This is a genomic window from Archangium sp. (assembly GCF_057119385.1).
In genome coordinates, this window is record NZ_DBNGVP010000063.1 from 1 (window position 1) to 55,815 (window position 55,815).

56 protein-coding genes and 2 pseudogenes (1 of these 58 only partly in view) are annotated in these 55,815 nt (G+C 68.1%); 38 read left to right on the forward strand and 20 right to left on the reverse strand.

From position 1 onward, the window contains the following. On the forward strand, positions 1-569 hold a 569-nt coding region (locus AC16DP_RS14490), incomplete at its 5' end, for an AHH domain-containing protein (RefSeq protein ID WP_483956726.1). A 16-nt stretch (positions 570-585) separates the two neighbouring features. After that, entirely contained in the window at positions 586-1,149 is a 564-nt protein-coding gene (locus tag AC16DP_RS14495) for an imm11 family protein (RefSeq protein WP_329728737.1), read from the forward strand. 15 nt (positions 1,150-1,164) lie between these two features. On the opposite strand, the gene AC16DP_RS14500 is transcribed toward AC16DP_RS14495, so the two are convergent. Beyond that, positions 1,165-2,130 (reverse strand): alpha/beta fold hydrolase, encoded by a 966-nt coding sequence (locus AC16DP_RS14500; RefSeq protein WP_329728736.1) that lies wholly within the window; start codon positions 2,128-2,130, stop codon positions 1,165-1,167. A 325-nt stretch (positions 2,131-2,455) separates the two neighbouring features. On the opposite strand from AC16DP_RS14500, the gene sppA reads away from it, so the two are divergent. The 4 genes from sppA (at position 2,456) to AC16DP_RS14520 (ending at position 8,865) form a co-directional block, all read left to right on the forward strand. Then, positions 2,456-4,255 carry a signal peptide peptidase SppA gene (gene sppA, locus AC16DP_RS14505; RefSeq protein ID WP_329728735.1) on the forward strand — a complete coding sequence of 600 codons (1,800 nt, stop codon included), beginning with the start codon at positions 2,456-2,458 and terminating at the stop codon, positions 4,253-4,255. Positions 4,256-4,324: 69 nt separating this feature from the next. Next, positions 4,325-5,695 (forward strand): hypothetical protein, encoded by a 1,371-nt coding sequence (locus AC16DP_RS14510; RefSeq protein ID WP_329728734.1) that lies wholly within the window; start codon positions 4,325-4,327, stop codon positions 5,693-5,695. Between the two features lie 35 nt (positions 5,696-5,730). Beyond that, entirely contained in the window at positions 5,731-8,091 is a 2,361-nt protein-coding gene (locus AC16DP_RS14515) for a tetratricopeptide repeat protein (RefSeq protein WP_483956727.1), read from the forward strand. 18 nt (positions 8,092-8,109) lie between these two features. Next, positions 8,110-8,865: a DUF5953 family protein gene (locus AC16DP_RS14520; RefSeq protein WP_329728732.1), complete on the forward strand. Its 756-nt coding sequence runs from the start codon at positions 8,110-8,112 to the stop codon at positions 8,863-8,865. Positions 8,866-8,908: 43 nt separating this feature from the next. On the opposite strand, the gene AC16DP_RS14525 is transcribed toward AC16DP_RS14520, so the two are convergent. Both AC16DP_RS14525 and AC16DP_RS14530 read right to left on the reverse strand, forming a co-directional pair. Next, positions 8,909-9,199, reverse strand: a complete 291-nt coding sequence (locus tag AC16DP_RS14525) for a hypothetical protein (protein ID WP_329728731.1) — start codon at positions 9,197-9,199, stop codon at positions 8,909-8,911. A 231-nt stretch (positions 9,200-9,430) separates the two neighbouring features. Then, the gene (locus AC16DP_RS14530; RefSeq protein WP_329728730.1) at positions 9,431-10,363 is read right to left on the reverse strand and encodes a DUF2381 family protein; all 933 of its coding nucleotides are present in this window, start codon (positions 10,361-10,363) and stop codon (positions 9,431-9,433) included. Between the two features lie 182 nt (positions 10,364-10,545). Between AC16DP_RS14530 and AC16DP_RS14535 the strand changes: the two genes are divergently transcribed. The 3 genes from AC16DP_RS14535 (at position 10,546) to AC16DP_RS14545 (ending at position 13,006) form a co-directional block, all read left to right on the forward strand. Next, a complete protein-coding gene (locus AC16DP_RS14535; RefSeq protein WP_329728729.1) occupies positions 10,546-11,040 on the forward strand; it encodes a hypothetical protein in 495 nt (164 codons plus the stop codon). Next, on the forward strand, positions 11,037-11,618 hold the full coding sequence (locus AC16DP_RS14540) for a hypothetical protein (RefSeq protein ID WP_329728728.1): 582 nt from the start codon (positions 11,037-11,039) through the stop codon (positions 11,616-11,618). Before AC16DP_RS14535 ends, AC16DP_RS14540 begins: the two co-directional genes overlap by 4 nt. Before the next feature lie 320 nt (positions 11,619-11,938). Continuing rightward, positions 11,939-13,006: a cyclic di-GMP-binding domain-containing protein, MshE-related gene (locus AC16DP_RS14545; RefSeq protein WP_329728727.1), complete on the forward strand. Its 1,068-nt coding sequence runs from the start codon at positions 11,939-11,941 to the stop codon at positions 13,004-13,006. Between the two features lie 13 nt (positions 13,007-13,019). Here the strand turns inward: AC16DP_RS14545 and AC16DP_RS14550 are convergent, their stop codons facing one another. The 9 genes from AC16DP_RS14550 to rpmH all read right to left on the reverse strand — a co-directional run bounded on the left by AC16DP_RS14550 (position 13,020) and on the right by rpmH (position 20,341). Continuing rightward, positions 13,020-13,604, reverse strand: coding sequence for a Uma2 family endonuclease (locus AC16DP_RS14550; protein ID WP_329728756.1), 585 nt, complete (start codon positions 13,602-13,604; stop codon positions 13,020-13,022). Between the two features lie 100 nt (positions 13,605-13,704). Further along, positions 13,705-15,168, reverse strand: a complete 1,464-nt coding sequence (locus tag AC16DP_RS14555; protein ID WP_329728726.1) for a tRNA modification GTPase — start codon at positions 15,166-15,168, stop codon at positions 13,705-13,707. Between the two features lie 45 nt (positions 15,169-15,213). Beyond that, the gene (locus AC16DP_RS14560) at positions 15,214-16,386 is read right to left on the reverse strand and encodes a collagen-like protein (protein WP_329728725.1); all 1,173 of its coding nucleotides are present in this window, start codon (positions 16,384-16,386) and stop codon (positions 15,214-15,216) included. 239 nt (positions 16,387-16,625) lie between these two features. Then, on the reverse strand, positions 16,626-16,856 hold the full coding sequence (locus AC16DP_RS14565; protein WP_329728724.1) for a hypothetical protein: 231 nt from the start codon (positions 16,854-16,856) through the stop codon (positions 16,626-16,628). A gap of 32 nt (positions 16,857-16,888) precedes the next feature. Beyond that, the gene (locus AC16DP_RS14570) at positions 16,889-17,692 is read right to left on the reverse strand and encodes a KH domain-containing protein (RefSeq protein ID WP_414640711.1); all 804 of its coding nucleotides are present in this window, start codon (positions 17,690-17,692) and stop codon (positions 16,889-16,891) included. Further along, positions 17,689-19,542, reverse strand: a complete 1,854-nt coding sequence (yidC, locus tag AC16DP_RS14575) for a membrane protein insertase YidC (protein ID WP_329728723.1) — start codon at positions 19,540-19,542, stop codon at positions 17,689-17,691. The genes AC16DP_RS14570 and yidC overlap by 4 nt, the downstream gene beginning before the upstream one ends. Positions 19,543-19,558: 16 nt before the next feature. Continuing rightward, a complete protein-coding gene (yidD, locus tag AC16DP_RS14580; RefSeq protein ID WP_329728722.1) occupies positions 19,559-19,777 on the reverse strand; it encodes a membrane protein insertion efficiency factor YidD in 219 nt (72 codons plus the stop codon). Further along, positions 19,774-20,175, reverse strand: a complete 402-nt coding sequence (rnpA, locus tag AC16DP_RS14585; RefSeq protein WP_329728721.1) for a ribonuclease P protein component — start codon at positions 20,173-20,175, stop codon at positions 19,774-19,776. Before rnpA ends, yidD begins: the two co-directional genes overlap by 4 nt. 13 nt (positions 20,176-20,188) lie before the next feature. Continuing rightward, positions 20,189-20,341: a 50S ribosomal protein L34 gene (gene rpmH / locus AC16DP_RS14590; protein WP_329728720.1), complete on the reverse strand. Its 153-nt coding sequence runs from the start codon at positions 20,339-20,341 to the stop codon at positions 20,189-20,191. A 372-nt stretch (positions 20,342-20,713) separates the two neighbouring features. Here rpmH and dnaA point away from each other — a divergent pair, with 372 nt between their 5' ends. The 5 genes from dnaA to AC16DP_RS14615 all read left to right on the forward strand — a co-directional run bounded on the left by dnaA (position 20,714) and on the right by AC16DP_RS14615 (position 25,336). After that, the gene (gene dnaA, locus AC16DP_RS14595) at positions 20,714-22,066 is read left to right on the forward strand and encodes a chromosomal replication initiator protein DnaA (protein WP_329728719.1); all 1,353 of its coding nucleotides are present in this window, start codon (positions 20,714-20,716) and stop codon (positions 22,064-22,066) included. Positions 22,067-22,179: 113 nt separating this feature from the next. After that, positions 22,180-22,785: a hypothetical protein gene (locus tag AC16DP_RS14600; protein WP_329728718.1), complete on the forward strand. Its 606-nt coding sequence runs from the start codon at positions 22,180-22,182 to the stop codon at positions 22,783-22,785. A 190-nt stretch (positions 22,786-22,975) separates the two neighbouring features. Further along, positions 22,976-23,602, forward strand: coding sequence for an NAD(P)-dependent oxidoreductase (locus AC16DP_RS14605; protein WP_329728717.1), 627 nt, complete (start codon positions 22,976-22,978; stop codon positions 23,600-23,602). A 226-nt stretch (positions 23,603-23,828) separates the two neighbouring features. Further along, positions 23,829-24,704 carry an alpha/beta fold hydrolase gene (locus AC16DP_RS14610; RefSeq protein ID WP_329728716.1) on the forward strand — a complete coding sequence of 292 codons (876 nt, stop codon included), beginning with the start codon at positions 23,829-23,831 and terminating at the stop codon, positions 24,702-24,704. Continuing rightward, positions 24,701-25,336, forward strand: coding sequence for a hypothetical protein (locus AC16DP_RS14615; protein ID WP_329728715.1), 636 nt, complete (start codon positions 24,701-24,703; stop codon positions 25,334-25,336). Before AC16DP_RS14610 ends, AC16DP_RS14615 begins: the two co-directional genes overlap by 4 nt. Here AC16DP_RS14615 and AC16DP_RS14620 read toward each other — a convergent pair. After that, positions 25,305-25,820: a secretin and TonB N-terminal domain-containing protein gene (locus AC16DP_RS14620; RefSeq protein ID WP_329728714.1), complete on the reverse strand. Its 516-nt coding sequence runs from the start codon at positions 25,818-25,820 to the stop codon at positions 25,305-25,307. The genes AC16DP_RS14615 and AC16DP_RS14620 overlap by 32 nt on opposite strands. 192 nt (positions 25,821-26,012) lie before the next feature. Here AC16DP_RS14620 and AC16DP_RS14625 point away from each other — a divergent pair, with 192 nt between their 5' ends. Further along, the gene (locus tag AC16DP_RS14625; protein ID WP_329728713.1) at positions 26,013-26,825 is read left to right on the forward strand and encodes a hypothetical protein; all 813 of its coding nucleotides are present in this window, start codon (positions 26,013-26,015) and stop codon (positions 26,823-26,825) included. Between the two features lie 144 nt (positions 26,826-26,969). Here AC16DP_RS14625 and AC16DP_RS14630 read toward each other — a convergent pair whose 3' ends face one another. Continuing rightward, positions 26,970-27,749 (reverse strand): hypothetical protein, encoded by a 780-nt coding sequence (locus tag AC16DP_RS14630; RefSeq protein WP_329728712.1) that lies wholly within the window; start codon positions 27,747-27,749, stop codon positions 26,970-26,972. A gap of 122 nt (positions 27,750-27,871) precedes the next feature. On the opposite strand from AC16DP_RS14630, the gene AC16DP_RS14635 reads away from it, so the two are divergent. From AC16DP_RS14635 to AC16DP_RS14720, 18 genes and pseudogenes are all read left to right on the forward strand, one after another. Next, a complete protein-coding gene (locus AC16DP_RS14635; RefSeq protein WP_329728711.1) occupies positions 27,872-28,087 on the forward strand; it encodes a hypothetical protein in 216 nt (71 codons plus the stop codon). Between the two features lie 172 nt (positions 28,088-28,259). Beyond that, positions 28,260-29,435 (forward strand): annotated as a pseudogene (locus tag AC16DP_RS14640) (TIGR02270 family protein); the annotation flags it as partial. Positions 29,436-29,585: 150 nt separating this feature from the next. Next, positions 29,586-30,623, forward strand: coding sequence for a DUF2169 family type VI secretion system accessory protein (locus AC16DP_RS14645; RefSeq protein ID WP_483956729.1), 1,038 nt, complete (start codon positions 29,586-29,588; stop codon positions 30,621-30,623). Further along, a complete protein-coding gene (locus AC16DP_RS14650) occupies positions 30,620-31,732 on the forward strand; it encodes a beta-ketoacyl synthase N-terminal-like domain-containing protein (protein ID WP_329728709.1) in 1,113 nt (370 codons plus the stop codon). Before AC16DP_RS14645 ends, AC16DP_RS14650 begins: the two co-directional genes overlap by 4 nt. Next, complete coding sequence (locus tag AC16DP_RS14655) at positions 31,693-32,715, forward strand: PAAR-like domain-containing protein (RefSeq protein ID WP_329728708.1); 1,023 nt, start codon at positions 31,693-31,695, stop codon at positions 32,713-32,715. The genes AC16DP_RS14650 and AC16DP_RS14655 overlap by 40 nt, the downstream gene beginning before the upstream one ends. Positions 32,716-32,856: 141 nt before the next feature. After that, entirely contained in the window at positions 32,857-33,666 is an 810-nt protein-coding gene (locus AC16DP_RS14660; RefSeq protein WP_329728707.1) for a type VI immunity family protein, read from the forward strand. Beyond that, the gene (locus tag AC16DP_RS14665) at positions 33,663-34,397 is read left to right on the forward strand and encodes a hypothetical protein (RefSeq protein WP_329728706.1); all 735 of its coding nucleotides are present in this window, start codon (positions 33,663-33,665) and stop codon (positions 34,395-34,397) included. The genes AC16DP_RS14660 and AC16DP_RS14665 overlap by 4 nt, the downstream gene beginning before the upstream one ends. An 88-nt stretch (positions 34,398-34,485) precedes the next feature. Continuing rightward, positions 34,486-35,871 (forward strand): cytochrome P450, encoded by a 1,386-nt coding sequence (locus AC16DP_RS14670; RefSeq protein WP_329728705.1) that lies wholly within the window; start codon positions 34,486-34,488, stop codon positions 35,869-35,871. Between the two features lie 3 nt (positions 35,872-35,874). Continuing rightward, positions 35,875-36,597: a class I SAM-dependent methyltransferase gene (locus tag AC16DP_RS14675; protein WP_329728704.1), complete on the forward strand. Its 723-nt coding sequence runs from the start codon at positions 35,875-35,877 to the stop codon at positions 36,595-36,597. Between the two features lie 77 nt (positions 36,598-36,674). Then, positions 36,675-38,075, forward strand: a complete 1,401-nt coding sequence (locus tag AC16DP_RS14680; protein WP_329728703.1) for a sensor histidine kinase — start codon at positions 36,675-36,677, stop codon at positions 38,073-38,075. Positions 38,076-38,298: 223 nt separating this feature from the next. After that, positions 38,299-39,633 (forward strand): TIGR02270 family protein, encoded by a 1,335-nt coding sequence (locus AC16DP_RS14685; protein WP_414640710.1) that lies wholly within the window; start codon positions 38,299-38,301, stop codon positions 39,631-39,633. A 58-nt stretch (positions 39,634-39,691) separates the two neighbouring features. After that, complete coding sequence (locus tag AC16DP_RS14690) at positions 39,692-40,156, forward strand: DUF4150 domain-containing protein (RefSeq protein ID WP_329728700.1); 465 nt, start codon at positions 39,692-39,694, stop codon at positions 40,154-40,156. 14 nt (positions 40,157-40,170) lie between these two features. Further along, complete coding sequence (locus AC16DP_RS14695; protein ID WP_329728699.1) at positions 40,171-41,097, forward strand: AHH domain-containing protein; 927 nt, start codon at positions 40,171-40,173, stop codon at positions 41,095-41,097. 11 nt (positions 41,098-41,108) lie between these two features. Continuing rightward, complete coding sequence (locus AC16DP_RS14700; RefSeq protein WP_329728698.1) at positions 41,109-41,678, forward strand: imm11 family protein; 570 nt, start codon at positions 41,109-41,111, stop codon at positions 41,676-41,678. 51 nt (positions 41,679-41,729) lie between these two features. Then, a complete protein-coding gene (locus AC16DP_RS14705; protein WP_329728697.1) occupies positions 41,730-42,518 on the forward strand; it encodes an Imm49 family immunity protein in 789 nt (262 codons plus the stop codon). Positions 42,519-42,737: 219 nt separating this feature from the next. Continuing rightward, positions 42,738-43,658 carry a hypothetical protein gene (locus AC16DP_RS14710; protein WP_329728696.1) on the forward strand — a complete coding sequence of 307 codons (921 nt, stop codon included), beginning with the start codon at positions 42,738-42,740 and terminating at the stop codon, positions 43,656-43,658. A 187-nt stretch (positions 43,659-43,845) separates the two neighbouring features. Continuing rightward, positions 43,846-45,255: a M16 family metallopeptidase gene (locus tag AC16DP_RS14715; RefSeq protein ID WP_329728695.1), complete on the forward strand. Its 1,410-nt coding sequence runs from the start codon at positions 43,846-43,848 to the stop codon at positions 45,253-45,255. Beyond that, on the forward strand, positions 45,255-46,751 hold the full coding sequence (locus AC16DP_RS14720; RefSeq protein ID WP_329728694.1) for a M16 family metallopeptidase: 1,497 nt from the start codon (positions 45,255-45,257) through the stop codon (positions 46,749-46,751). Before AC16DP_RS14715 ends, AC16DP_RS14720 begins: the two co-directional genes overlap by 1 nt. 124 nt (positions 46,752-46,875) lie before the next feature. Here the strand turns inward: AC16DP_RS14720 and AC16DP_RS14725 are convergent, their stop codons facing one another. The 5 genes from AC16DP_RS14725 to AC16DP_RS14745 form a co-directional block, all read right to left on the reverse strand. After that, a complete protein-coding gene (locus AC16DP_RS14725; RefSeq protein ID WP_329728693.1) occupies positions 46,876-47,166 on the reverse strand; it encodes a hypothetical protein in 291 nt (96 codons plus the stop codon). A 346-nt stretch (positions 47,167-47,512) separates the two neighbouring features. Then, positions 47,513-48,094: a 3-keto-disaccharide hydrolase gene (locus AC16DP_RS14730; RefSeq protein WP_329728692.1), complete on the reverse strand. Its 582-nt coding sequence runs from the start codon at positions 48,092-48,094 to the stop codon at positions 47,513-47,515. Between the two features lie 220 nt (positions 48,095-48,314). Then, positions 48,315-49,064 (reverse strand): hypothetical protein, encoded by a 750-nt coding sequence (locus AC16DP_RS14735; RefSeq protein WP_329728691.1) that lies wholly within the window; start codon positions 49,062-49,064, stop codon positions 48,315-48,317. After that, positions 49,061-49,189: a hypothetical protein gene (locus AC16DP_RS14740; protein WP_329728690.1), complete on the reverse strand. Its 129-nt coding sequence runs from the start codon at positions 49,187-49,189 to the stop codon at positions 49,061-49,063. The genes AC16DP_RS14735 and AC16DP_RS14740 overlap by 4 nt, the downstream gene beginning before the upstream one ends. A 55-nt stretch (positions 49,190-49,244) precedes the next feature. After that, a complete protein-coding gene (locus AC16DP_RS14745; RefSeq protein WP_329728689.1) occupies positions 49,245-49,793 on the reverse strand; it encodes a hypothetical protein in 549 nt (182 codons plus the stop codon). 194 nt (positions 49,794-49,987) lie between these two features. On the opposite strand from AC16DP_RS14745, the gene AC16DP_RS14750 reads away from it, so the two are divergent. The 3 genes from AC16DP_RS14750 to AC16DP_RS14760 all read left to right on the forward strand — a co-directional run bounded on the left by AC16DP_RS14750 (position 49,988) and on the right by AC16DP_RS14760 (position 53,070). After that, positions 49,988-50,809: an acyl-CoA thioesterase gene (locus AC16DP_RS14750; RefSeq protein WP_329728688.1), complete on the forward strand. Its 822-nt coding sequence runs from the start codon at positions 49,988-49,990 to the stop codon at positions 50,807-50,809. 156 nt (positions 50,810-50,965) lie between these two features. After that, positions 50,966-51,439 carry a hypothetical protein gene (locus tag AC16DP_RS14755; RefSeq protein ID WP_329728687.1) on the forward strand — a complete coding sequence of 158 codons (474 nt, stop codon included), beginning with the start codon at positions 50,966-50,968 and terminating at the stop codon, positions 51,437-51,439. Between the two features lie 170 nt (positions 51,440-51,609). After that, entirely contained in the window at positions 51,610-53,070 is a 1,461-nt protein-coding gene (locus tag AC16DP_RS14760; protein ID WP_329728686.1) for a tetratricopeptide repeat protein, read from the forward strand. 23 nt (positions 53,071-53,093) lie between these two features. On the opposite strand, the gene AC16DP_RS14765 is transcribed toward AC16DP_RS14760, so the two are convergent. After that, on the reverse strand, positions 53,094-54,395 hold the full coding sequence (locus AC16DP_RS14765) for an MFS transporter (RefSeq protein WP_329728685.1): 1,302 nt from the start codon (positions 54,393-54,395) through the stop codon (positions 53,094-53,096). A gap of 413 nt (positions 54,396-54,808) precedes the next feature. On the opposite strand from AC16DP_RS14765, the pseudogene AC16DP_RS14770 reads away from it, so the two are divergent. Then, positions 54,809-55,058 (forward strand): annotated as a pseudogene (locus AC16DP_RS14770) (IS3 family transposase); the annotation flags it as partial. A gap of 399 nt (positions 55,059-55,457) precedes the next feature. Then, positions 55,458-55,815: the 5' portion of a hypothetical protein gene (locus AC16DP_RS14775; protein ID WP_329728684.1), read on the forward strand. It continues 128 nt past the right edge of the window; 358 of the gene's 486 nt are visible here — the first part of the coding sequence; its start codon is at positions 55,458-55,460; the stop codon falls past the right edge of the window.

Genomic DNA, 55,815 nt, shown 5'->3' on the forward strand with positions numbered 1-55,815 from the left:
GGGTGCTCATGCTGGTGGCCAGCCTGGGCGTGGCCAAGGGACTGCCCCCGGTGCCCGAGGGCGGACTCACGGCGTTGCTGCGCGCCCCGCGCTACGCCCTCCCCGAGGGCCTGTCCCTGGAGGGCGCGTCAGCGGTGCAGATGGTGGCCGACGGCACCGTGCTCGTCACGGGCGTGGCGGCGGGCACGGTGGCGACCTCAGCAGGCAGCGCCTGCACCGATGGCTCCGAGAAGACGGACGGCTACTCTTGGCACCACCTCGCCACCGACAAGAACAGCATTTCAACGCTGCGCGGTGGCCCATGGACTCCCCTATTCGAGGACTTCTTCGAGATGGCGGGGATGAGCCTGGACGCGAAGGAGAACCGCATCTACCTCAAGGGCCATAAGGGCCCTCATCCCAAGGAGTACCATGACGAGGTATATAACAGGCTCCAACGAGCCATGAGGAACTGCGGGACGCTTGCTCAATGCAGGAGCAGGCTGGTGACAGCACTCAAGCAAATCGCGGACGAACTCTGCACTCCCGGTTCACATCTCCACCGGCTGATAACGAAGTCAGGGGATTGAGTTCGAAGCGAAAAACATGTCCAGGTACTATCAACTGAGAGATGACCTCTATCACCCCGGGCGCTGGCACCTGAGGACGCCTGTCGATGAGCACGGGCAGAAGCTCAATCCCTGGCAATTCACCGAAGGCCGCTGGCTCGAGCCCCAGGGAATCATCCGGTTTCCCGTGAGACCCGACGGAGTCGCGCTGGAGTTCACCCTGGACTCTTTCGCCACCCCCGTGGTCCACGGCCGCGTCGTCCAGCTCTTCGAGCGCATGGGCATCCAGGAAGTCCAGTTCATCCCCGTGGATGTGGAGGGCCAGGCCGAGCCCTGGTTCATCCTCAATGCCTTGCGCATCCTCCGCTGCATCGACGACGCCCGCTGTGCGGAGGTGCGGTACTTCACGCCCGAGGATGGCCAGCCCGAGAAGGTCGGCGAGTACAAGAACGTGCGGGGAATGCGCATCGACCCGGCGAGGACAGAAGGCGCCCGCGTCTTCCGTCCGTGGGGCTGGTACCTGTCCCTCCTCGTCTCCGAGGACCTCAAGCAGTCCCTGGAGCGCGAGGGCATCACCGGCACGTGCTTCACCGAGGTGTGAGCCAGGCCCCGCCCCCTACCAGCACCGCGCGGCGAAGGCGGCCAGCTCGCGGTTGAAGCGGCGGGAGTCCTCCCAGAAGGGCGAGTGGCCCACGCCGGGGTAGAGGGACAGCTGGGCCCCGGGCACCAGGGAGAGGATGTGGCGGCTGGAGGCGGGCAGCACCACGCGGTCCTCCACCCCGTGCGTCACGAGCACCGGCACGGTGAGCCGGTGCAGCACGTCGTCATGGTCCTCGGAGCGCGAGCCGAGCGCCTCGCGCACGTACGCCGGCACCATCTCCGTGTAGGCCAACACGCGCTTGCGCGTCTCCTGGGACACCGGCTGGTGGTGCAGCAGCGACACGAAGCGCTCCAGGGTGGCGCGGCCGTGGCCCGCCTCCTCGGTGAACAGGCCCGGGATGAGCGCGAGCAGCTCGGGCGACAGCAGCCCGAAGGCCTCCTCCGAGCCGCTCTTCACCAGGGCGGACACGAAGTGCACACCGGCCACGTGCTCCTGCCCGAAGTTCCGCAGGTAGTCGGCCACCACCATGCCGCCGTAGGACCAGCCCACCATCAGCGGCCGCTCCAGCTCCAGCGCCGACATGACGGCTTGGATGTCCCGGGCCCACACGCGCCCGTCCCCATAGCCCCCCCGGGGCTTGTCGGACAGGCCGTGCCCCCGCAGATCCATGGCCACCAGCCGGAAGCCCAGGCCCAGGGCGCTCTGGAACTGCCGCCGCCACGCCAGGTGGCACTGGGAGAAGCCGTGGACGAAGAAGAGGGGCGGCCCGTACACGTCCCCCGCGTCGTACACGCGCAGGGACACCCCCCCGGCGCCCTCGACGGTGTGGATGCGCACGGGGATGGGCTCGAAGAAGGGCGACTCGTTCTCGGGGTCCCGCCACGCCGAGGGCGGCTCCAGCACCGTCACGGCCGGGCCCTGGCGGGTCCGCGCCATCGGAGGAGGCGTCTGCACGGAGAGGGAGAGGAGTTCGTCCATCATGGCGCGGAGTCCTTCGGGATGCACGGGAGTCGACTCCGCTAGGAATAGGCATCCCCCGCACGAGCGGGAGCCCCCCTTCTCCAGAAGTCCTCCGGAAGCCCGGCTCGCACCGGAAATCCGTCCATCCCCGGACAATCCGTTTTCCCTGGAGGGAGGAGGGAAGGGGGGCTTGCAGGGAGCGGGCCGGGAGTGCGCGGCAGGAGACGTCTGGCCGCCCTGCGCGCCGGGGGGCACGGAGGGCATACAGGGGCGGGCGTCGTCACGGGAGGCGGTTAGTAGTAAGCCCTCGCCGTACACGGACACGCAGGTGGAGGGAGCCTCGCGCATGAAACGCATCTTGATTGGACTGCTCGCGGTGGTGGGGGCGCTGACCCTCCTTTTCACGGGGTTGGTGTTGGGGCTGCTCTTCATGGGGGCGTCGAACAAGCCGGGGGTACCGGGGCAGGTGGTGTTGGAGCTGGAGCTGGACGAGCGGCTGGTGGAGCACGTGCCGGAGGACTCGTGGGCGAGCGCGTTCGGCCCGGAGCGGCTGACGGTGAGGGACGTGGTGGACGCGCTGGAGCGGGCGGGGGGAGACGAGCGGGTGAAGGGGCTGGTGGTGAAGGTGAACGGGACGCCGGGGAGCACGGCGGTGGTGCAGGAGCTGCGCGACGCGGTGAAGGCCTTCCGGGCGACGGGGAAGAAGGCGGTGGCGTACGCGGACACGTTCGGCGAGGGGGACAACTCGACGGGGGGGTACTACCTGGCCTCGGCCTTCGACGAGGTGTACCTGCAGCCCTCGGGGGAGCTGTCGGTGACGGGCATCGCCATCGAGACGCCCTTCGCGCGGGATGCGCTGGCGAGGCTCGGGGTGAAGCCGCGGATGAGCAAGCGCCAGGAGTACAAGGCGGCGGTGAACACGTACACGGAGCAGACGTACACGGCGCCGCACCGGGAGGAGACGGAGCGCTTCCTGACGAGCCTCTTCGGGCAGATGGTGAAGGGAATCGCCGAGGGCCGGGGCCTGAGCGAGGAGCAGGCGAGGGCGGCGATGGACGAGGCGCCGCTGCTGGCGCCGCGGGCGCTGGAGGCGAAGCTGGTGGACGGGCTGCTGTACCGCGACGAGGTGTACGCGAAGGTGAAGGAGGCGGCGGGCGAGGGGTCGGAGCTGTTGTACCTGGAGAAGTACCTGGAGCGGGCGGGGAGGCCGAACCGGACGGGGGGGCAGACGGTGGCGCTCATCTACGGGGCGGGGGAGATTGCCCGGGGCCGCAGCCGGGCGAGCCCCATGTCGGGGGAGGTGACGATGGGGAGCGACACGGTGGCGGCGGCGTTCCGCAAGGCGGTGGAGGACACGAGCGTGAAGGCCATCGTGTTCCGGGTGGACAGCCCGGGAGGCAGCTACGTGGCGAGCGACACGGTGCGGCGCGAGGTGCAGCGGGCGCGGGAGAAGGGCAAGCCGGTCATCGTGACGATGGGCTCGTACGCGGCGAGCGGGGGGTACTTCGTGGCGATGGACGCGGACAAGATCGTGGCGCAGCCGGGGACGCTGACGGGGAGCATCGGGGTGTTCAACGGGAAGATGGTGACGGCGGACTTCTGGGAGAAGCTGGGGGTGAACTGGGAGCCGTTGGGGGCGGGGAAGAACGCGACGATGTACAGCTCGGACATGGAGTTCACGCCGGAGCAGCACGCGAAGAACGAGGCCTTCCTGGACCAGGTGTACGCGGACTTCACGAGCAAGGCGGCGGCGGGGAGGAAGATGCCGGTGGAGCAGCTGCGGGAGGTGGCGAAGGGGCGGGTGTGGACGGGGGAGGACGCGAAGGAGCGGGGGCTGGTGGACGAGCTGGGCGGCTTCCCGGTGGCGCTGAAGCTGGCGAAGGAGGCGGCGAAGCTGGAGGGCCCGGTGCGGGTGGAGGTGTTCCCGCGCAAGAAGGGGGCGGCGGAGGTGCTGTCGGAGCTGCTGGGGGAGAAGCAGGGGGACAACAGCGACGACGAGGCGGCCGCGGGCGCGCGGATGACGGCGCCGTGGGAGCCGGTGCTCGAGGAGACGCGGGTGCTGTACCGGCTGGGCGTGCAGCTGGGCGTGGTGGGCGAGCCGCGCCGGCACGTGCTCTCCGCGCCGGTGCCCGAGCCCACCTGGTAATGCTCAGTAGTCAGGGACTGCCTGCCCATGTGCTCGCCGGAGCCAGGGGCAGGTGATAGAAGCCGGGCCATGTCACGCCGTGACCTCTGGCAGAAACTCTACGAGCGCTTCGACCCGGAGTTGCCCGCCCCCATGGAATGGCGGGCGCCCCGTCCCCACAGCCCGGCGCAGAAGATTCTGGAGACGTTGGATCGGCCCTTCGGCACGCCGCGCATCCTGCTGATGGGAACGGTGGGCACGGGCAAGACGACGGAGTTGATGCGCGTCGCCGATGAGCGCGAGAACCGCGAGCTGGTCGTCTTCCTGGACCTCGAGCGGCACTTCACCAACGTGGTGAAGGACCCGAATGCGCTGCACCTGATTCAAGCCTGGGAAGTGTGCTTCCTGGCGGGGCTGGCGCTGGTGTTCCAGTACAAGGAGCGGTTGGGGCTCGAGATCGACCCCGAGATGGTGAAGCAACTCGGCCGGGCCTGGCAGGGGCTCGCTGTGGCCACGAATACCCCGAATCCCCAGCTCGACCTGGGCTCCTTCGCCAAGGAGGCCCTGGAGTTGGGGGCAACCCTGGCCACCACGGGAGCACTGGGCGTGGAGGCGGCGGGGACGGCCTGGGGGCTCAAGACGGCGAAGACCGTGATGGGCTCCATGCGGTCGTGGATCTGGAATCTGCCGCTGGGGCGCAGTGAGAAGACAGTGCCCGACCAGGAGCGGCAGGTGCAGGAGCTGCTGGGCGCCGTCAACCTGCTGCTGGGTGAAGTGCAGCAGAAGCACCGCAAGGTGCTGCTCATCATCGATGGCCTGGATCGAATCCGGGATGTCAAACGCGCGAAGGAGCTCTTCGTCGAGTCACAGCTGCTCTCCCAGCTCAGCTGTCCCCTGGTGGTGTGTGGTCCCTTCGCGCTCCGGCACCACGTGGCCACGGCTGGAGTCCGTGGCTTCAAGGCCAGCGCCCTGGTGAATGAGCCCGTCCTGGACCATGACGACCCGAGCCGCCCCGGAAAGGGAGTGGAGTTCTTCTGCAATGTGTATGCTCAACGGGTGAAGGATCTCGGAAACGAGGCCCTGGAACTGGTGGATCGGAAGCTGCTGGTCGAGCTCGCCTACCGCTCGGGCGGGAGAGCCAGGGATTTCGTCCGGTTCATCCGCTCGCTCGTCGAGCTGGCCTGGGACCAGGATGCATCCACGGCGACACCGGAGTTGGTGAAGCAGGTATTGGATGAATGGCGTCTGAGACAGGAGACTGGACTGAACAAGGATCACATCCGGCTCCTGCAGGAGGTGATGAGTGATCCGAAACACGAGCTGCCGTCAGGCGAGCTGGCGCATGAGCTGCTCGACTACCATCATCTGCTGCCCTACCCCAATGACTCGGAATGGTACTACCCCCATCCGCTGCTGACGATGCATCGGGTCCAGCCACCCCAGGCTGGCTCCGCCGGCTGAAGATTTCGCTGGGGCTGTCTCGTGCCGGGCTGCTGGTGCTGGTGGACCACGCCCGCCCCGAGCGGCTGGGGGAGTTGGTGCGGACATTGCTGCCCATCGCCCCGGAGCTGGAGGTCCACACCGAGGCCTACCGGCTGGCGGAGGCAAAGCCCGGCTCGATGCTGGTGCTGATTGGGCGCACGGAGGACGCGGACTGGCTGAACATCAACCGGCCGCTGTTCGCCTCGCGTGAGCTGCGAGTGGTGCTGTGGTGCACGCGCGAAGTGTCCGAGGCGTTGTTGAAGCGCGCCGTGGACTTCCTGGACTGGATTTCGCTTCGGTTGGAGTGCCCCGCGGGACCGGCCCCCTACGCGGTGGCGGGGCTCCGCTGTGCGCTGGCCGCCCGGGTACCTGGCATCGTGTGGACGGGAGGAGACCTGGAGGCGAGCTTCGCCGCTGCGAGACCGCGCCGGACACTTCGGCGGATCAGCGCGGCGAGACCGTACGAGGAGCTCGTCGCGGAGGCGAAGGCAGCCGGCGGGAGGGAGTGGCTCGCGTGGACGGAAGTGGATGGAGACTTCCGGCTGCGACGGGTTCGCTGGGCGATGGCCGAGGCGGGACGCCGGACGAGAACCATCCTGGTGGAACCCGCCGTGCGGTCCCCCGGGTGGTGGGAGATGCATGCGCGGGTGGCGGAGCCAGCGGAGGCCTGCGAGCGGCTGAGGAGCGCTGGGTCGAAGCAACCGGGCCGGTTGGCGGCGCTGGTGGACCTGGAGCCCGAAACCATCCAATTGCTGGGTGGACTGCTGGAACGAGGCGTCGAAGAGCACTTCCTGGACGGGGAGCTGCTGAAGAGTGCGGATCCTGGAGCGGCTGTCGGGCGGCTGGCCGCTGAGCAGGGTCTGGTGATGGAGAAGGAGCAGGTCCGTGGAAGGGCGCCCCCACCCGTGATGCGAGCATTTGGAGCGGAGCGTGACCGGATACGGCGGCTGCATGAGGCGAAACTGAACACCATCGAGCAGCGGTTGCACGGCGAAGAGCAGGTAGACGCCGAGGAAACGTCTTTCTGGGCCGCGAGTACCCGCTCCACGCGATTCATACCAACCGGAAGCCGAGGTGAGTTGGCGGAAGTCCTACTTCGGAGGACACCTGGGACAAGTGGGCGCTGGGATCAGGCCGCCAACATCGCCCTCCTGGCGGGAGACGCGGATGTAGCCCATCTCTGGGCTCGAAGAGCGTTCGAGACCGACAATGAGCAGTGGAAAGTGCTCACCCAGGCTCTCATCCAACAAGGACGATTCACCGAAGCCGAATCACTTCTCCGCCGCCAGCTTCAAGCTGAACGGACTTCAGCTCTGGCTCGCGGGTGGATCCTTCACGAACTGGGAGTAGTTCTCGACAGTCAGGGCAAGTATGCCGAGGCGGAGGCTCTGCTTCGCCAGTCTCTCTCCATCTATGAGCAGGCGCTCGGCACACACCACCCCAGCTACGGCGCTTCGCTCCACGTCCTGGCCGGGGTGCTCGAAAGTCAGGGTAAGTATGCCGAGGCGGAGGCACTACTTCGCCAGTCTCTCTCCATCCATGAGCAGGCGCTCGACATACACCACCCCAACTACGGCGCTTCGCTCCACGAATTGGCCAGGGTACTCCAAAGTCAGGGCAAATATGCCGAAGCGGAGGCTCTGTTTCGCCAGTCTCTCTCCATCTATGAGCAGGCGCTCGGCACACATCACCCCAGCTACGGCGCTTCGCTCCACGAATTGGCCGGGGTGCTCGAAAGTCAGGGCAAATATGCCGAGGCGGAGGCGCTGCTTCGCCAGTCTCTCTCCATCGATGAGCAGGCGCTCGGCACACACCACCCCAGCTACGGCGTTTCGCTCCACGAATTGGCCAGGGTGCTCGAAAGTCAGGGCAAGTATGCCGAGGCGGAGGCTCTGCTTCGCCAGTCTCTCTCCATCTATGAGCAGGCGCTCGGCACACACCACCCCCACTACGGCGTTTCGCTCCACGTCCTGGCCAGCGTGCTCCAACAACAAGGCCGATACGCCGAAGCAGAAGCGTTACTCCGCCAGTCCCATTCCATCATCGAACAGGCACTCGGCCCTCGACATCCACGGCTCTGCGCTGTTCTCGCGAACCTCGGCTCCAACCTGGCCGCACAGAATCGCCCACAGGAGGGAGAGGCGTTTCTGCTGCGCGCCGCCAGCATCGCCCGTGCCGCCCTTGGGCCGAAACATCCCGAGACAGCGCAATTCCTTACCCAGCTCGCACGAGTCCAGGCCGCGTTGAAAAAGCCCGAAGCCGCCATCACGGCCCAGCAGGCCATGGACGCCCTGCTCGGCGCTCTGGGGCCGGAGCACCCCATCACGAAAGAGGCGCTTCCCGGACTCCGCCAGATCCTGGCGGGCAACAATTAAGTTCACAGGGTGCAAACCATGACCACTCGGGCTCGCCTCCATCTGCACGTCTACGCGCCAGCGCTCACCACGGACGACGGGCGCCCGCTCGCGGCCGTGGAAGGGATGGAGCGGGCACTCCCCGGGTTGCGATTGGCGTGGCGGGTCTCGGATGCGGGGCGGCCCATCGCGCTTCCCGAGCGTGAGGCGTGGCTGGCTGAGTCGATAGCGGACGGCGAGTTCGGGTTGCTGTGCAATGGGGACGAGAGCTACCCGGTGACGATGAATGGGCGGCGGGAGAGCGCGATGGCGAGTCCGGGGGGCGAGCCGCTGCTGATCGTCCACGCGAAGCTCCCGCAGGACGACGCCGTTGTCGCCGCGGCAGGAGACATGTTGGAGAATGTCGCGGAAGGCGTGCGCGCCCGGTGGGGCGTCGTGGCGCCGGGACCCGTGAGGCTGGTCATCGCGGCGCAGACGGGCCCGAAGTCAGGTGGGCCGGAACATCCTCCTCACGGACTGCCCATGCTCAAGCTCCCGTGGCACATCCGCTCGCCCAGGCTTCCTCAGTACCTCGGGTGGATCAACTACTGGTCCGCAGCCGCCGCGGAGGCGCTCGGCTTCCCGGACCCCACCCGCGATGCCGAGCTGCTGGCGCGGGCCCGGCGGACGGAGTCTGGAGGGTGGGTGGTGAGCCTCACCGAGGCGCCACTCGACCTGGACAAACCCGCCCACCTCGAGACGCTCAAACAGGCCTACGAGCGATTCCCAGAGATCGGCGGGCGTGCGGAGACGTGACAGCGCTGCATCTACCCTGGTGAAGAATCCGGGCTGAATCAGCTCACCGGAACGCGTCCACGACGAAGACCATCGCGGTGGGGGACTCCAGGATGGCGATCCCCGGCTTGGACTCGGGCCTCTTGCGCAGCTGCCCCTTGCCGAGCCGGGCCACCGCGCAGATGGGTACCTTGTCGCCTTCCAGGGGGTGGGCCTCGTAGTACCGGATGACGACCTGGGGGCCTTCCGTCCAGACGCGTCCGTACAGACGGGATGGAGAGCTGAGCGTCCCCAGATCCTCTTCCAGGATGCTCTCGATGGGCCCCTCGTAGAGCGTGATGGGCCTCGTACTCATCTGGTTCGCATCGAGCGAGACCCAGGCTGAATCCCCGACGCTTATTCTCAGATACCGCATCACCTCGAGGGCCTTCGCCGGGCACTCGTCCGCCACCGGAGATCCATCCGCTCGCAGCGCTACTTTACCCGGAAACGGGGAGGGAGCCGTGGCGCAACCCGCCGACATCAGAAGCACGAGGGAGGAGAGAAGGAAGGCCTCCGTCCTACGCATCATGGGCATTGCTCGCTCCTACTCCTGCACCAGTTGGGGATCCAGCGAAACGGCCAGTTGCTGGAGGCCATCATCGCGGAAGATTTCCAGGACGAGGCCCACCATGCCCTTCTCCGAAACAAACGCGCTCTTGTCCACCACGACGGCGAGACTTCCCGACGCCCCGGAGACGATCTCCGCCCGGTTCATGCGAAGCGCGAATGGCTGGGCCGTGCGGGATGTCGAATCGGAGGACAAACGGGCCTCCTTGAGGCTCCACGGCCTGTCCCGATGCGTGTTGTCGAGCCGGATCACGACCGCTGCCTTGCCGTTTCCCTTCCCCGAGAAGATCTCGACCTTCATGCCCACGTCCCCATCGTTCAGCTCATAGGAACTCTTCCGCCGGAAGGGCACCTGCTTCACCTCGCCATTGGACAGCAGCGTGGCGTAGGCGTGGTCGATGGAGTTCTCCTCCTGCTGGTAGCGCTCGACCTGGTCGCGCAGCTCGCGCTCGCTCTGGAGCGCGCGGTACAGGGAGGCAAGCACCGCGTCGTAGTCCTCACGGCTGGCGAACACGTTGACCTGCTGGTCCACCTCGCGGTTGCCATAGGACTGCTCGTGGGACGTCACGATGAATGGCAGCTCCGTCCCATCCACGAGCGTCACCCGGAGCAGGAACGGGTTGCCGGGGGTGAGGTCGCGCAAGGGATAGAGCAACACCCACCTGCCCGCGCACACCACGGGCTCGAAGTGGCCTTCCCACCCCAGCATCGCCGTGCGCTCGGGGTCACAGGGCTTCTCCAGGCGCAGGAGCGTGGCCACCCTTCCCCCCACGTACACCCGGGGCGCCTCGCTCCTCGGGTGCTCCGAGAGGATGAGGGCCCGCTCGATGGGCTCCCGCCCCCGGGCCACGGCCACGGCCGCGGCGAGGACCAGAAGCAGGGTATACTGCGGAAGTAGTTTTTCGCGCATGCGGCGGGTGAACCTAACAGGTCATGCGGCATGCCGCCAGTCCTCCCTTCACGGTCCCGGGCAACCGTCGGGAAGCGGGCACTTGGCGCATGGTGCCCGGGCAGCCCAACGGATGGAGGGTGGACGCAGGCCCATCATCCCTCCTGGAGTCCCCCCCTTCCCATTTCGGGGCCCTCTCGAACGTGAACACTCCAAGACGAACTGAACGCCTCAAGACCCTCGCCGTTCTGCTCGCCCTCCTCTCGGGCTGCCTACCCGCCAAGCGAACCAGAACCATTGTCACGGGTGCAATCGAACCCAGACACTTCCAATTCGTCACGGTCGTCAAACAGACCGGCACCAAACCAGGTGGCTGGCGCGCCGCATGCGTTCACGTCAACATCCAGCGAGTCACGGGAGAGTCCTTCCTTTGCAAATTCGGAGTGGACGTGCCTATCGAGAACGAGGACGCCCATTTCTCCGTTCCCCTCGCACAGCGCATCGCAGCAGAACGCGCCAATGAGGCCGCCCGCCTCGTCTTCAGTTCCGCCACACCGGCATCCGGACTTGGTTTGTTGTGCGAGGACTTCAAGGCGGAATTCGGTGCCTTGTTGGGCGTCTCCATCCGTGGCTCGCGTGTGAAGACGGCCTGCCATGAGAAGACCATCCCCGTTCAGTTTGGAGAGTGGATCCCATGAGCCGCACGGACTTGACCCCGGAGCAACTGCTCTCCATTGCAAGAGAGTACTGGCGCCCGGACAGGTACCAACATCTCACACAAGAGCCGAGCCCGGAGGATCACAAACGCGAAGCACGCTGGGCAGAAGTGCTCCAGAAGGCCGACCGCTGGCATGCATTCTTGAATGCCCTGGCTCAAGAGCTTCCCGACTTCACCATTGGAGATGGCACCGCGACTCCGGACGCCTGCTTCCGCTGTGTCGCCTATCCCGTCAAGGGCCGGCCGCTGCCACCTTTCGACTGGGTCGTCGTGGGCTGCATCAGCATCCTGGCGCCCATCTACATGCTCTACGGAATCGAATTCGAGCGGGCCGGCAAGGTGCGGCTCCGTTCCACGGTCCGTTTCGAGCCCCTCCCTCCCCCGATGAGGCACCCGGCCGACATCTTCGCCAGGAAGATAGAGGAGACGTTCGGTGTCAGTGCGCTCCCGCGTGAGGTCGCCGAAATCCCCGTCCCGCTCGTCGTGGAATGGAAGGAGCCTCCCGAGACGATGCTCTTCCATGCGCTCTTCTCGAACCAGCCCGAGAACGTGCCTTGACCCCCCGCCCCGCTCCTCGGGACGCCCCAGGAGGCCAACGGCATGGCTGCCCGTCACGCCACGCCTGCGGAACTCCAGGGAACCACTACGAGCGGGCCCCGGCCCCGAGCCGTTCCGGGCGCTCCCCCGGCAGAGGGGGGGCGTCCTCCGCCGCCGTCTGGAAGCGGACACGGGGCCCGTCGCACGCCCCGGATAACCAGACAGCCCCTGAAGACAGACAGGAATTGGCGCCTGGGGGCAACCTTCTGACGCGAACGGACAAGACAGCCCCGGTGGAAATGTTCTAGAGAGCCGCCCACGCACGCACGGGGGAGCGGCCAATGCAGACGAAGAAACGGCTGGGCGAAATCCTGGTGGGGCTGGGAGTGCTGGACGGGTTGCAGTTGCAATCGGCGCTCGCCTACCAGCGCAAGTGGGGAGTGCCGCTGGGGCAGGTGGTGGTGGATCTGCGCTTCTGCACGGCGGAGCAGGTGTTGGAGGCGCTGGCGAACCAGACGGGCGTGCCGGCGATGAACCTGGACGCGCAGCGGGTGGACGCGCGGCTGGCGGCGCTGGTGCCGAGGCGGCTGGCGGAGATGCACCGGGTGGTGCCGCTGTGGCTGGAGGGCCCGCGGGACATGGTGCTGGTGGTGGCGATCGCCGCGCCGGCGAGCCTGCAATCACTGGACGCGGTGCGCGGCGTGGCGTGCAAGGCGCGGGTGGTGCCGTGGCTGGCGACGGACGCGGCGATTGGCCGGGCCATCGAGCGGCTCTACCAGACGGGAGCGGAGACGGCGTCGCGGCGCGCGGAGGTGGAGGCCATCACGCTGCCCGAGGCGGACGCGGACATGGCGGTCTACCCGGACCGCATGGCGGAGGGAGGGCCCTTCGACGAGGGGCGCGGCATCCTCCTGCCGGACCTGAATCCCGAGCGCGAGACGTTGGACATTCCGCTGCTGGAGCCGCTGGAGATGGAGGAGCTGGCGGGGCTGTTGGCGCTGCCGGAGGAGGTGGAGGAGGCGGGCGCGGTGCTCATCTACGGGTGGGGAGCGGCGGCGGCGGCGGGGCTGGTGCGGGTGTTGGGGGAGGCGGGCTTCCGGGCGAGCGTGGCGAGCACGGAGCAGGTGCTGGCGGCGGACGAGCGGGCGGTGGTGCTGGCGCCGTTGCCGTCGCTGGAGGCGATGAGGCGCAGGCCGGTGGCGCAGCTGCTGGTGGCGGGGAAGGTGCCGGAGCTGGACGTGGAGAGGGCGCGGGCGCTGGGAGCGCGAGGCTTCCTGGCGGCGCCACTGGACACGGACCTGATGCTGCGGGCGGTGAGGCGGCTGCTGCGCGCGGCGGGCGAGAGGCCCCGGGTGCCGGCGGCGCAGCGGGCGGTGGCGGAGGCGCCCCGGCTCCGGGCGGCGAGCTGAGGCGCCTCGGGGGTCAGCGGACCCGCTCGAGGAAGCTCTCGGTGGGCATCCAGAGGGAGGAGAGCTCGATGGGGAGCGAGTGGAAGGGCTCGGTGCGGACGATGGAGTCACCCTCGTAGGAGGCGACGAGGAGCCAGCCGCGCTTGACGCGCTGGAAGACCTCGAGCGTGTGGGCGGCGGGGTCGACGAGCCACACGTGGGACACACCGGCGCGAGCGTAGGCGGGCAGCTTGCGGGTGCGGTCGAGCGCGGCGGTGGAGGGGGTGAGGACCTCGCAGATCCAATCCGGGGCGAGCGTGAGGAAGGGCTCATCGGGCGTGGGCGCCTCGGAGAGCCTGTCGCGGCGCCAGCCGGCGAGATCGGGGACGAGCACATCGCGGCCGAGGCGGAGCTCGGGAGCGCGGAGGAAGCACCAGCGGCCGGAGCCCCCGCGGCGGGGATCGAGCCGTTCACCGAGTTCCACTCCCAACATGAAGGCGGCACGGGCCTGACCTGGCGCCGGCCGGGGCGAAGCCACCAGTTCCTCGTCGAGGATCTCCCCAACCCATCCCATGGGCAGCGCCTCGAGAGCCGAGTACGCCGCCTGGCTGTTGCACATCGGAATCACCCTGTCCTCCTCCGGCCCTGGTGAGTGGGGGCCGGGCAGGGGAAGCATTCTAGGGAGGGGTCTGACACACGCCGGGAGGCGGGGCGGGTGTCTACTTACCGATACAGAAGCGCTGGAAGATGGCGTCGAGGAGGGCCTCGGAAGCGGAGGTACCGGACACTTCGCCGAGGGACTCGAGGGCGAGGCCGACTTCCCCGGAGACGACCTCGAGGGTGGAGAAGCGGCAGGCACTTTCAGCGCGGGAGAGGGCGTCGGCGGTGCGCCGGAGGGCATCGGCGTGACGTTCGGAGACGAGGGCGACAGCGGAGGGAGCACCGCCGCCCCACAAGCGCGAGAGCATCTGGGAGCGGAGCAACTCGACGCCCTCGCCCGTCAACCCACTGACGGCCAAAGCGGAAGCAGCCACAGTGGAAACAGAATCACGGACAGAACCCCTCTCCCCTCGGGAGAGGGACGGGGTGAGGGTGCCCGCATCCCAGGTTGAGCCCGAGTCAATCCCCTCTCCCTCTGGGAGAGGGTCAGGGTGAGGGTCAGCGGTAAACCGAGTCCCCCGGACATCACACTTGCCAGCCACGAGAAGAACAGGAGTGGAGCCCGCGTCACGGAGCCACCGCTGAGCATCCAGCTCACGGGCCTCGGGGGGAAGCACGAGCACGGCGAGGTCAACGGAACCGAGCACCTCGCGAGTGCGAGCAATGCCCAGCGCTTCCACGCGGCCAGGAGCCTCACGAAGCCCGGCGGTATCGAGCAACACCACCCCGAGCCCATCCCACTCGACGCGGGCCTCCAAGACATCACGGGTGGTCCCCGGCTCCTCATCAACGAGGGCGCGCTGTTCACCCAGGAGCCGGTTGAACAGCGTGGACTTACCGGCGTTCACGGGCCCGTAGAGCGCCACACGGGCCCCGCGGCGAACGAGCCGTCCACGGCCCACGTCGGCGAGCAACGAATCCGCGGCGGCCCGCAGCCCGGAGACACGGGCCTCCATGCCCGCATCGGCGCCCTCGGCCTCCTCGGGAAAGTTCAGCACGCCCTCGAGGTCCGCATGGAGCGAACGCAGGGGCTCCTCCAGCCCGCGGACGCGAGCGGCCAGAGCACCCGCGAGCCCCGCGGCGGCGGCCCGCACCGCGGCCTCGGAGTCCGCCGCGACAAGGTCCGCCACGGCCTCGGCGCGGGTGAGATCCATCCGGCCATGCAGGAAGGCGCGGCGGGTGAACTCCCCGGGCCCGGCGTGGCGGATGGCGGGATGCTCCAGCGCACGCGCGAGCAACATGCGCAGCAAGCGGGGGCTGCCATGGGCCTGGAGCTCGACGACATCCTCGCCGGTGAAGGAGTGAGGAGCGCGGAAGAACAGGAACAACCCCTCGTCGAGCACGGCGCCGGAGGCATCGACGAAGGAGGCGAGGTAGGCGTGCCGGGGAGCCGGGGAGGAGGGGACACCGGGGGCGAGCATGCGGCCCACCTCGAGGGAGGCGGGGCCGGAGAGGCGGAGGATGCCGACGGCGCCGGAGGCGGGGGCGGTGGCGAGCGCGGCGAGGGTGGCGGGGGAGCTCATGGAGGGGACATCGAATCGGAGCCGCCCCCCGCCGGACACCGGGGACTACAGGCCGGAGGGGGAGGCGGGGGAGTTGAAGTTCTCGTCGTAGCAACCGTTGCAGGACACGATGCCATTGCCATCGGCCTTGCCACCACGGAGTTGGGAGGAGGCGATGCGGATGGAGTACCCCTCGGCGGAGCGGAGGGTCTGGGTAACACCGGAGAGGGTGGAGCGCTGCACGTCCACGAGTTGGGGAGCGGAGTCGGAGCGCAGGACCTCCAGGGCGCGAGCCTGCTGCCCGGGGGTGCCGGAGCCCGAGAGGGTGCTGTCGCGCACGGAAGCGGGGGAAGAGGCCAGGCGCATCCCCACGGACACGGTGCCCTCGGACCCGGAGACCTCGGCGCGCACGAGCACCACACGGGAGCCCTCGGCCTCCACGCCCAGGGCCTCCGAGCCTCCCTGCCCCAGGGCCGAGGAGTCCCACAGCTCCACGGTGCCCCCGTGCACGGAGACACCCGTGGCCCGAGCCCCACCCTGGGCGAGGAACGAGGAGCCGGACACCTTCACGGAGCAGCCCTCGCACGAGAAGCCCACGGTGTCGCCGCGAGAGGACACGGCACGGGCCTGCACGTGCTCGAAACCACCGGCTCCAGCGCCCGCGGTGGACACCACGCCCACGGTGCGCGAAGCGCCATCGCGAGCCACGGCCACCACATCGCGGGCGAGGAACAGGGACGAAGCGTTGGAGAGCGCCACGGCCTCCCCCGAGCCCCCCAGGTGCTCCACGGTGAGCGAGCGCAACTCGGTATGGTCGGCGGTCACCACGGTGGGGCCAGCTGCCCGGGAGCGCACGGTGGTGAGCTGCTCGCCCGCTCCGCGCAGGTGGATGTACGGGCGCAGCTGAAGCCCCTGGGTGCCGAGGTCATACACACCGGGCTCGACGAAGAGGAGCCAGGGCTCCTCGGCGGAGACCTTCACGATGGACTGGAGGGCGTTGCGCAGGTTCTCGCCGCCGATGAGCGGGGTGTCCCCCGGGGGCACGACGCGGATGCGGGCGAAGTTGCCGGGAGGCCCCATGGGCCCGGTGTCGCCCTTGGGACCCGGCTCGCCGCGAGGCCCGGGGACGGACTCCCCGGCGGGGCCCGGGTCTCCCTTGGGACCGGTGTCTCCCTTGCCTCCACAACCGGAGGCGGAGACGAGCAGGATGGACAGGGGGAGGACGACGAGGCGCCGCATGGGAGAGGCCTCCTGAGCCCCAGGGGGGCACGGCCCGCCGGAACCATCCAGCGGGAAGCCTCCAGGAACTACGTGCGCCCTCCCGCCGCGTCCAGCCGGGCCGGAGCGGGGCGCTGCCAGGCGACGCTCGGAACGTCCACCAGCGGCGCCCCGCGGGGAGCCGAGCCCACCGGGCGACACCTACCCGGGACCGGGGGACATCGCACCGGGGGACGAGTCCTCCGGAACCTCCTCCGCGCTCAGCCGCGCGGCCCCTGCGCGGGAGTGGAGCCGCGGGCGGCGCGCTCGACGCTCTCGCGGTTCTCCTCGATGTACTTCTCGACCGCGGCGTCCTCCAGATCCAGGTCCCGGAGCACGCCGGGGTAGACGAACTTGAAGGCCGGGGACTCCTCGTCCCCGCGCAGCCGGAAGCTCATCTTCATCACGGCGGCGCCGTATAGCTTGTCCTTGAGCGACTTGGCCTTGCCCATGGAATGCCCTTTCGTCGGTGGGCCCCGAAGGCCTAGCCCTCGAGGTCGTCCTCGTCATCGTCGTCCGGCAGCATGCTCCGCTTGGGGAGCGGGGCAGGCTTCTCCGGAGTGAACACCACGCGCCGGTTGCGGCCCTCGCCCTCGCAAGAGACCTTCACCCCCGGCACACCCTCTACTGCCTTCAGGACGCGCGCGCGGTCATCTTGCTTCACTGTAACGAGCGCGTAGAAGCGGCCCAGCGAGGCCGACTTCTCGGCCAGCTTGCGAGCCACCTCGCGCAGGGAGGGATCCTCGGCCACCTCCACGGAGCGCTCATCCGACTCGGACCCACGGGCCGGGGCGGCGGAAGCCCTGGCCTGCGGGGGGGCCGGCGGGGCTCCCCGGGCGGGCTTGGGCTGCGGCTGCGGCCGGGGCGCGGGCGCGGGGGCGGCGGCCTGGGGAGCGGGCTGCGGCGCGGGGGCGGCGGCCTGAGCGGCCTGGGCAGCCTGGGCGGCGGCCTGCTCGCGCTTCAGCCGCTCGCTGCGGGGCTCCGGGTGGACACCGGCGCCCACCAGGAGGAAGCGCCGCTCGGCACCCGGGCGGTGGAGCATCTTGTTGAGGAGGAACTGGAGCGAGTCCACCACCTGGCTGCGCTTGCCCATCTCCACGCCGGGAGGCGGCTCGCCCTGGAAGTGCAGGGCGACGGAGAGGCTGCCATCGCTGGCGTCCTTGAAGTCGAGCCGGGCGGGGAAGCCCATCATGCCGAGGATGTCGGTGAGCAGCCGCTCCACGCGCAGGCGCATGTCCGCGCCGCCCGCGGGAGCTGCAGTGGACCCGGGTGCCTGCACGTCGCTCACTTGCGCTTGCCTCCCGCCGTGGCCGTGGCCGTGCCCGCCGGCAGCCCGCCATCACCGCCGCCCTTCTTCTCCAGCCACTTCCTCAGGCCGTACTGCTGGGCGATGGAGAGGATGTTGTTGGTGAAGATGTAGAGCGCGAGGCCGGCCGGGTAGTTGAACAGCGTGGCGGTGAAGAGGATGGGGACGAACCAGGTCATGATCTTCGCCTGGGTCGGGTCACCCATCTGCGGCTGGAGCTTCTGGGTGATGATCATGCTGACGCCCAGCGCGAGCGGCAGCAGGTAGGTGGGATCCTTGAAGGTCAGGTCCCGCCACACCGGACCGAAGAAGGGCTCCTGGTAGATGTCGTAGCTGTTGCGCAGGGCGGTGAAGAGGGCGATCCACACCGGCATCTGGATGAGCATGGGGAGGCAGCCGCCGAGCGGGTTCACCTTGGCCTCCTGATAGAGCTTCATCATCTCCATGTTCTGGCGCTCGCGGTCGTCCGCGTACTTCTTGCGCAGCTCCTCGACGCGGGGCTGGAGCTTCTTCATGGCCTCCATGCTCACCATGGAGCGGTGGGTGAGGGGCAGGAGGATGACCTTCACCAGCACGGTGAGCAGGATGATGGCCACGCCCCAGTTGCCCACCAGGCCGTGGAAGAACTTCATGACGCCCACCAGCAGCTTGGCGATGACGGCCCACATGCCGTAGTCGATCGTCTCCGTGAGCTGGGGGTTGTAGGCGGTGGCGGCCAGGCCGGTGGCCTCGCGCAGCGCCTGGCCGGGCACCACGGCGAGCAGGTCATTCTCCTTGGGCCCGAAGTAGCCGCCGAAGCGCAGCGTCACCGTCTGGCCGGGGGCCGCGGTGAGCGGGAAGCTGGCGGTGATGCCACGGGCCTCGGGGGTGGCCACGAACTCGCAGCGTCCGGGGAGGGGCCCATCCAGCGGGTAGAGCGCGGAGAGGAAGTACTGCTGATCGATGCCGAAGTAGTGCACGGGGCCGCGCGTCTCCTCGGCGTCCGGCAGGCTCTGCTCGGGGGCCAGCTTGTGCTTCTCCTCGCCCACGTGGCACGAGGCGTAGCTGAGGTTGCCCACGCCGCCGAAGAAGGACGGGGCGTGCTCGTTCTTCGAGTCGATGGCGCGGTTGTAGTGCACCTGCAGCTCACCGGTGGCCGGCTGCGCCGAGGTGTTCTTCACCTGCAGCGTGTAGAGCAGCTCGAAGCCCTCGCGCGCCCACTGCAGGCTCTTGGTGACCTCCCACGGGCCCTGGCGGGCGGTGAAGAGGGTGCCCTGGCCGGGGGAGCCCGTGTCGGCCGCGGTGTAGCGCGCGTCGGCCGCCAGGGGCGCGGGGCCGGCGATGGACACGGACAGCGGCAGGGGCTGGCCCGGCACCGGCTGCGCCAGGTTCATCTGCGGCGGAGGCGGCACGTTGCCCCCGAAGAGCAGCTTGTAGCCCTCGACGACGGACACCTGCCCCTGCTCGCGCATCTTCGGGCCCTGGAGCTCGGCCGAGACGAGGCCGGCGCCCTGGGTGGAGAAGGTGTAGTGGGCCGACTCGCGCTGGAAGTCGAGCGTGCGCACCGGCGGGGGCGGCGTGGCGTCGGCGGCGGCCACGGTGCCCTCCGAGCCGGTGCCCGCCGGCGGCAGGCCCGGCGTCCCGCCCGCACTCGCGGTGGGTGCGGCCGTGCCCGCGTCGTTGCCGGCCACCACCTGCCCCGCGTCCGCGGCCCCGGCCTCGGGCGGCGGGCCCTGCGGGGCGGCGAAGTAGGTGTAGGCGAAGGTGAGCGCCATCGCGAGGGCGAGCGCAATCATCAGTCGCCGCTGGGAGTCAGCCGAGTTGGACGAGAGCGGATCCAGATCGTCGTTCATAGGGAGGGGAGGGCGGTCAGGGCACCGGGTCGAAGCCGCCCGGGTGGAAGGGCTGGCAGCGCAGGAGGCGCCAGAGGATGAGCCGCACGCCGCGCAGGGCTCCGTGCTTGTGGAGGGCCTGGAGGGCGTACGAGGAACAGGAGGGGTGGAACCGGCAGGCCGGGGGCAGGAGGGGCGAGAGGAAGCGCCGGTAGAAGCGGATGGGAAGCGCGAGCAGCCAGGCGAGAGGGCTCATCGGGTGGACTCCCGGGGGCCGGACGGAAACAGCCTCTGCAGCTTGCGGGTGATGCCATCGAAGGCGCGAGACAGGTCCGAGAACGACGCATCCTTGGCGGACTGGCGCACGACCAGGACTACGTCCACACCGGAGGGCCATTGCCCGCGACGCTTGCGGAAGAGCTCCCTCAGGAGCCTTCGCAGGCGGGCACGCTCCACGGCATTGCCCACCTTGCTGGAGACGGTGAGGCCCACGCGGCTGTAGGGCCGGGCGTTGGGCCGGGCGAGTCCCAGGAGACAGTCAGCGGGAAGCTTCTGACCCTTCTCCTGGACCTCGAGGAACTCGCGCCGGGTAAGCAGGCGCAGGGCCTTGGGAAAGCGCTCGTCGCGAGGTGGCGCCTGGCCCTCGGCCTTCACGCGAGCGTCCCAACTACTTCTTGTACGCGGACACCACCAGGCGCTTACGGCCCTTGGCGCGGCGGCTCTTGAGCACGTCCTGACCGCCCTTGGTGGAGTTGCGCTTGCGGAAACCGTGGGTGCGGTTGCGCCGGATCTTCGAGGGTTGATAGGTGCGCTTGGACACGGCTGGACTCCTGGGACGACGAGACGCCCGAACGTGAAGTGGGCGCCCTTATCCACGAGACTGAGGAAGGCGGCGCTCGTAACCCGATCTCCCACCCAAGTCAATGTCGGATCACTCCGGGCTGTCCGGACCTGACCGGCCCGCGCCCTTTTGCGCCCCACACCCGGGGTGAAACGCAGTGGGGGTGGGAGGACTCGCACCACAACCGGTGGGAGGGGGCGGGGGATTCCGCGCGGGGGCTGAGATCGGACGAGTGGGGGTAGAGGCGCGGAATGTCAGGAGCCGGGGCGGCAAACTTGATCGCCCAGGGGGGGCCTGTTAGCACGGTCGGCCCCCTCCCTGGCGGTCTCGCCGGGGTTCCGGAGGCCTTTCGTGAACGCGCTCGCCCGCCCTCTGCCCCACCAGCCAAGTGCCGAGAATGTCTGGGAGATGCTCCTGGACTGCCTCAAGCGGGACGGGAAGGACTACGCGCTGAACTGGCTCAACCGGATGCAGCCGCTGGAGGTGCGCGAGGACGTGCTCGTGCTGGCGGTGCCGGACCGCTTCTACCAGGACTGGGTGGATGACCATTACCGGGGGCTGCTCGAGTCCACGATGGCGCGGGTGACGGACACGCCCAACCGGCTGGGCTACGAGGTGGTGCCGGGCCTGGCGCCTCCGCCGGAGCTGCAACCCGCACCGGCGGTCAAGACGGACGGGAGCCGGCCGCCCCGGCTCAACGCCCGGTTCACCTTCCAGAACTTCGTGGTGGCCGATAGCAACCAGCTGGCGGCCGCGGCGGCCCAGGCGGTGGCCGACACCCCCGGCCGGGCCTACAACCCGCTCTACATCTATGGCGGCACGGGCCTGGGCAAGACGCACCTGCTGCACGCCATCGGCAACAAAATCTGGGACAGAGACCCCACGCAGCGGGTGGTGTACCTGTCGAGCGAGCAGTTCACCAACGAGTACATTGAAAGCGTGCGCGAGCAGCGGATGCCCGAGTTCCGGAGGAAGTTCCGGGACGAGTGCGACGTGCTGATGATCGACGACGTGCAGTTCCTGGGACGGAAGGAAGAGACGCAGCGGGAGTTCTTCCACACGTTCAACACGCTGCACGAGCAGGGCAAGGCCATCATCCTGACGAGCGACATGGTGCCGGCGGAGGTGCCCGGGCTGGAGGAGCGGCTGCGCAGCCGGTTCAGCATGGGGCTGATCACCGACATCCAGGAGCCGAGCTTCGAGACGCGGGTGGCCATCCTGCAGAAGAAGGCGGTGATGGAGGGGCTGGACCTGCCGGACGAGGTGGCGCACTTCATCGCGAGGGCGTTCCAGAAGAACGTGCGGGAGCTGGAGGGGGCGCTGGTGAAGGTGAGCGCCATCCACTCGCTGTCGAGGCACCCGGTGACGGTGGACTTCGCCTCGCACGTGCTCAAGGACGTGCTGCCGTCGCGGCAGGTGGTGGATGTGGAGAGCATCCAGAAGGAAGTGGCGCGGTTCTACAAGGTGCCGGTGGAGGCGCTGAAGGAGGACCGCCGGCACAAGGCGCTGGCGCACGCGCGGCAGGTGGCCATGTACCTGAGCCGCAAGCTGACGAAGGGCTCGTTCCCGGAGATCGCCGCGCGGTTCAACAAGGACCACTCCACGGTGATTTCGGCGGTGCGCAAGGTGGAGAAGCTGCGCGAGACGGACGCCGGGGTGAAGCGCGAGCTGGACGAGTTGGAAGCGAAGCTGACCGGCGAGTGAGCCGTGCCGCCCCGGAGGGCGGGCATCCGGACACATGACCTGAGCGGTGACTTGACGGGAGGTGACCTCATGGGTCAACCTACGGGAGAAGTCACCACAGGAGGAGTGCGTCGATGGATCGGTCCACGTCGGTGCCCATGGGGATGGGCGAGCAGTCCCTCACGCCGGGCGAGCAGCGGATCCTCGCCTTGATGGAGCAGGGCCAGCAGCGGTTGGAGCAGGGACAACAGCGGTTGGAGCAGCGCCTGGACGGCGTGGAGCAGCGCCTGCAATCGCTGGAAGAGGGTCAGAAGCGCACCGACCAGCGCCTGGACGGCATGGACCAGCGCCTGGACGGCATGGACCAGCGCCTGCAATCACTGGAAGAGGGTCAGAAGCGCACCGACCAGCGCCTGGACGGCATGGACCGGCAGCTCGCGCAGTTGAGGCTCGACGTGGCGGAGGAAGCCATCCGCAGCAAGCTGCGGGACCGGGATCTGTCCAGCGAGCTGCAGCACTTGCAGGATGAGCACCGGGAACGGCACATCCGGCTGGTGGGTGAGATCAAGAGTGCCCAACAGACGACGCTCCAGACCATGTACGCGGAGATGAACTCGTTCCGGACCCTGCTGTCCGAGCGGCTCGCTCAACACGACACGCGCTTGGAGGCGGTGGAAAGAACGCTCAAACGGTACGATGAGCGCCTGACCCAGGTCCCGCGAGCGGCCGCGTCACCTTGACGCCACACACCGCGAGTCCCGATAGCGGTAACCCACGCCCCACCCGCCGCCTCTGGACGCCTCGGGCCGTGAACAGCTTGCGGACAAGCATGGGCCGGGGGCGCTATACACCCGGAGCCGCGCTCGTCCGAGCCAGGGCCCGAGGGGCCCGGCCCCTGTACACGGGACGCGGCACGGAGGAGCAACACCCATGCGGTTGACGGTCTTCGGAGCGACGGGGCGCGTCGGGCACACGCTGGTGCACGAGGCGCTGGGCCAGGGGCACGAGGTGACGGCGTATGTGCGCGACCCGAAGCGGCTGGGCATCAAGCACGGGCGGCTCTTCGTCAAGAAGGGCAGCCTGGAGGACGGCGCCACCGTGGCCGAGGCCCTCCGCGGCGCGGAAGTCGTCGTCAGTGCCATTGGCGCCCGCGACGCCACCCACGCCGTCACCGTGGTCACCGAGGCCACGCGCGCCATCGTCACCGCCATGAAGGCCGAGGGCCTCAAGCGGCTCGTCACCGTGGGCGCCGCCGGACTGCTGCCCCACCCGGCCGGAGGCCTCACCGGAGAGCACGGCCTGCCCCCCTTCCTCCGCCATGCCTTCGAGGACCACCGGGGCGCGCTCCAGGTGCTCCAGGAGAGCGAGCTCGACTGGGTGGTGGTGTGCCCTCCCGTCATGCCCAGCGGCGTGAAGACGGGCAAGTACCGCACCGCCGTCGAGTCCCTCCCCACCGGCGGCCGTCAGGTCTACGCCGAGGACGTGGCCGACTTCACCCTCAAGACGGCCCTCGGCAACGAGCACCACCGCGTCCGCGTCGGCATCGTGGGCGACTGAGCCCCCGCCGGGCGCGCGCGTCTCCAACTGGTCCAACAATCGGACCAGTTCGCGCCCGTCGTCACCGGAGGGCTCCACGCCTCCCTCCCCTCGCCTCCCTCCCCTCGCCCTCCGGGAGAGGGACGGGGTGAGGGTATCGCGTGCACTCGGTTTGCCACTGGCGCTGGCGAACCGCGGATCCGGGCCTTACACAGTGCCCACCCGTGAGCCCCCGCGAGTCCCTCGTATGAAGCCGGCCCCGCTGTCCCTCCTCGTGTCCCTCGTGTTCGCCCTGTCCGGCTGCGCGCTCCCCGCGCCTGGCTCGGGCAAGGTGCTGCGCACCGGGCCCACTCCCGTCTCCGAGGCCTTCTTCGAGGTGCGCGCCCGTCACACGGACCTCGTCTCCGTGCGCGTCCTCTTCCCCTCGGACACCGAGGGCCACCCCGCCCGGCCCACCGACGGCGCCCCCCTGCCCGCGCTCGTGCTCGTCCACGGCGGCCTCGTGCCCCCCGAGGACTACCTCTGGCTCGCCGAGTCCCTCGCCGCGCGTGGCTATGTCGTCGCGATGCCCTCGCACCCGCTCGACCTGGCCCTGTCCGCCATCGACAACGGCCACTTCGCCCGCGAGCTCCTCACCTCGCCTCCCGAGGGCTCGCTCCTCGAGGGCCTCGTCCACCCCTCGCGCATCGCCGTCGCCGGCCACTCGCTCGGCGGCGTCGTGTCCGCCAAGCTCGCCCTCGACGGGGGCTTCGCCGCCCTCGTCCTGCTCGCCAGCTACCCGGACCCGGCCGACGCCGAGCGCATCCCCTCCCTCTCCGTGCCCTCGCTCTCGCTGGCCGGTGAGCTGGACTGTCTCTCGGAGCTGCCCCGCGTCCGGGAGGATGCCTCCCGCCTCCCCGCGCCCTCGGTGCTCGCCGTCCTCCAGGGCGTCACCCACTTCCAGTTCACCTCCAGCGACCGGCGGGACGTGGAGGACGGTTGCGCGCCGACCCTGCCACTCGGCACCGCGCACGAGCGCATCACCGAGGTCCTCTCGCGCTTCCTCGACGCCGCGCTCACCGGACAGGGCACCGGCGCCGATGCCATCCGCCAGGTGCCCGGCACGGAGGTGATTGCGCGATGAAGGCCCTCGTCTTCTCCACGGCGCTGCTGCTCGCCCCGGTGGCCGCCGCCGAGGCCCCCGTCCTCACCGCCCGTGGCCGCGTGGACGCCTCGCACCTGTCGCTGCTCGCGGGCCCCCAGGGCGTGGGCCTGGGCTTCCTCCTCGCCGCGCCCCCCATGCCCGGCTCCCGGCCCACCGCCTTCGGTGGCGAGCTCTTCGTCCTGCCCTCCACCGGGGTGCTGGAGTTGCGCGGCGCCGGCCAATGGCAGCTCACCTCGGGCGAGGGCGTCTTCCACGCCTCGGCGCAGCTCGGGCTCACCGCCCATGGCGTGGTGCGCGGCCCCGCGGACCTGGGCGCGGGTCCCCACGCGGGCCTCACCGCGAGCCTCGGGGGCCCCCGTCTCGAGGGCTTCCTCGGCGCCCAGGCTGGACTCGAGGCCTTCCTGCGCACCGGCGGCCCCCGCGTGCCCCTGCGCGCACTGCTCGGCGCGCGCGGACGGCTGGGGCCCTGGGGGCTCACGCTCACCGCTCGCGCCGGGGTGGACCTGGAGGGCGGCCTCTCCGCCTCCTGGCGGGGGGATGTGCTGCTCGCCCTGAGCTGGTACGGCCGCGTCGTGGAACCTACGGCAGCCTCGGCGCCTCCACGTCCGTGACGATGAGCGTGTTGGTGCGCGCATCCACCGTCACACGGCCCCTCGGCGACAGCACCCCCTGCACGTGCGGCAGCAGCTCCGACGCCCGCGCGTAGTTGACCGGAATCAGCCACGTGCGCAGCGGCGCCGTCTGCTCCTTCGCCTCCTTCAGGCGCACGAGCATCTCGGCCTCCTCCCGCAGCGTCTTCAGCGACGCCACCCGCAGGATGTTGCCCCGCCGCTCCATCCCCAGCCCGCGCGAGGCCAGCACCACGTCCAGCGCCTCCGTCCACGCCACGTTGCGCAACGACAACGTCACCGTCCCCTGCACCTCCTCGGACACCACCAGGTTCAGCCGGCCCTTGTCCGCCAGCATCCTCAGCACGTCGTGCACGTTGGCGCGGGTGACGTTCAACGAGATGCGCTTCGTCTCCTCCGGCGGCTTCGCCACGGCGGGCGCGGCGGCGAGCGTCAACGCGAGAAACACGGCTCGGGCAGGTCTCATGCAGCGACTCCAACCTCTTGTCCCTACTCCCTTCAAGGACCTCCCGCCCTTTTGTCCTCCATGGACGCGGGGGTGGGATGCGCCCTGTCCCGCCCCCACATCCCCGGCATGTGGCCGGCGCTCCACCCCCGAGGTCTTTCTTCTCGGAACCGGAAGCCCAGGGCCGGCAGCCGCTCCCCGTTCCACGACGCCATGAACCTTCCGACTCCCTCGCTCCGTCAGTCCCTGCTGTGCGCCACCCTGGCCCTCACCGCCTGTGGAGGAGAGGGCGCCTCGCTGCGCTTCTCCGTCCGCGAGAGCCAGGCCCAGGCCGCCAGCGCCCTCGTGGCCGCCGCGTCCCCCGCGGCCTCCCCCGCGCCCACCTTCACCAGTGGAGACATCACCTTCACGCTCACCGAGGCGCGCATCCACCTCAAGGACATCCGGTTGGATCTGCCACAGGGCAGCAAGTGCAACGACGTGAGCGGCCTGCTCTCGGGCGCCACCTGCCAGGGCGGCGAGTCCGGCAGCGGCTCGGGCACCGTCGTCGTCCCCGGCCCCATCGTCGTGGACCTCATGACGGGCGCCACCACGCCGGACCTGTCCGGGCTGCGCCTGCCCGCCGGCACCTACAAGCGCATCGACTTCCGCCTGGAGGAGGCCAAGGCGGACGAGGTGGCCTCCACGGAGCCCATCGTGGGCTACAGCCTCCTGGTGAAGGCCGGCTTCACCCGCGATGGCGCCGCCAACACCCTGGACCTCAAGCTCAAGTTCAGCGAGGACGCGCGCTTCCAGTCCGCCACCGGCGTCGAGGTCGGTGAGAACGACGCCCTGCTCGCGCTCCTCAAGCCCCAGGTGTGGCTCGAGGGCCTGCCCGTGGCCTCGTGCATCCAGTCGGGCGACCTGCGGCTGTCCGGCAACGTGCTGCTCCTGGACGAGCAGGCCAAGGGCGCTTGCAGTGATGCCGAGACGCTCGTGAAGAACAACATCAAGAACAGCGGCGACTTGCGCAAGGCGAAGGAGTAGCCCCGAACCGGCAACCCTGACGCGCGCTCTCCCAGCGCGCGCCGGGACCGCCGGTCCGCACACGGTGGGTGCCTCCCACCGTGGTTTCGGGACCGGGCCCCCTCCAGGCCTCCACCCTGGAGGGGGCCGTGCGGCCTTCCCCGGCTAGCCCGTGGCGAGCAGCTCGCCCAGCAGCACGGTGAAGCGCGGCCAGAGCCACACCCACAAGAGCATCGCGCCCGCGCCCAGTCCCGTCGCGGCCAGGGCCTGTCCCCGGCGGCCGATGGGCGGACGGGCCTCGGGATTCACGCGCCGCAGCGCCGTCAGCCCCAGCCCCAGCGCCACCGGCGCGAAGAGCGGGAAGAACACCCCGTACAGCCCGAGCTGCAGGCCCACCAGCGCCAGGGGGTTGTTCTCGTGGCGGTTCCACAGCCGCAGCAGGACGCCGTCCGGAACGGGCACCCGGTGGAAGAGCTTGTGCCTCGGGTCCTGGTGGACGGAGGCCCCCAGGCCCAGGAAGAACGGGGCGGGGACGACGAGCAGGGGCTCCTGCAACGCCAGTCCCACCACCCCCAGGCCCACGGGCAGGGCGAGCAGCCCCGCGCGGGCCCACCGCTGGCCGAAGAAGCTCCCCACGCCCACCGCCGAGCAGGCGAGCAGGAAGGCTCCCGCCAGAGCGTCCCCGGACGCCAGCAACGTGAGACCGGGCGCCAGCGTCACCAGTCCCCCCAGGCCGAGGAACCAGGCCCACGTGTCCCGCCGGCCCCACAGCTTCTGGCGGAAGGCCTCCAGGTAGTTGACCTCGGGGAGCGCGGCGCAGGCGGCGCAGTACACGGCGCCGAGCACCCAGGTGGCACACCCCGGACAGAAGAAGCCGCCGCAGCGCCCGCAGATGCCCTCGGCGGGGACGTCCGGGTGCGCGGCACAGCAGGGAGCGGGGGACATGGCCCCAGTATCCCACGAAGCCGCCCGCCCCTTCCTCGAAGGGCGGAGCAGGCGCCGCTTGTTGCCATCCCGGTCCACTCCCACCCTCGAAAGGGAGGGCACTACCGAGAGAGGGATACGCCATGGCGGACCACACCTGGGGCAACTGCAAGGGCTGCCGCTTCTTCAACAGCCACAACGCCCAACCCGATGACACCGAGGTCGCCCAGTGCATGCAGCCGGAGCTCCAGGAGTTCGAGCTGCAGGTGACCGGAATGAGTGGTTGCAAGGAATTCGAGGCCCGCACCGGTGTCTCCGGTGGCGCCTTCCAGGAGCCCGAGGCCACCACGATGCATTGAGCACCACGCCACCGGAAGGCGGAAAGCGGACGGGAGCACGGAGCAACGTGGTCCCATCCGCGGCAGATGCCAACGTCCATCCGAGCCATTGATTCCAAGACAGCATTTCCAACCAGGATGAGCGGTATGCTCAGCCCGACGCAGGCTGGTAGCAATCCCGGTTGGCATGCCCATGGAATCGATCCTGTTGGACATCTTCGAGGAGCACCTGGATGAAGCTGCCTTTCTGTGGACCCAGTGGGAACAAGCACTGGAGTCCCCCGACTTCACTCTCGAGGAGACTGCCACGGTTGAAGCCCGGCTCCGCGCACATCTGGACGGTCTTGTCGTGGGTGAAGCGGCTGTCGCCGAGGCGCTGCTGAAACCGTCCCTGGAATCAGAAGACCCCTCCATCCTCTTCGCTACTGCATTCGCGCTGCTGGACGGCGCTGAGCGCATCCAGCCATCGGACATCCTGGCGCTGCTGTTACCCCGAGCCTCGAATCTGCACGCCCCCATCCAGAGAGCGTTGGAACTGAACGAGCGGGAAGAGCTGACCGAGGCCCTCGAGCCCTTGCTGAAGGAGTCCACGCCGGAGCACCTGGCTCTGGCACTGGAGGTACTGGCCTTCCACCACGTCACACCCAAGGACGCCGCTGTGCACGTGCTCCTCCAACACGAGGAAGAGCGACTGCTGGTGGCAACCCTGCGGTGCATTCAACCCCTGCCACGTCACCTCCTTCGCGGCCATCTGCCCCGCCTCCTGGCGGACCCCCGTCCCGCGGTCCGTGATGCGGCCATGGTGGCCGGATTGATATCCGGGGCTCGCGTGGCCTGGGAGCGCTGCCTCGATACGACAGGGCGGCACGCGGCCCCCAGCCGCCAGCAATTGCTGCTGCTGGGACTCAGTGGGGAAAGCCTCGGCACCGAGCGGCTTCTGAACCTGTTGGAGGTGGCGGAGTTGCGCGCCGACGTCTTCTGGGCGCTTGGCTTCAGCGGTCAGTTCGCTGCCGCGGAGGCCTGCCTGGAGTGGTTGGAGCATCCGGTACTCGCACCTCTGGCAGGTGAGGCGTTCAGCGCCATCACCGGACTCTCCCTGCGGGACGACTATCTCCTCGAGAAGCAGGAGGAATCCGCCCAGGAACCCCTTCCGCTGGAAGAGGAAGATCTGGACGCGGACCTGACCCCCCGGCCCGAGGAGTCCCTGCCCATCCCCCACCCGAAGGCGGTTGGCACCTGGTGGCACGAAAACCGAGGGAACTTCACGCCCGGCCAGCGCTACCTGCGCGGTCGCTCCTTTTCCATGGAGGCCCTCCTGGCGGAGTTGAGCCAAGGCCCCATGCGCCGGCGCCATGCCCATGCATTGGAGCTCGCCTTGCGCAGTCAAGGCGCATGCAGGCTCCAGACACGCGCCTTGACCCGGCGGCAGGGCACGGGAACTGGCCCGGCTTCGACACACCGCTCCACGGCTCTCCGTGCGCCCTTTGTCCGGCATACTGGGAGGAGGGTGAGGGCAACCATGTGGGCACTCGAGAACCACACTCCTTTCGCAGCCGAACGAACCTGGGTCATCGACAAGGATGGAGCCAAGCGATGGGTCGTCGCCGTCAAGGGCACCTACGACATCCTGGAGGATCAGCGCACCCGCCTGGCCGAGGAACAGTCCGAGCCCCTGCTCCTGCCCCAGTACCGGGGAGAACAAGGCAGCTCCAGCCTCCTCCATGAAGTGGATTTGACCGCGCCCAAGACGTCCACGGATGTCCTGCTCAACGCCCTGGCGCACGCTCCAGGTGGCAAGCCCACCACGACGGTGGATGTCTCGTTCCAGCTCGGTCCCCTCCAGAAACACCTGCGTGTCTTCGGAGATCGTCAGTGGAAGCGCGGCCTGCCGGGCTTGTTGGGAATGACGCCCCCGCGGCCCTTCCTCACCATGCCCCTGAGTTACGAACGCGCTTTCGGTGGCCGGGACTCCCGGGCGGATGACCCGTCCGAGCACCGTCTCCACTCCAGCAACCCCGTGGGCACGGGCTTCGTCACCCGCGCCGCCCATGCCGAGGAGATGGCCCTGCCCAATGTCGAGGATCCCCGTCAGCTCATCAGCTCGTGGAAGGATCGGCCCCACGCCGCCGGGTTCGGAGCCATCGCGAGCTACTGGTCACCCCGCCTGGAGCTGGCGGGTACCTACGACGCGCATTGGAAGAAGACGCGCTTCCCTCTGCTCCCCTCGGACTTCGATGAGCGGTTCCACCAATGCGCCCCGGCCGATCAGCAGGTCCCCGGATTCCTCACCGGTGGAGAAAGGGTCGAGCTCGTCAACCTCTCCCGCTGGCCACGGCTTCGCTTCGCGCTGCCCAAGGTCTGGCTGGTCTTCAAGACATTCTTCGGGCGCAGGTCCGTGGAACACCGTGCCCGGCTCCACACCGTCATCCTCGAACCCGAGGTCCCCCGGGTCATCCTGGTCTGGCACACCAGCCTCTCCTGCCACCATGACTCCGACAAGTTGGACGTCACGGTCATCGACCAGAAGGAATACCTCTCCAGGGGGGGCCTCGCATGAGTGCTCGGGTCGGCATCATCGGATTGGGTGCCCGTACCCCCGTGGGGGTGAAGGCACCCCATGCGGCCGCCGCGGTACGGGCTGGCATCTGCCGCTACGGCAACCACCCCTTCATGATCGACAAACAGGGACATCCGATGAAGGTGGCGAGGGACGGTCTGCTGCCACCGGAATTGGGGGGGTCGAAGCGATTCCAGGCGCTGGCCTCGAGCGCTCTGGAGGAGTCGCTGAGCCCCCTGGCGTCCCAGGCGAGCGCGGGATGGGCCCTCCCCGCCGTGGTGGCACTGCCCGATTCACGTCCCGGCTTGCCCGGAGCGCTGGCGGATGCACTGACCCACTGGCTGCGGGAGGACGCATCGCTGCCCATCCGCCTCGCGCAGCTCGAGTGGCTACCCCACGGGCACGCGGCTGGGCTCATGGCGCTCGAGCGCGGCTGGCAGCTCATCCAATCCGGCCGGGCCGAGCTCTGTCTGGCGGGGGGGATTGATTCGTACCTGGAGGCGGAGACCCTGGAGTGGCTCGATGAGCGGGAGCTGCTGAAATCGTCGGCCAACCGCTCGGGCTTCATCCCGGGGGAGGGCGCGGGTTTCTGTCTGCTGGCCTCCGCGAGGGTGATCCGCCAGCTCGGCCTGTCTCCGCTGGCGTGGATCGTTTCCGCAGCGACCCGGCGGGAGGAGCACCCCTTCGGCACCCAAGGCATCAACGTGGGACGAGGCCTCTCCGAGGCCATTGCCGGCGCGACCCGGGTACTGGGCGATCCCCCTACCCAGCTGGCGGACACCATGTACTGCGATCTCAACGGCGAGCCCCATCGTTCCGAGGAGTTCACCTACGCCAGTCTCCGATGCCAGCTGGCTTTCGCAGATCACACTGATTACGAGACTCCGAGCGATTGCTGGGGAGATGTCGGGGCCGCCACTGGGCCCCTTCTCGCATGTCTTGCCACGGCCTCCGGGCGCAGGCGTTATGCTCGGGGTCCCCGGCCGCTGTTGTGGGCCAGTTCGTATGGGGGGGAGCGCTCCGCCGTTCTCCTCCACCTCGAGAACATCGCGGAAAGGGAGATGCCAGCATGGGCACGGTCTCGGTCAACCCCCCCAGGACACCCGTGACGGAGGGCAGCGACGGAAAGGCCCCCGCCACGCTGCCCAACATCTGCAAGATGCCGGGTCCCCCGGCGCCCTTCGTCCCCGCGCCCCTGCCCAACGTGGGCACCTCCGGGGACAAACTCAACAAGGCCACCAAGAAGGTCCTCATCGAGGGCAAGAAGATCGCCATCAAGGGCTCCTACTTCATGAGCACCGGCGACATGCCCAGCAAGCCCCAGGGTGGAGGGCTCATCTCCGGCCAGACCCATGGCAAGACCGAGTGGGTGGCCCCCGGCTCCATGGACACCAAGGCCGAGGGCAAGAACATCCAGTTGCTGGGTGATGCCATGACCAACAACGGCGGCAGCCCGGCCAACTCGGGGACACTCCCCGGCGAGGTCCAATCCACCGCCACCGCCATCCCCACGGCCGAGGAGAAACTGCAGCAGATCGCCTGCAAGTGCGACAAGCAGGTGAAGGCCGACGAGCAGAGCACGTGCATCGAGCTGGGCAACAAGAAGCACGAGTGCTGCGAGAAGGAACTGGCCCAGCACAAGAACAGCGGAAAACCCCCCAAGCTGGGAGGGGAACGCGGCTATGACACGCAGAGCCCACCCCAGCAGATCCACACGACACGCAAGGAACTCGAGCAGCAGATCTCACGAGATGTCAGGAAGGATGAGATGTTCGCCAGTGCCTCCGAGCGGACCCTCAGGGGGATCATCTGGAGCAAGTTCCTGCGGAAGCTGCGGGGCACGCGCTGGCCAGACGCATGCGCCCTGGATGACCAGGGCAAACCCTCCCAATTCTTCGACTTCAAGTTCCAGTGCCCGAAGGGCGCGCGCATCCGCCGCAAGAAAGGCGGCGGATGGGTCACTTCCAAGGGAACCACTTCCACCGGCTGGGGAGAGGGTCAGCGGGAAAAATACGAGGCACTCAGCCAGTCACTTGGAATCGACGTGGATGAGAATCCGCCCACGATCATCAGCAGCGAAAACTGCCCCTGAAGCATGACTCTTCCCATGGACTCCCTCACCCGAACGATACGGCTGAAAGGAAAGGACGTCGTCCTCATCCGCCCCGGCCTGACACTCAACCTCTACCTCGACACTCCTCTGCCAGAGAGCGCTCCCAGGTGTGCTGACGCCGTGGAGGCGTATCTGGCCCAGGTCGGTCCCGATACCCTCCGCACCTATATGGCGGACAACGGCCAGTTCAGGCCCTTGACGTCCAAGCAGATCTCCAAGGACCTGCGCAACCTGCGCAACCTTCCCGCGGGTCGTGACAGCTACCGGATTCTCTACAACCAGGGGGAGGAGGGCGAAGTGGGCACCCATGCCATCTACTTCGAGGGCAGCTCGCTCGCCGAGCCCGAGCCCCTGCCCGACAAAACCCACGTGCTGCGCCTGGAGTTCCCACCGCCTCCCGCCGGAGACGAGTGGCTCGAGCCCTTCATCGGGTTCGTGAGCCGGATCGCCAACCTCGTCCCCTTCCAGTCCGGCAACGCGGGCTTCGCCTTCAAGCACGTGGGAGTGCTCCAGAGCAACGTGAGGAAGGAGATCAACCAGCTGCTGCCGAGGTACTACGGCTTCGATCCCTCCTATGACTCCGCCCGCATGAAGATGCGAGGGCGCGCCTTCGGAGCCCACTGGCTCACCCTGCTGCGCACGGACCTCATCCAGAAGCTGGGGGGCATGGAGGCCCTCCGGGCCGCGCTCCCACGAGCCGAACTGCGCCCGCTCGACCAGGGCCTGCTGATCCGCGCGGCCAGACGTCCCCCGCTCGGAGACGTCAACCGCCAGTGCGCGGATATCGGCTGCATGCCGGAGGTGGCACGGCTGCTGCGTCCCATCCGCTACGAGGCCAAGGGGTTCGGCCAGCCGCAAGAGGTCTTCGACGCGCTCGCCTGGCTCGCCCGCTACGACGACAAGGCCTCCCAACCCTGGGATGCGCCATGATCGAGCGCCCGTTCAAGCTCTCTCACCGCCCGATGCTCCCCCCCACCCGGATGGAGCTGGTGGTGGCTTTCGAGGCCCCCGTTGCCGAGCAGGAGCACCCGTTCGCCCCGCTCGAGTACTTCCAGGAGGTCGCCGCGCTCGGAGGGCTGGGCGGAGAGAGCATCCCTCCCACACAATCCTCCCTCCAGCTCACGGGCCATGGGCAGCTGTCCAGCAACACCTGGAACTGGCGTTATGAGGCGGTGCGCCTCCACCCCTCCAGCCTGTTCATCCTCGAGAACGTCCTCCACGGCATCCACATGGAGGGCCACCGCATCCAACACGCCACCCTCTCCTCCGGCCTGCTCCCCAGTCAGCGACAGGCTCCCGAGCAGGTATTGCCCTTCGCCTATGAGCCCCTGCCCTTCGAGTACACGTTCGAAGCCGACAGCACGGAGGCGCTCATCGAGGTAGACTTCGTGAAGGAACAAGGACCCGAGTCGCTCCAGCGCTTCGCGGCCGCTTGGTGGTCATGGCTGGGACTGGTCCAACGCGGCGGGTTCGCCGAGGAGCTCTTTCCACCCGGCACGATGAAGACCTACCAGGCAAGAGACCCGCTCATCCATTCCCACGGTTTGCAGTTCTTCCTGGAAGATGTGACGGCCGGGGGCGAGGCATTCGACAGCTTCGTCAACATCCTCCATGGACTCCACCTGCGTGGAGCAACCATCGATTCCGTGCTCGTCTGTTGAGAGACACGTGCGTCCCACCCGGCACAGCCGCTAGCGTCCCGCTCGTCCGGTCTCCGCCCGGAGGCCGGCGCCACACGAGGGACGCGCCATGCCGGAAGCACGCACGATGGGAGAGGCCCCGGGACCCCGGGGCCACTGGTTCTGGGGCAGCATCCAGGAGCGGCGCCACGATCCGCTCCAGCTCTTCGTACGCGCCCACCAGGAATACGGAGAGCTCGTCCGCTTCCGCATGGGGCCCGCCATCAGCCTCGTCTCCGTCACCAGCCCCGAGCTCGTCAAACACGTCCTCGTGGACCACGCGGACCGGTACGGCAAACCCTCCAGCCTGGTGCGCGATGCGTGGCCGGTGCTCGGCAATGGCCTCTTCACCAGCTCGGGCGACTTCTGGAAGCGCCAGCGCCGCCTCATGCAGCCCGCCTTCCACAAGGAGCGCCTGGCCACGCTCGCCGGCTCCATGGTGGAGGCCACCCAGCAGATGCTCGCGCGCTGGCGCTCCCGCCCCTCGGCGTCCGAGCCCCTCGACGTCGGCGCCGAGATGATGCACCTCACCCTGGGCATCGTCGGCCGCGCCCTCTTCTCCACCGACATCAGCGGCACCGCCAACCGGGTCGGCCAGGCCCTCGGCGTCGCCCTCGCCGAGACGAACCACCGCATCCTCTCGCTCGGGCTCCACGCCCCGGACTTCCTCCCCACCGCGCGCAACCGCGCCTTCCACCAGGCCCTGCGCACCCTCGACTCCGTCGTCTTCGACATCATCGCCCGCCGCCGCTCCGGCGAGACGCGGGGGGATGATCTGCTCTCCACGCTCATGGCCGCCCAGGACGCCGACACCGGCGAGCGCATGACGGATGCCCAGCTGCGCGACGAGGCCATGACGCTCTTCCTCGCCGGCCACGAGACCACCGCCAACGGGCTCTCCTGGCTGTGGCACCTGCTCGCCCAGAACCCGGAGGTGGAAGCCCGCGCCCGCGCCGAGGTGCAACGGGTGCTCGGCGGCCGCGCGCCCACGGCCCAGGACATCCCCCAGCTGCGCTACCTCACGCAGATGTTCGAGGAGACGATGCGCCTGTACCCGCCGGCGTGGATCATGGCCCGCCAGCCGGTGAAGGAAGACGAGCTCGGCGGGGTGCTTATCCCCGCCAGCCCGCGCGTCATCGTCGTCACGCCGCCCTACGCCCTCCACCGCAACCCGCGGCTGTGGCCGGAGCCGGAGCGGTTCGATCCGGAGCGCTTCTCGCCCGAGCAGACCGCGCAGCGCCCGCGCCTGGCGTACCTGCCCTTCGGCGGCGGCCAGCGGCTGTGCATCGGCAACAACTTCGCCCTCATGGAGGCCACGCTCATCATCGCCGAGGTGCTGCAACACTTCCGGCTGCGCGCGGTGCCGGGCCACACCGTGGAGCCCGAGCCGCTCGTCACCCTGCGGCCCCGGGGCGGCCTGCCCATGTTCGTCGAGCCCCTGCACGCGAGCGCCTGAGCCATGTTCCACCCGAAAGGACCGGGCTTCCTGGAGCTGGTGAGGCAGGGCCTCAGCTCGGTGGAGCGGGGGTATGACTTGCTGGCGCCGAAGTTCGACTACACGCCCTTCCGCACGCCGGACGACGTGCTGAAGGCGAGCGTGGAGCAGGTGGGCCCGCCGGGGAGCGTGGCGAGCGCGCTGGACGTGTGTTGCGGCACGGGGGCGGCGATGCGTCCCCTGAAGGCGCTGTGCCGCGAGCGGGTGGTGGGGGTGGACCTGAGCCAGGGCATGCTGGACGAGGCACGCCGGAGGCTCGCGGACGCACCGGGCCCCGCGGCGCTCGAGTGGGTGCGCGGGGATGCGCTGGAATTGCCCTGGCGCGAGAAGTTCGAGCTCGTGACGAGCTTCGGCGCCTTCGGTCACATCCCCGAGGAGGACGAGCCGCGGCTGGTGGAGTCCATCCACCGGGTGCTGAAACCGGGGGGCCGCTTCCTGTTCGTGACGGGGGAGGAGCCCTCGCGGCTGAGGCCGGGCTACTGGATGGCGAAGACATTCAACGCGGCCATGCGGGTGCGCAACGCGGTGTGGAAGCCGCCCTTCGTCATGTATTACCTGACCTTCCTGCTGCCGCGCGCGCGGGCGCTGCTGGAGGCGCGAGGCTTCCACGTGGAGGTGCGGCGGGACGCGCTGCCAGGGAAATACGCGCGCTACGGATTGTGCGTGGTGCTCGCTACCCGGCAGTGAAGGGAAGCCCGCCTGTTCAGGATTGACGCGGGCGGCATAGCATCGCCGGACACTCTCGCTGGAGCGCCGCCGAGCCCATGTCTCCGCTGTTGCCGCCCCCGGACGCCGGGTTGATCACGCGTCACTCCTCGCCCGAGCAGAGGCGGCGGCGGTGGAGGATGAGCGCGGTGTTCGCGGCCTCCATCCTGCTGCTCTACCCGCTGGACCTGCTCATGCTGCGGCAGCCGAGCCTCGCGACGCTGGCGGTGCGGGCCGCCTGGTCCGTGGAGATGGTCCTCTACACCTGGCTGTTGATGACGCTGGAGGAGCGCTGGCTGCCGCTGATCCTGCGCATCCACACCGGCCTCATGAGCAGCTTCTTCATGGCCATCGTCTATTTCACGGGGGGGACGAGCAGTCCGTTCATGACGCTGGTGCCCTCGATGCCGCTGTTGATTTCGCTCATCCGGCCGGGGGACACGAAGCCGGCCATCATCTGCGGGGTGATGTGTGCGCTGGGGACGCTGGGCATCGTGTGGCGGACGGAAGGCCCGGTGATGAGCGCGCTGGCGTGGGCGGGGATGGTGGCGGCGTCGACGTTCTTCGGGGTGTACGGCTCATCGCAGTTCCGCAAGACGCAGGCGGCGGAGCACGAGGCGCGGGTGGAGCGCGAGCGCCGCGAGTCGATGGAGCAGCTGACGAAGGCCGAGCGCCACCGGGCGCAGTCGGAGAAGCTGGCGACGGTGGGGCGGCTGGCGGCGAGCGTGATGCATGAAATCAACAACCCGCTGGCCTTCGTGGGCTCCAACCTGGAGTACCTGCGCACGGAGGTGCTGGCGCAGCCGCTGCCGGAGGCGCTGCGGCAGGAGTTCCAGGAGGTCTTCGACGAGACGCGCACGGGGATGGAGCGCATCCGGCAGATCGTCTCGGACCTGAAGGGCTTCTCGCGGATGGACGTGGAGGAGCCGAGCGAGTGCGTGCTGGCGGACGTGGTGTCGGACGCGGCGAGGCTGGCGGGGGTGCGGCTCAAGCACGTGGCGAAGCTGACGGTGCGGATACCGGCGGAGCTGTCGGAGGTCTTCGCGACGAGACGCAGACTGGCGCAAGTCATCCTGAACCTGCTGGTGAACGCGGGGGACGCGCTGGAGGAGGCGAAGGTGCAGGGCGGGGAGGTGCGGGTGACGGGGAGGGAGGAGGGAGGCCAGGTGACGCTGCTGGTGGAGGACAACGGACCGGGCTTCCCCCCGGAGGTGCTGCCGAGGCTCTTCGAGTCCTTCTTCACGACGAAGGGGCCGGAGAAGGGGACGGGGCTGGGGCTGAGCCTGTCGCGGGAGATGGTGGAGCGCTTCGGAGGAAGACTCACGGCGGAGAACCGGACGGAGGGAGGCGCGAGGCTGCGCCTGGAGCTCCCGGTGCACAAGCCCGCCGCACCCAGCGCGGCTGCCCCAGAGTCCCCTGGCACGGAGAACCCCTCTCCCCCCGGGAGAGGGACGGGGTGAGGGTGCCAGGGCCCCGGAGTTGTTTCCCGTGGGCCCACCCGTGAGCCCGTGCCCACCCGACCTCCGTGACACGCCACAGGCAGGCTTGCAACCAGCGAGACCCGACGAAATGGTCGGTGGTTCTTTGCATGATTGAAGCCACGATGGGAATCACCTGCGCGAAACTCTCAGCCAGGGTTATATTATTCAAGGAGAGCTAACTTGCCCCTTGCCAGGAGTAGCAATGTTCTCACGCCCCGATCGCAGCCTGCGGTGGGATGTGCTGGAAGAGCACCTGAGTGAGGCCAGCTTCCTTTGGACGCAGTGGGAAAACAGGCTGAAAGCCCCCTCCCATACGCTCAAGGAGGTAGCCGAAGGGGAAGAAGGGCGGCTGCGTGCGCACCTTGATGCACTGGTGGCGGGTGGGCGACGCGTGGCGGCCCGACTCTTGAAGCCGACCCTGGAAGAGGATGACGGAGAGCGTATTCGCGCTGCGGGCTTCGTCCTTCTCTCCCCGGGAGAGGGACAGGACGTCCCGTGTGTTCTTGAGCACTTCTCCGAAGAAGGAGAGGAGACGAACCGCGCCAGCCTTCAACGTGCTCTGCAGATGAGTGAGTGCACGGGACTCTCGGATGTACTTCGGCCGCTCTTGGCAATAAAGGAACCGGGTCTTCAATCTGCGGTTCTAGAAGTGCTCCGCTTCCGCCGTACCCACCCGGGCACGCCATTTGCTCAGCTACTGTCACACCCTGACCCAGAGGTGAAGGCAGCCGCACTCCGTGCCGCTAAATTATGGCCAACAGAGGTAGACGCGAATCTCGTGCGGCAAGCACTCGCGTCACCAGAGCCTCCGGTACGTGAGGCTGGCCTTGAGACAGGTCTCATCCTGGGACTCAAGGCAGCGTGGACCTCGTGCCGGCAATGGGCGAGTGCGCCAGACGCCGCTGGCCACGTCGCCCGGGTAGCGCTGGCTTGTGGAGGAGATCGGCACGACCTTGAGCAGCTGCTGGAACTACTCGCGGTGCCAGCACTCCAGCGGAGCGTCCTCTGGGCTCTCGGTTTCAGTGGCCGGCTGGCCGCGGCCCAGGCCAGCTTGCGCTGGCTGAGAGACCCAACGCTAGCAGGAGTCGCAGCCGAGGCCTTCTGCTCCATCACCGGGCTGTCACTCCAGGGGCACATGGTGCGCGAGCGGGATCAAGAGACTGGTGAAGAACCTGTTGCGCTGGAGGATGAGGATTTGGATGCGGACTTGCTCCCGGGTCCAGACGAAGAGCTGGTCCTGCCAGAGCCAGCCGCCATCGAGGCCTGGTGGGCCGAGGCGCAAAAGAACTTCAGTCGAGACATTCGCTACCTGTGTGGTCAGCCCTTCTCGTTCGAGCGCCTGCTGGATGGGCTCGAGCAATTGCCGATGCGACGAAGACCCGTACTCGCACTGGAGCTGGCCATCCGAAGCCATGGTCAGCATCAGATCGAGACGCAAGACTTCACCCACATCCAACGGATGCAAGTACGGACGGCTTGGGAACGACCGGAAAGGAGCATTCCCATGGGTCCCTTCGCGGATTGGATGCGGTCATGACATCATGAGCCCAGGGTTTGAACTCAGCTCGTAGGCCTGAAGACGAAACGGAGGCGCCATGAGTACGACGGTGGGAGTCAACAATATGTCGGTCGTCCACAAGGAGACCAACGGCACGACGGTGGCTTTCCCGGATGTCTGCAAGACGCCGAGCCCCGGGGGCCCCATTCCCATCCCCTACCCGAACATCGCTCGCTCGGCGGATACCGCTCAGGGCAGCAAGACAGTGTCGGTGGAGGGCAAACCGATCTGCCTCAAGGACTCCAACTTCAGCACCAGCACGGGAGATGAAGCTGGGACGGCTGGAGGAGGGGTTGCGTCCAGCAAAACGAAAGGCAAAGCGGAATTCGTCAACTACTCGTTCGATGTAAAGGTCGAGGGGAAGAACGTCGCGCGGGCCTTTGACCTCATGTTGCACAACAACAAGAACACGCCGCCCTTCCCGCTGATTCAACCTCCTGTCGTCGCGATGAAGAACACCCAGAACGGGTGCAACTGCCTGGCTTGCAAGGAGAAGGTCTAGAGGAGGGACGCGCCATGGCCAAGACGCCGAAACACTTTCCCAGCGAGGCAGATGAGAAACTCCATAAGCAAATCAATGGCACCGAAGAGGGTGGTGCATGCCTGACAGGTCACTCGACCCGGTACGATGATGCCTGCAGTTGCACCTATCGCTGGCAGGCTGTGCGCGAGTCCCGCAGAGCGCGCCAAGGCGTCTACGACAAGAATCCCACCGTTACTCAGGAGAAGGCCAACGAATACCTTGAGAAGAATCCTCGAGTCACCTCTGGATTCCTACCTACTTCCCAATATACCACGAAGAGGAAGTCACGCTTCCCCTCGCCCACTCAATACAGCGACAGGATCAAACTCCCAGAAGAGGGAGATTGGTACGTCTCGGGCCCTCTCCGCTCCAATGCGACGGATGCAGTGGGTAAGGGCATCCCGCAGGGCAAGAACTTCACAACCTGGACCTGGCCCTACTGGAACAACGCGCACCACCTAATCCCCAAGGGAACGCTCAATACGGTGATCAACGAAATCGCCGAGGATGACTGCCGTCAACTCGTGAGGGAAGGACTTCTGCACGCCGAGTATAACGTCAATCACCACATCAACGTCATCCTCCTGCCCATGGACACAGAGGTCGCGCGCGTCCTGGACTTGCCGCGCCACCTCGTCCTGGAAGACGATTCAATCGTCAAAGAGAAGGGCTCAAAGCTCAATCATAGGGAATACAATCAGAACGTCAGGACACGGTTGGACAGCATCATCGACTCGTACAAAGCCACATGCGACCGGGAGCGCCAAACCAACTGCGACCCATGGCCCGTCATCAAACTCTCCAAGAAACGGTTGGAGGTCCTCTCGCAACACTGCTACGCCAAGGTCACCCAGTTCGGCAATGAAAACCCAGGAGAGGCGATATCTGCGCTGCCCCCGCTCCTACGCCCAAAATCATAGCCCTCGACATCATGGACTATTTCTCGATCAACATGAGCCCCGCAGTCGACCCCGGTTATTGCGTGCTCTACGGCGAACCCGAAGGCACCAACATGTTGAAGTACCGGATGTCTCAAGGCATCGCCATGGGGGATAAATACCCGCAGGATGCCAAATGGTACATGCGCAAGGAGTCCCCCGGCATCAAGCTCGCCTCCCTGCTCGCCACCGTCACCAACCTGTTGGTGGTGGAGCGTGGCATGAAGGAAGTGTTCGAACGCACGGGCGTCCCCATGGAGTGCCTACCCTTCACGCTCTACGACCACAAGAAGCGTGTGGCAAGCACCGACTACTTCATCATCAACCCGCTGGGGACCTTCGACTGCCTCGATCTGGAGAAGAGCGAAATCATCTACGATGAAGGGGAGATCGTCGAAGTCGAGAAGATCGTCCTCGATCCCAAAAAGCTGCACTCCGCCCCTGGCTTCTTCCGCATCAAGGAAGACCCATATGTCCGCGTGCTGAGCCATCAGCTCGTGGATGAACTGCGCAAGCTCAACCCGACCAACGTGTACCTGACGAAGCTGGAACAATCCGCCTAGTGGGCGACAACCCTTCGGTTGCCTTGGGCCTCTGCTGGAAGAGAGCCATCCATGTACGGGACCCCTCTGTTCATGATCGAGAAGTCGTGCGGCATCTCCCTGGAGGACGCCTACCCGGCCGTCATCCGCCGGAAGGTCACTCATGCGCAGATGCTGGCGTTCTGTACCCAGTATCGGCGCATGGGGATCTGCAAACTCTTCCTGAGCGGACTTCCGGATGCCTTCTTCGAGGATCTCTCGAAGAGCGCCCGAGCCTTCCTGTTCTTCCTGGAGGGCGTGGGTGACGAGCTCAAGCGCACCAGTAGCTCTGAACCCTTCTTCGATGCCGTCGCTTGCAATGATCGCGAGGCCGCGACCGCCATCGCGTGCCATTCACGCCAGAGCTGGCACCAGGGAGAGGAGTACGAGGATGACTTCCTCTATGCCTTTTTCCTCATGAATCGCTTCGCCCAGCAAGCACCTCGGGAGCGGCTCGAAGCGCTGCTGCGGCGCTATGAAGAGGTGCTCCAAGGAGCAGGGGATCCACGGCTGGGGCTATGCCGCTCCTATCTGACTGTCGATCAGAAGCTCTTCGATGACTCACTGGCACGCATCGTGGAGGAACGGGAGAAGGACATCCATGAAAGCCTCGAGGGCGAACGGATTCCACCGGACGACGTTCCCACCACCAGCCGTCTCTGGGTGGAACTGTTGGCACTGCTCCGTTTCGCCGAGCAGGCCGGACTCTCTCCAGCCGAGCACCATCCTCTCGCGCCATCTGTTGCTCGCATGCTGAGCCGGGCGCGCCTTCCACCACCGGATGCTTGGAGGCACATCGCCTCCTACTACGACCTCAGCTAAGAGGAACCACGCCAGATGAGAACCTGCGTCACGGCTCTAGGTATGGTGAGTGCCCTGGGCTACGGAGTGGTGGGCAGTTGCGCGGCGATGAGGGCAGGCATCTCCCGTCCTCAACCACTGGTCGGGTGCGTGGTAGAGGATGGCGAGGGTGGAGCAGAACCCGCCAAGGGGTACCCTGCGAGCTGTTACGCGGAGGGCTTCTTTCAGGCAGGTGCCTGGGTGAGGCTGGCCGCGGGAAGCTTCGAGGACATGCTGCATGCCTCAGCGCTCCCCTCCCCATCTTCGCTCGATTTCTGGCGCCGCACCGGCCTTATCGTGCTGGCGCCCATCATCGATCGGGAGCGGTTTTTCTGGTCTCTTGAGACGCAACCGGAAGCACTCCTGGAGTTCTACGCACGGCCGCTCATCGACCTGCTCGGTATTCCCGTGGCCAACAATTTCGTGCGAGCACTGGGAAGCGGCCACTGTGGTCTGGCCGAAGCCGTCCAGCTTGCCCAAGCCGAGTTTGCGACACGCCGCCTGGATCGTGTCGTCATCCTCGGGGCGGACTCCTACATCGATCCCCTGAGCCTGGATTGGCTCGCCCAACACAGACGATTGAAGACCCCCACGCGCCAGACCGGAGCCATGCCAGGAGAAGCGGGGGCCTGTCTGTTGCTCGAATCTGAATCCTCGGCACGCGCGAGAGGCGCGACCATTGGTGCGCACATCGAGGCGGTCGCATTAGATGGCCCTCTCAACGAGAAACAACCAAGCGCGCCGGGCCTGGGGCTCGCGCTGGCGGAGATGCTGAAGCGCAGCGTGCTCGGGCCAGTCCTGGAAGAGCCGTTTCGAGGAGAGGTTCTGCTTGACCTCAACGGAGAGGAGTGGAAGGCCCATACCTGGGGGCATGCGCAGGTGAGACTGAACCAACACATCGACTTCAACCAGTGCCGCTTCGTCCTGCCATGTGAGTCCCTTGGGGAAATTGGAGCGGCAAGTGGCCCGGTTGCCGTCTGCATGGCGATCAGTTCTTTTGTCCAGAAAGACACGCCTCCCGAACGCGCCATCGTCTGCTCCGTCTCGGACACGAGGCGTGTTGCGGCCGTGCTGCTCGGGCGACCACCCCAAGCCCACCCCATCACGACCGCCCGCTCATGAGCCCCTTCGTCTTCTGGCGCCGCACGTTTTGAAGACGCAAGAGACGACCACCCGGGCACTCCTGGTAACGGGGTGTAAAACAACCCCGTGCCCGAAACCCGATTCCCGGGGGCATTCCCGCTCTACGAGGAACGAGGCACGTGCTAAGCGGTTGCCTCCGTAACCGAGGAGGAGGCACCTACACCGCATGAAGAAAGCGCTCATCACCGCCGCCGTCCTCGCCCTCGGCCTACCGGCCTTCGCCCAGCAGCAGCAGCAAGAGGCGAAGCCGCTGGCCCCCGGGCGTGAGGCACTGGCCATCCCCTACGAGAAGTACTCGCTGCCCAACGGCATGGAAGTCATCCTGGCCCAGGACAAGAAGCTGCCCGTGGTGGCGGTGAATGTCTGGTACCACGTGGGCGCCTACAACGAGCAGCCCGGCCGCACCGGCTTCGCGCACCTCTTCGAGCACATGATGTTCCAGGGCTCCAAGCACGTGCCCGACGACGTGCACATCGCCATGCTCGAGCAGCTCGGGGCCAACGATCTCAACGGCACGACGAACTACGACCGGACGAACTACTTCGAGACGGTGCCCACCAACCACCTGGCCACGGCGCTGTGGCTGGAGAGCGACCGGATGGGCTTCCTGCTGGACGCGCTCGACGAGAAGAAGCTGCGCACCCAGCAGGAGGTGGTGAAGAACGAGCGGCGCCAGGGCGTGGAGACGCGCCCCTACGGCCTCGCCCAGGAGAAGCTCTGGAAGGCGCTCTTCCCCGCGCCCCACCCGTACCACGGCAAGGTCATCGGCTCGATGGCGGACCTGGACGCCGCCACCGTGGAGGACGTGAAGGCCTTCTTCCGCACGTGGTACGCGCCGGCCAACGCCACGCTCGCGGTGGTGGGGGACTTCGATCCCCAGGAGGCCCGCGCCCTCATCGAGAAGTACTTCGGCACGCTGCCCAGCGGCCCCAAGCCGGTGAAGCCCACGGTGGCCCCGGTGAAGATCTCCCACGAGAAGGTCATCCGCCACGACGAGACGGTGGGTACGCTGCCGCAGGTGACGATGGCGTGGCTCACCCCGCCGTACTTCACCGAGCAGGACGCCACCGCGGACATGCTGGCCAACGCGCTGGCCACCGGCAAGTCCAGCCGCCTCTACAAGCGCCTGGTGCTGGAGAAGGGCCTGGCGCAGAGCGTGAGCTCCACCGAGCTGAGCCTCGGGGCCCAGTCCGTCTTCTTCATCGAGGCGACAGCCCGGCCCGGCGTGTCCAGTGACGCGCTGGTCCAGGAGATCGACGCCGTGCTGGAGGAGGTGCGGCGCGGCGGCATCACCCAGCAGGAGCTGGACCGGGCGCGCACGCGCTTCGAGACGCAGATGCTGGCGGGGCTGCAGTCGGTGGGCGGCTTCGGCGGCAAGGCGGACGTGCTGCAGAGCTACAACCACTACACGGGAGACCCGGGCTACCTCGACGAGGACCTGGGGCGGTACGACTCGGTGACGGCGGAGCGGGTGCGCGACTTCGCCCGCGAGTACCTCGAGCCCAATGCCCGCGTGGTGCTGCACGCCGTGCCCGCGCAGAAGGGCCCCATCTCGGCCGCGAAGGAGACCCACTGATGCGCCGCTTGTTCATCGCCCTGTCCGTGCTGGCGCTCGCCACCGGCTGCAAGACGGCCCCCGAGCCCGTCCCCGAGGCCCCCAAGCCCCCCGAGACGCCGGCTCCGCCGCGGGAAGACCCCAACGCCTTCCGCGAGCAGCCGCCCAAGCCCGGCGAGCCGCCCGAGCTGGTGCTGCCGAAGTTCGAGCAGGCGAAGCTGGACAACGGGCTCACCGTGCTGGTGAGCACGCGCAAGGAATTGCCGCTGGTGTACACGGGGGTGGCGTTCGCGTCGGGAGGCTCGCAGGACCCGAAGGGCAAGGGGGGCCTGGCGGACGTCACGTACAAGATGCTGCTGGAGGGCGCGGCCGGGAAGGACACGACGGCGTTGGATCAGGCCTTCCAGGACCTCGGGGTGTCGCCCGCGGTGAGCGTGAACCCGGATGGGGCCTTCGTCGGGACGCGGGTGCTGAAGCGGCACGCGGACGCGGCGCTGGCGCTGCTGGCGGACGTGGTGCGCAAGCCGAACCTGGCGCAGAAGGACTTCGAGCGGCGCAAGAAGCTGCAGCTGGCCGAGCTGGTGCGCGCCATGGGCAGCCCGGGCTTCCTGGCGCAGCAGGCGTACCTGGACGCGGTGTTCGGCCCGGAGCACCCGTACGGGCACCCGGTGAGCGGACTGCCGGCCACGGTGGACACGCTGACGCTCCAGGACGTGAAGTCCTTCTACGGCAAGAGCGTGGGCCCGAAGGCCGCCGCGCTCGTCATGACGGGGGACATCACCCTGGACGAGGCCGTGGGGCTGGCCCGGAAGTACTTCGGCGACTGGAAGGCCAACGCCATGCCTCCACCGGTTCCGCCCACGCCCGCGGCGCCGCCGAGGCAGCAGGTGGTGTACGTGCCCAAGCCGGGGTTGGACCAGACCATGATTGTCGTGGGCCGGCCGGGCATCGCGGTGGGCAACCCGGACGAGTACGCGCTGGACCTGGCGACGACGGTGTTCGGCGGCTTCTTCGGCAGCCGGCTGAACATGAACCTGCGCGAGGACAAGGGGTACAGCTACGGAGCGGGAGCGAGCGCGGACGCGCGGCTGGGCGTGGGGCCGCTGACGGCGTCATCGGCGGTGCGCAAGGACGTGACGGGCCCGGCGCTGGGCGAGTTCTTCGGGGAGATGAAGGGGATTCAGGAGCGCCCCATCACGGAGAAGGAGCTGGCGGCGGCACGCGAGGGCCTCATCCGGGCGATTCCGGGCGAGTTCGAGTCAGTGGAAGGACTGGGCTCGAGCGCGGCGTCGCTGTTCTTCCTGCGCCGGCCGATGGACGAGTTCGCGCGGACGGTGGAGGGGCTGGAGAAGGCGACGCCGGCCGAGGTGCAGCGGGTGGCGGAGGCGTACCTGGGCCCGGCGGCGATGCAGGTGGTGCTGGTGGGAGACCCGGCGGTCATCCAGGAGCAGGTGGGGCCGATGAACCTGGGCAAGCTGGTGGCCCGGGAGCCGGTGGCACCTCCAGCGAAGAAGTAACCCCACTCTCCCCTCTCCCCCCGGGAGAGGAGCCCCCCGTCGTTCAAAGGGGGGGCAAGCCCCCCGGGGTGAGGGTGCCTGTCCCCCGGGTTCCCCACCGTGAGGGAACCCGGGCGTCACCGGGTCAGTCCTGCTCCTTGTCCCGTTCCTCCTGTCCGCGGAGGATGCGGATCTCCTCATCGGCCTCGTCGATGGGGCTGCGGATGTCCGGGACATACCCACCGACCTCGGCATCGCTGTCGAGGGCGAACTTCTGCTCGCGGGTGCCGTGGATGGAGTCCGCGGCGTAGAGGGGAAGGGTGTCATCGGCCTCGAGACCGCGCTCGACCCGATCGGGGGAGAAGGGAGGCTTCTCGTCTTCCCGCTCCTTGGGGTGCACGGGGTCGTACTTCCTCCGCTTCTCATTGTCGGCCATGGTGAAGGCTCCTCGTGGAATGCGGACGCGCGGGGTTGCGCGACCCTCCGAGGTTCAATGTGGGGCGCACCGGGGACGCTCCAAGCTTCCCGGGGAGGGACGGGCGCCCGCTCGCCAGGCGGGTGCACGAGGAACCCGGCGCGTGGGAGATTGCGCCCATGAGGGCCCCGCCGCCTCGATGGCCCTCCAAGGAGGTGGGCGCCGAGCGCCAGAACAACCCCCTGGCGCGCCTGTCCCTGGTGTGCGGACTGGCGGGGCGGGTGCCGCCGGTGGCCGCGCCGATCGCCATCGGGCTGGCAGACCCTGGACAAGATGCAGGAGTACGTGGAGAAGCAGGCCTCGCGCGCTACGTGAGCCGCTGGATGCGGGGGGCGCGGAAGCGGACGCGCGAGCCCGCGTGGTGGGCCTGCAGGCCGATGCGTCCGGAGCGGGGCTTGTGCGTGGGCGCGGTGAAGACACACACCTCGACGCCGTTGAGCACGACGCGCAGCTCCAGGCCTCGGGCGAGGATGTCGAAGGAGTTCCACTCGCCCAGGGGCCGCGAGGCCTTCAGCAGGGCGGGGGCGAGCGTGTAGAGGGCGCCGGTGAGGTGCAGGGGGCTGCCCATGCGGGGACGGCCCCGGGTCTCGTGCTCGGGGTCCACGCCGCGCTCGTCGATCTGCACCTCGAAACCGGCCTTCCAATCGGGCTGCCTGCGGGCGAGTTCGGCGGTGGGGAAGCGGAAGAAGACGCCCGAGTTGTCCTCGACGGAGTGGGCGAGCCAGTCCACCTGGAGGCGGAAGTCGGAGAACTCCGAGGGGGTGTACCAGAGGAGGCCGGAGCCGCCCTCGGACTCGAGGAGACCGGGGCCGGCGGGGAGGAAACGGCCCTCGCCCGCCATGGCCCAGGCGCCGGGAGTGTCGAAGGACAGGGTGTCGAAGGAGTCCATGAGCCTTTCGGGGTGAAGGGGGGCCTCAGGGCCCAGCCCCGGATGGGATTGTCGCGTGGCCTGGTCCTCGGCATGAGGCGGAATGGACTGCATGAAAAACCCCCCGTCTGCTGTTGCCGTACCCTGAAGCAACGGCGGGCGGGGGTGACGACAAACGGCGGGAGGGGGGAGTGAAGGACACTCCAGGCGTCGGATTCACGGCAGAGCCGGAGGGATTCGTTCACCTGGACGACGGATGGAGCGAGCGGAACTCCACGACACACTCGAGGAGCCGGCGGATGGCCCGTTCCGCGTCTCCCTGACAGGCCTGGAGGAACGGCAGTGTCCAGTCCTGTCCCGCGGGGACACCCTTCGCTTCCTGGAGCCAGAGCTCGAAGCGGGGGTACTCCTCGTCGCGAGCGCCCGCGAGGGCCAGACACAACCGGTAGCCATCGATGAAGCCCGCCATCCGCTTCACTTCGATGGGACCGATGAACAGGAAGAGCCGTCCTTGCCTGTCACCGATCTCCTGACGGACCCCCAGCAGCATGTCGAGCGTGGGTTGGGGTGGATTCACGGGCACCAGGGATGGCACCCGGACCGAGGGATGCTCGCCCTTGCCACGCCACTCGATGGACGCCAGGGCCTCGGGAGGAAGGGCGCGGAACTCGGCGACGAAGTCCAGGTACTTGAGCAGGGCGCGCCGGTGATCACCGTGGAACTCCTCCAGATAGGCGGGTTCCCAGCCCTCGCCCGGCCAGGCTTTCTTGATGAAGAGCAGCCACTCGCCAAACAAGGCATCCGGGCCTTCGTCGACCCCGAGGAGGTGAAGACACCATCCATACCCCCCGATGAAGCACGCCATGCGGTCCACATCGGGCATGCCGATGTAGAGACACGGTCCCGATGTGCGATTCCGCATGTCCTCGCGGATGCGCAACAACACGTCAAGCAAGGGGACGACAGGCTTTGCTCCAGATGGAGGACTCATGGCGTCTCCGGCAGGACTTCAATGACCTTCTGGGTGATGTCCGAGAGTGCGCCCAACCGGCCCAGGTACTCCGCCCACGGCATGCCGGCCGCTCCAGTGTATGCGTCGTAAGCGCGGCCGTTCATCCGCACCAGGACATGATAGCCGTTCTTCGACACATTCAGGTCCCGGCCCGCCCCATCACAGCGACCAGCCGAGCGACAGCTGCGCACGCGGAGCCACGCGCACGGTCCACAGGCTGAAGCCAGGAATCGGGGGCCGGTAGAGCGCGCCCAGGCCCAGCGCGGCCTGCACGGTGAAGCCATCGCCGAACCGGAAGCTGTAGCCCGAGAGCACCGCGCCGCCCACCTGCCACACCGCCTGCGTGCGCCACGCGTGCACCACCTCGAGCCGCGGGCCCACCCACAACCCCTCCAGCACCGGGCCCTTCAAATAGAAGCGGGCACCCGGCTCGATGCCCACCCGCAGGGAGTCGGGCGCCCCATCCTCGAAGACGGGAATCCACTTCCCCAGGTTGAAGCCCACGCGCAGCCCCAGCGTCACGGAGAACCCGTCGTCCCGCTCCTGCTCGGCCTCCAGCGCGAAACCGTCAGCGGCCAGCGGCACCGCCACACCCACGTACGTCCGTCCCTCCCAGCCATCACCCGGCACCGGCTCCTCGGGAGCACCCCCTCCCGGCGGAATCGCCGTCATCACCAGGGCCGTCATCACTCCCAGCAATCCGGACATGGCTCCCCTCCCTGCAACCTCCATGCACCGGCCCGGGATACGGCAACCCCGGGCCACGCGGGCACTTTCCCGGGCCCCCACGTCACGCGGCGTACGCACTTGCGCCTTCCACTGACACGCGCCGTACGCACACCGCCCGAGTACCGGCTCACGGAGCGTGGCCCGCCTCCCGGTCCTTCGTTAGGTTGCATCGCATGTCCGCTCCCCTCTCCGACGCTCCCTTCCTCAACGCCACCACCTGGAAAGCACTCGGGGAGGGGCGCTACCAGGGACACGTCCGCCCCGAGTGGTTCCAGGGACGCGGCGCCTACGGCGGCATGCTCGGCGGCACGCTGCTGCGCTCGATGATGCGCGAGCTGAACGAGCCCGCCCGTGCACCGCGCTCGCTCACCGTGCACTTCTGCGCGCCCGTGGCGGAAGGCGAGGCCTCGCTCGTGGTGCGCACGGAGCGCGCCGGGCGGCAGGTGACGCACCTGTCGGCGCGGATGGAGCAGGGCGGGCAGGTGACGTGCCTGGCGAGCGCCACCTTCGCCACCTCGCGCGAGACGCCGCTCGTCTACGCGGACGCGCGCCCGCCCCGGGTGCCGCCCCCGGACGACGTGCCCCCCGTGCCGAGCGCCATGCTGCCCACCTTCGGCGCCTGGTTCGACTACCGCTGGTGCGTGGGCGCGGTGCCCTACTCGGGCGCCGACGAGGCCCGCGTGGGCGGCTGGATTCGGCCGCGCGTCCCCACGCCGCTCGATGCGCCGCTGGTGGTGGGCCTGCTGGATGCCTTTCCTCCCGCGGCGTTCGCCCGCGTGGACGGCTTCTGCAACGGCGCCACCATGGACTACACGGCGCACTTCTACGCGCCGCTCCCGCTCGACGCCGCGCCGGACGCCTTCTACCTGCGCACCGGCCACTCCCGTCACGCCGCGCACGGCTACGCGGATGACCTGGCGGAGCTGTGGAGCCGCGACGGCCAGCTGCTCGCCCAGCTGCGCCAGATGGCGGCCGTGTTCCCCCCCAGCCGGTGAATCGCGAGCCGATGTCCACCTGCTGGACGGCGCGCTTCTCGGGAGGTGGGGAGGGGGTTCGCTGGGGGCCACTTCCGCTCCAGGCGGGGCTCGGGTAGTTTGCGCCGCCCTGCGTTCGGCAGTTCCGCAGTACGCAGCAAACCGAGGACATCAACGATGGCACGCATTTCCCAGGACCAGGCGCAGGAGCGCCACGCGTTCCTGCTCGATCTCTTCCGCAACCAGCCGGACATCAGCCGCAACGAGGCGATGGACGCGTACAAGGACAAGTTCGGGGCGTCGCTGAACGCGAAGACGTTCAACGAGCTGCGCGAGCAGGCGCTGCGCGAGGCGGAGAGCGTGGAGAAGGAGGAGGAGAGCGCGAGCGAGCCCGAGGAGACGCCGGTGGAGGAGAAGCAGCGGGTGGTGGCGGCGGCGCCGGTGCTGACGGGCGACGCGAACGCGCCGGCGGCGGCGAAGAAGCCGAAGGCCAAGGGCGGCGGCGCGAAGAACGTGTTCGTGGACGCGACGCAGGAGCAGCTGCAGTTCCTGGAGAAGGTGCTGGTGCAGTTGCAGGAGTCGGGCGCGAACAACGTGCGCATCGACCACTCCACGGACCGCTGGATGGTCCTGACGGTGGACGCGAAGTAATCGCAGTCCCGAAGTCCCCTCTGCGAGCCCCTCCCCTCTCCCCCCGGGAGAGGGACGGGGTGAGGGTGCCCGCCCCCGTGTTCCCCCCGTGAGGGAGAGCGGACCGGGGACGGAGCCCGGAAATCCCGGTAGAATGGAGGCCATCACCCGCCGAGGGGAGGGCCTGCCCGATGGAGAAGGATGCTTCGAGTGCGGCACCCGTGGAGACACGGCTCACGTGGGACAGACTGGCGGTCCAGGCGCCGCTCACCGTCTCGAACGAGAACCTGACGCTGTCCTGGGACAAACCCGGCTCATCCCAGTACCAACCGGTGTTCCTCCGCGCCCTGAGCACGGGCGAGCTCAAGGGCAGCCACTTCTACTGGGAATTCGTCATCGAGTCCTCGCGGCAGCAGCAGCTCGGCGTCGGCGTCATCTTGGAGCCTGCCTGCTGGGTGCACCCGGGCTATCTGGGCGCGGGAGGCAATTCCTGGTCGTACGATCCGCTGCGAGGAGTGATTGCGACCCGCCAGCAGGCCCTCCACTCGGGCCTCCCGACCTTCCCGGACTCGGGAGTGATCGCCGTGGAGCTGGATCTCGCCGAGAGCGACACCTTCACGTTCATCGTGAATGGAGAGCGGACGCTCCCCATCGAGCTTCCTCTCGGCTGTACCGTGATGCCCGCGGCCTGCCTCTTCGCGGTCGGGCAGAAGGTCACCCTGCGCAACTTCGTGGCCAATAAACCCGAGGTCCTCTCCCTCGCGAAGGCCCGGCGGAAACGAGAGCGCGCGCGGGTGCCCGAGGAGGCCGCGAGCCAGAAGCGGCCCAGCGGCGCCGCCTTGAGGCTCGCCGACACCATCCTGAAGATCGTGGAGTTCGCCGAATGTGAATCGGCGCTCCTCAGGGACCCGGGGAACATCAGGCTCCGCTACAAACAAATCAAGCTCCTGAAGACACGTGCCGTCATCCCCGATGACGAGGTCAGGAGGAACAAGGTGCTCGCGGCCTACGAGACGCTCTGCATGCTCGCCCCGGAGGATGACAAGGCCTGGATGGGGAGGGCCGACTGGCTCCACCTCCATGGCCGCGGTGAAGATGCGTTGGCGTGCCTGGACAAGTGCAAGCAACGCAACGCGAACTACTGGCTGGCCCGGGCGCACTACCTGGACACGCTCGGCAGGTTCGAGGAGGCGCTGAGCTGCTTGAGGACCGTCCAGCAGATGCAACCGGAGGACAACTTCCTGCTGGGGAACATCGGCGGTTCGCTGGCGAAGCTGAAGCGATGGGAAGAAGCCCTCGAGGTGCTCGAACAAGCGCTCCGCACGAATCCACACTACGTGGCCGCCCGGCTCGAGAAGGGGCAGTGCCTCATCGGCCTCCAGCGCTACGAGGAAGCGCTCGCCGTCATCCATGAGGTGGATATCACGCGGAAGATGGGGAAAACGAAATCCCTGCTGGCCTATGTCTTCTTCAAGCTGGGACACCCCGACATGGCACGGCGGCTCCTGGATGCGGAACTCTCGTGGGCTCCCAAGACCCAGCCGCTCGACGAGAACGGCCGCACGGTCCTGGGCACCGAGGTCGAGGAGGAATTCCAGACCCTGGCCCGGGAGGTGTACGACCGTTACGAGCCCCTGCGCCGCGACGACTAGCCTGAACCGCCCGGAGAGGCGCCTCAGAAGTCGCCGGAGCCCTCGACGGGCACGGCGGCGCCCGGAGCCACCGCGGGCACCAGCTTGGAGGGAGCCTCGGTGGCGTCGAAGGCGCGGGGGCGCAGCAGCCTCAGGGTGAGCACCAGCGCGAGGAACAGCACCGCGCAGCTCGCCGTGACGAAGCGCACGCCGATGCGATCCGCGAGCGCGCCCTGGGCCCACACACCGGCGGCGTACCCCACGCCGAGCATCATGCTGTAGAGACTGTGGATGCGGGCCTGGAGCTCGCGGGGGACGCGCAGCTGGCACAGCGTGTTCAGGCCGGTGAGGGTGGCCATGTAGAACCAGCCGAGCCCCACCATGGCGAGCGCGGCGAGGTGGAGGGTGGGGGCCATCCAGTAGAGGGCGGCGATGGGGCCGATGCCGAGCAGACAGGCCTCGAGGACGCGCTGGCGGCCGAAGCGGGCGACGAGGGGCCCGAGCACGACGGCGGCGAGCACGGCGCCGACGCCCTGGGCGGTGACGAGCAGGGAGGTGGCGGCGGCGCCCTGGTTGAAGACGCGGATGGCGTACACGGGCACCAGGCCGATGAAGGGGGCCACGAGGGTGCACATGACGAGGGTGCCCATCATGGCGAGGAAGATGCCGGCGTCCTCGCGGGCGACGCGGGCGCCGCGGACGATGCCGGGCCAGAGCTCGTCCCGGGAGAGGGCGTTGGCCCTGGCCGAGGGGCGCACGAAGGCCAGGGCGATGAGGACGGCGACGAAGGACAGCGTGTTGACGAGCAGGGCCCAGGCGATGCCGTGGGCGGAGAGCACCACGGCGGCGAGCGCGGGGCCGGTGATGCGGCCGAGGTTGAACTGGGCCGAGTTGAGACTCACCGCGCTGTGGAGGTCCTCGGGAGGGACGAGCTCGGAGACGAGGGCGGAGAAGGCGGGGTTGGTGAGGGCGCTGACGCAGCCGTTGAAGAAGGAGATGACGCCCACGGCGGGCACGGTGAGGTGGCCGGTGAAGGCGAGCGCGGTGAGGATGCCGGCCAGCAGCGCGTGCAGCAGGGTGCCCACGGCGACATAGGTGCGCCGGTCGAAGCGGTCCGCGAGTGCCCCCGCGACGGGAGAGAGCACGAGGGCGGGGAGATAGGTGATGGCGGCGATACCGCCAGTGGCCTCGGCGCGGCCCGTCACGGTGGTGACGAAGACACCCAGCGCGAGCATCTCCATCCACGTACCGATGTTGGAGACGAGCGCACCAGACCAGACGTAGACGAAGTTCCGGTGCCCGAAAGCACGGAGCGAGGAGAAGCGCGACAGGTGGAGGGCAGTCACGGCTCGACCCTTGTAACGCACCTGGGTGACGCGTGCTCGGTGGGCACCTGCGCACACGACGCCGAGTGCATGCTCGCCAACTGGCTGGGCAGACACCCGGCAAGCCTCCAGTGGTGGCGAATTCGTATGAACACAAAAAAGAAACGAGCCTCCACCGGGAAGGCTGGCCCAGGGAGGGACTGACGCATCAGGCTGACGCGCCATGACACGAGCGATGAAGGTGTTGCTGCTGCTGGGCGTGATGGTGGCGGGGAGCGCGGGGGCCACGGGGCCCTCGTCACTGGAGGTGAAGCTCACGCCGCTGGCGGCGAGGAAGGGGTCGGTGCTCTTCCGTACCCGTTACACCGTCAACCGGGAGGGGGCCCACCGCTTCATGACGGTCGAGTTCGGCTGGCGGGTGGTGGAGCAAGACACACCTGGTGCTCAACACCCTGGACATGGCGCTCAAGGGACGCCAACCACCGCAGAGGTTGTGGCACCACTCGGACCGGGGCAGCCAGCACGCCAGCACCGACTACCAGCAGGCGCTGGGAACTCGTCTACACCACCAGCTTCGCCACGCACGAGCAGGCCCGGCTGGCCCTCTACGAGTACATAGAGGTCTTCTACAACCGTCAGCGGCGGCACTCTTCGCTGGTCTACGTCATCACGGAAGTCAGTTGAGTGTTCCGGTCAAACCATATGACACGCCCTGCTCGACGTACCTGCGCTGGAGCCTTCAATCGGAGATGCTCGCTCCGCATCGGGAACAGCCTGGGGGAAGCAACTACGGCGAGCCTCCGCCCGATAACCCCAGGCGGCCGGACCCCCACCCGGCTTCTGGAGTCGGTCATGCAACAAGTCCGTGTCGTCGATGGCCGCCAACTGTGCCCTCCGATCTGTCTCGCCGTAGGTCTGGCGCTTCTGTCTTCTGGATGTGCACACGTGCATCCAGGCTGGCGGCGGAAGCATGGATGGCCGGGTCTGGGGTGAGTCACAGTGCAGGGCGTGCTACGCCGCCTGCATGCGCTATGGATTCTGGCCGTGGCAAGCCAACGACAAGCCCTGTCCTGGAGCCTGATCATGGAACCCCCACACCAGGAGCGCGCCCCGACATTCGGTGAGGAGCTCGATCTCCTCTTCATGGAGTTCATGAAGTCAGATGCGCCATACGAGCAATGCAGGCGCGAACTCCTGAAGCTGGAGAAACGCTGGCTGCAAAAGGCAAGGACTCCAGCCCAGCGCCTCGCGGTGCAGCGCATCATCGCAAAGACCCTCCTCACCGAGGCATTCGGGTTCGGCATGCCGTGGAAGGAGTTCGGTCGGTGGCTTCGTCGTATCCAGACTCTCGGCTTTCGCGATCTGGGAATGCTCGTCCACGTCACCTGCCTCTATGTGCAGGCACTGGACCTCTTCCCTCGACAGGCTCGCGAGGCGTGGG

Bases quoted from the DNA above. Each gene is read 5' to 3' on its own strand.
- AC16DP_RS14495 (WP_329728737.1), top strand. From the start codon at position 586: ATGTCCAGGTACTATCAACTGAGAGATGACCTCTATCACCCCGGGCGC.
- AC16DP_RS14500 (WP_329728736.1), bottom strand. From the start codon at position 2,130: ATGATGGACGAACTCCTCTCCCTCTCCGTGCAGACGCCTCCTCCGATG.
- sppA (WP_329728735.1), top strand. From the start codon at position 2,456: ATGAAACGCATCTTGATTGGACTGCTCGCGGTGGTGGGGGCGCTGACC.
- AC16DP_RS14510 (WP_329728734.1), top strand. From the start codon at position 4,325: ATGTCACGCCGTGACCTCTGGCAGAAACTCTACGAGCGCTTCGACCCG.
- AC16DP_RS14520 (WP_329728732.1), top strand. From the start codon at position 8,110: ATGACCACTCGGGCTCGCCTCCATCTGCACGTCTACGCGCCAGCGCTC.
- AC16DP_RS14525 (WP_329728731.1), bottom strand. From the start codon at position 9,199: ATGAGTACGAGGCCCATCACGCTCTACGAGGGGCCCATCGAGAGCATC.
- AC16DP_RS14530 (WP_329728730.1), bottom strand. From the start codon at position 10,363: ATGCGCGAAAAACTACTTCCGCAGTATACCCTGCTTCTGGTCCTCGCC.
- AC16DP_RS14540 (WP_329728728.1), top strand. From the start codon at position 11,037: ATGAGCCGCACGGACTTGACCCCGGAGCAACTGCTCTCCATTGCAAGA.
- AC16DP_RS14545 (WP_329728727.1), top strand. From the start codon at position 11,939: ATGCAGACGAAGAAACGGCTGGGCGAAATCCTGGTGGGGCTGGGAGTG.
- AC16DP_RS14550 (WP_329728756.1), bottom strand. From the start codon at position 13,604: ATGTGCAACAGCCAGGCGGCGTACTCGGCTCTCGAGGCGCTGCCCATG.
- AC16DP_RS14555 (WP_329728726.1), bottom strand. From the start codon at position 15,168: ATGAGCTCCCCCGCCACCCTCGCCGCGCTCGCCACCGCCCCCGCCTCC.
- AC16DP_RS14560 (WP_329728725.1), bottom strand. From the start codon at position 16,386: ATGCGGCGCCTCGTCGTCCTCCCCCTGTCCATCCTGCTCGTCTCCGCC.
- AC16DP_RS14565 (WP_329728724.1), bottom strand. From the start codon at position 16,856: ATGGGCAAGGCCAAGTCGCTCAAGGACAAGCTATACGGCGCCGCCGTG.
- yidC (WP_329728723.1), bottom strand. From the start codon at position 19,542: ATGAACGACGATCTGGATCCGCTCTCGTCCAACTCGGCTGACTCCCAG.
- yidD (WP_329728722.1), bottom strand. From the start codon at position 19,777: ATGAGCCCTCTCGCCTGGCTGCTCGCGCTTCCCATCCGCTTCTACCGG.
- AC16DP_RS14600 (WP_329728718.1), top strand. From the start codon at position 22,180: ATGGATCGGTCCACGTCGGTGCCCATGGGGATGGGCGAGCAGTCCCTC.
- AC16DP_RS14605 (WP_329728717.1), top strand. From the start codon at position 22,976: ATGCGGTTGACGGTCTTCGGAGCGACGGGGCGCGTCGGGCACACGCTG.
- AC16DP_RS14610 (WP_329728716.1), top strand. From the start codon at position 23,829: ATGAAGCCGGCCCCGCTGTCCCTCCTCGTGTCCCTCGTGTTCGCCCTG.
- AC16DP_RS14615 (WP_329728715.1), top strand. From the start codon at position 24,701: ATGAAGGCCCTCGTCTTCTCCACGGCGCTGCTGCTCGCCCCGGTGGCC.
- AC16DP_RS14620 (WP_329728714.1), bottom strand. From the start codon at position 25,820: ATGAGACCTGCCCGAGCCGTGTTTCTCGCGTTGACGCTCGCCGCCGCG.
- AC16DP_RS14625 (WP_329728713.1), top strand. From the start codon at position 26,013: ATGAACCTTCCGACTCCCTCGCTCCGTCAGTCCCTGCTGTGCGCCACC.
- AC16DP_RS14630 (WP_329728712.1), bottom strand. From the start codon at position 27,749: ATGTCCCCCGCTCCCTGCTGTGCCGCGCACCCGGACGTCCCCGCCGAG.
- AC16DP_RS14635 (WP_329728711.1), top strand. From the start codon at position 27,872: ATGGCGGACCACACCTGGGGCAACTGCAAGGGCTGCCGCTTCTTCAAC.
- AC16DP_RS14645 (WP_483956729.1), top strand. From the start codon at position 29,586: ATGTGGGCACTCGAGAACCACACTCCTTTCGCAGCCGAACGAACCTGG.
- AC16DP_RS14650 (WP_329728709.1), top strand. From the start codon at position 30,620: ATGAGTGCTCGGGTCGGCATCATCGGATTGGGTGCCCGTACCCCCGTG.
- AC16DP_RS14655 (WP_329728708.1), top strand. From the start codon at position 31,693: ATGGGCACGGTCTCGGTCAACCCCCCCAGGACACCCGTGACGGAGGGC.
- AC16DP_RS14665 (WP_329728706.1), top strand. From the start codon at position 33,663: ATGATCGAGCGCCCGTTCAAGCTCTCTCACCGCCCGATGCTCCCCCCC.
- AC16DP_RS14670 (WP_329728705.1), top strand. From the start codon at position 34,486: ATGCCGGAAGCACGCACGATGGGAGAGGCCCCGGGACCCCGGGGCCAC.
- AC16DP_RS14675 (WP_329728704.1), top strand. From the start codon at position 35,875: ATGTTCCACCCGAAAGGACCGGGCTTCCTGGAGCTGGTGAGGCAGGGC.
- AC16DP_RS14680 (WP_329728703.1), top strand. From the start codon at position 36,675: ATGTCTCCGCTGTTGCCGCCCCCGGACGCCGGGTTGATCACGCGTCAC.
- AC16DP_RS14685 (WP_414640710.1), top strand. From the start codon at position 38,299: ATGTTCTCACGCCCCGATCGCAGCCTGCGGTGGGATGTGCTGGAAGAG.
- AC16DP_RS14690 (WP_329728700.1), top strand. From the start codon at position 39,692: ATGAGTACGACGGTGGGAGTCAACAATATGTCGGTCGTCCACAAGGAG.
- AC16DP_RS14695 (WP_329728699.1), top strand. From the start codon at position 40,171: ATGGCCAAGACGCCGAAACACTTTCCCAGCGAGGCAGATGAGAAACTC.
- AC16DP_RS14700 (WP_329728698.1), top strand. From the start codon at position 41,109: ATGGACTATTTCTCGATCAACATGAGCCCCGCAGTCGACCCCGGTTAT.
- AC16DP_RS14705 (WP_329728697.1), top strand. From the start codon at position 41,730: ATGTACGGGACCCCTCTGTTCATGATCGAGAAGTCGTGCGGCATCTCC.
- AC16DP_RS14715 (WP_329728695.1), top strand. From the start codon at position 43,846: ATGAAGAAAGCGCTCATCACCGCCGCCGTCCTCGCCCTCGGCCTACCG.
- AC16DP_RS14720 (WP_329728694.1), top strand. From the start codon at position 45,255: ATGCGCCGCTTGTTCATCGCCCTGTCCGTGCTGGCGCTCGCCACCGGC.
- AC16DP_RS14725 (WP_329728693.1), bottom strand. From the start codon at position 47,166: ATGGCCGACAATGAGAAGCGGAGGAAGTACGACCCCGTGCACCCCAAG.
- AC16DP_RS14730 (WP_329728692.1), bottom strand. From the start codon at position 48,094: ATGGACTCCTTCGACACCCTGTCCTTCGACACTCCCGGCGCCTGGGCC.
- AC16DP_RS14735 (WP_329728691.1), bottom strand. From the start codon at position 49,064: ATGAGTCCTCCATCTGGAGCAAAGCCTGTCGTCCCCTTGCTTGACGTG.
- AC16DP_RS14740 (WP_329728690.1), bottom strand. From the start codon at position 49,189: ATGAACGGCCGCGCTTACGACGCATACACTGGAGCGGCCGGCATGCCG.
- AC16DP_RS14745 (WP_329728689.1), bottom strand. From the start codon at position 49,793: ATGTCCGGATTGCTGGGAGTGATGACGGCCCTGGTGATGACGGCGATT.
- AC16DP_RS14750 (WP_329728688.1), top strand. From the start codon at position 49,988: ATGTCCGCTCCCCTCTCCGACGCTCCCTTCCTCAACGCCACCACCTGG.
- AC16DP_RS14755 (WP_329728687.1), top strand. From the start codon at position 50,966: ATGGCACGCATTTCCCAGGACCAGGCGCAGGAGCGCCACGCGTTCCTG.
- AC16DP_RS14760 (WP_329728686.1), top strand. From the start codon at position 51,610: ATGGAGAAGGATGCTTCGAGTGCGGCACCCGTGGAGACACGGCTCACG.